The sequence below is a fragment of the Variovorax raffinosi genome, from assembly GCF_051216615.1.
Lineage (GTDB): Bacteria > Pseudomonadota > Gammaproteobacteria > Burkholderiales > Burkholderiaceae_C > Variovorax.
The window spans coordinates 114,491-155,490 of record NZ_JBPJZR010000015.1; the positions used below are offsets into that span (position 1 = coordinate 114,491).

The following is a 41,000-nucleotide window of genomic DNA, read 5'->3' on the forward strand; positions in this document are numbered from 1 at the left end:
GTCGCCGGTTCTGCTGGGCGACCTGCGCGCCAAGAACTACGAAGACCTGATCGTGGTCTCGCCCGACGTCGGCGGCGTGGTTCGTGCCCGTGCGCTGGCCAAGCAACTGAACTGCGACCTCGCCATCATCGACAAGCGCCGTCCGAAGGCAAATGTCAGCGAAGTCATGAACGTGATCGGCGAGATCGACGGCCGCAACTGCGTGATCATGGACGACATGATCGACACGGCCGGCACGCTGGTCAAAGCGGCCGAAGTGCTGAAAGAGCGCGGCGCCAAGAGCGTGTACGCCTACTGCACGCACCCGATCTTCTCGGGCCCGGCCATCGAGCGCATCACGCAGGGCTCGGCCCTGGACGAAGTGGTCGTGACCAACACCATTCCTCTTTCCGATGCGGCCCTTGGCTGCGGAAAGATCCGCCAGCTCTCCGTGGCACCGCTGATCGCCGAAACGATCCAGCGCATTGCCAAGGGCGAGTCGGTGATGAGTTTGTTCTCGGACCAGGACAACCTGTTCTGACCTGAGCAAAAAGCGGGCTCCTCTCCCTTTTCGGGGCAGGAGCCCTTGTTGAACCGGAGTCTCACTGGTCGCGGTGGACTCTCACAGGAGCTAACTATGAAATTCGTCGCTTTTGAGCGCGCAAAGCAGGGCACGGGTGCGAGCCGCCGTCTCCGCATCTCGGGCAAGACCCCCGGCATCGTCTACGGTGGTGACACCCAGCCGCAACTGATCGAGATCGATCACAACGCGCTGTGGCACGCCCTGAAGAAGGAAGCCTTCCATTCGACCGTGCTCGAAATGGAACTCGGCGACACCACCAGCAAGGTCCTGCTGCGTGACGTGCAATACCACCCGTTCCGCCAGCTGGTGCAACACATCGACTTCCAACGCGTCGATGCCAAGACCCGCATGACCCTGAAGGTGCCGCTGCACTTCAAGGGCGAAGAAGAATCCGACGCCGTCAAGATCGACCTGAACCTGGTCAACCACGTGACGACCGAACTCGAACTGAACTGCCTGCCGACCGACCTGCCGGAATTCATCGAAGTCGACCTGTCGGGCCTGAAGAAGAACGGCACCGTCACGCTGAAGGACATCAAGCTGCCCAAGGGCGTGAAGTGGGTCAGCCACGGCAAGGTCAACCCGGTGCTGGCTTCGGCCGTGTCGCCGGCGGCTGAAGAAGTCGACGCACCTGCCGAAGGCGCTGCCGACGCAGCTGCCGCAGCACCGGCTGGCAAGGGCGGCAAGCCCGCAGCCAAGACCCCCGCTGCCAAGACGCCTGCCAAGAAGTAATCTCTTCTTCGCAAGCTCTCGAAACAGCCAAAAGGCCCGCCCCGTGCGGGCCTTTTGCTTTTTGGCGGCGGGATAATCCCGGCCATGATCAAGCTGTTCGTCGGCCTCGGAAACCCGGGCCCAGAGTACGAAGCCACGCGGCACAACGCGGGCTTCTGGTGGATCGACGCCCTCGCGCGCGACTGGAAACTCAACCTCGTGCCCGAGCGCGGCTACCACGGCCTTGCGGCGCGCGCCAACATCGGTGGCCAGAGCATCTGGCTGCTGGAGCCGCAGACCTTCATGAACCTGTCGGGCAAGTCGGTGGCGGCGCTTGCGCGCTTCTTCAAGATCGCGCCCGAAGAAATCCTCGTGGTGCACGACGAACTCGATGTGGTGCCCGGCCAGGCCAAGCTCAAGTTCGGCGGCAGCCATGCCGGCCACAACGGCCTGCGCGACATCCATGCACAGCTCGGCACCGGCGACTACTGGCGGCTGCGCCTGGGCATCGGGCATCCGGGTGTGAAGTCGGAGGTCGTCAACTGGGTGCTCAAGAAGCCGCTGAAGGAACAACGTGAACTGATCGAGGACGCCATCGTCCGCACGCTGCACGCCACGCCGGCGCTCGTGGCTGGCGAGATGGAAAAAGCGACCTTGCTGATTCACACGAGCAAACCGCCACGGCCCAAACCGCCGCGGCGGGAGCCCGGCGAAGAGGGCACGCCTGCCGCCACCTAGCCGGCAACGGGAGCGCAGGGAGGGAGAGAAATAAAAAATGAGAAAGAGAAGAGCAAGAGCGGGGAATGCCTGGATCGCTATATTTTCAATAGCGTCCTGTGCTTATTCCCTGGACGTTTCCGCGCAGACATGGCGATGCGGCAACGCCTATTCCGATCGCCCCTGCGAAGGCGGCAAGACGGTGAAGGTGGATGACAACCGCAGCGACCAGGACCGGCGTGCCGCCGACGCCGGCACGCGCAGCGCCAGAACCCAGGCCGACCAGTTGGAGCGCAGCCGGTTGTCCCAGGAGAAAGCGGCCCACGACAGGGACCGCGAGGCCGCACGGGAAGCAAGAAGCGCCGCCATGGCCGAAAGACGTCTCGCCCTGGCCGAGCAGAAATCGCGGGAGCACGCGAGCAAGGCGGCCCGCGAGCCGCGCAAGTCCAGCATGAGTTTCAGCAGCAACAGTGCGCCGGGCGCCGATGCGCCGGAGCGCAAGAAGAAGAAAAAGAAGCCGAAGTTCGCCGGCTCAGACGCCGGCTGAAGCCGTCGTCACCTTGATCGCCGTGAGGCGCTGGTACTTCTGCATCAGCGTCTCGCGGCTTTCCACGTGCTCGGGGTTCAGGGGAATGCAGGCGACGGGGCAGATCTGCACGCACTGGGGCTCGTCGAAGTGGCCCACGCATTCGGTGCACTTGTGCGGATCGATTTCGTAGTAATCGGCGCCCATGTAGATCGCATCGTTCGGGCACTCGGGCTCGCAGACATCGCAGTTGATGCATTCGTCGGTGATCATGAGGGCCATCCCCCGATTATCGACGGGTCGGGCGCCGGGCCACTTCGGGCCGTCCGGAGCCCCCGACCGCATCAGGGCGGCACGCCGGTTAGTGACAAAGGTCTCACAAGCGGCACGCTTGTTGCAGGAGTCAGTTATGCTGCGCCCCGCCCCATGAGTCTGTTTTTATTCAAGCGCCTCGCCACGTTGATCGGCACGCTGATCGGCGCCTCCGTCATCGTTTTCCTCGTCCTGGAAATCCTGCCCGGCAACGCCGCGCAGATGCTCATGGGCCCGGATGCGTCGCCTGAAGCCGTGGCCGCACTCGCCACCAAGCTGGGCCTCGATCAGCCCGCATGGACACGCTACTGGCACTGGATCGGCGGCCTGCTCACCGGCAACCTCGGTGACAGCTATGCCTACAGCTCGCCGGTGCTCGACCTGATCCTCGAACGCCTCGCGCTCACCGTGCCGCTCGCACTGCTGGCCATGGCCATCACCATCGTGATTGCGCTTCTCGTGGGCGTGACTGCCGCCGCACGTCACAACAAGCTGGGCGACGTCGGCCTGATGAGCATGGCGCAGGTAGGCATCGCCATTCCCAATTTCTGGTTCGCGATTCTTCTGATCCTCGTGTTCTCGGTGCAGCTGCAGTGGTTCTCCGCCGGCGGCTTCGAGGGTTGGGGCGAAGGCTTCTTCGCGGGCATCAAGTCGCTGCTGCTGCCGGCCTTGTCGCTGGCCGTTGTGCAGGCCGCGATCCTTGCGCGCATCACGCGCTCGGCGGTGCTCGAAGTGATGCGCGAAGACTTCGTGCGCACCGCGCGCGCCAAGGGTGTGTCGCAGCGCATGGTGCTTTGGACCCACGTGCTGCGCAACGCAATGATCCCGGTCATCACCGTGATGGGCATGCAGTTCTCCGAACTGCTCGCCGGCACCATCGTGGTGGAAAACGTGTTCTACCTGCCGGGCTTGGGCCGCTTGATCTTCCAGGCCATCAGCAACCGCGACCTGATCGTGGTGCGCAACTGCGTGATGCTGCTTGCGGCGCTCGTGGTCATCGTGAACTTCGTGGTCGACGTGCTCTACGCAGTGATTGATCCCCGTATCAAGGCCAGCGACATATGAGCAGCACCATCACAGCTCCGAGCGCCGCCGCGCTCAAGGTACCGGGCTTCTGGCGACGTGCATCGCAGCACCGCAGCTTCGTCATCGGCGGCGTGCTGACGCTGCTCCTGCTGCTCGCAGCCGCCGTCTCGCTGGTCTGGACACCGTGGTCGCCCTACGAGATGGACATGGCCAACAAGCTGAAGCCACCGACCGGCTCGCACTGGCTGGGCACCGACACCTACGGGCGCGATGTCGCCTCGCTGCTGCTCGTGGGCGCACGCGCCTCGATTCTTGTCGGCGTGATCGCGGTCGGCATCGGCCTCGTCGTCGGCACCGCATTGGGCCTGCTGGCCGCTGCAAAGCGCGGCTGGGTCGAAGAAGCCATCATGCGGCTGACCGACTTCTCGCTGGCCTTCCCCGCGATCCTGTCGGCCATCATGCTCACGGCCGTGTTCGGCGCCGGCATCGTCAACGCGATCATCGCGATCGGCATCTACAACATCCCGACCTTCGCGCGCATCACGCGCGCCTCGGCCAATGCCATCTGGTCGCGCGAGTACGTGGCGGCCTCGCGCGCCTGCGGCAAAGGCTCGTTCGCGATCACGATGCAGCACGTGCTGCCGAACATCTCGGCCGTGCTGATCGTGCAGATCACGATCCGCTTCGCCATCGCCATCCTGGCCGAAGCCGCCCTCTCCTACCTCGGCCTGGGCACGCAACCACCGCAGCCTTCATGGGGCCGCATGCTCAGCGAAGCGCAGACCATGATGTTCCAGGCGCCCTTGCTCGCGGTGTTCCCGGGCATGGCCATCGCGATGGCCGTGCTGGGGCTGAACCTGCTGGGCGACGGCCTGCGCGACCTGCTCGATCCTCGCCTTGCCCGCGCTCGCTAAGCGCCATGCCTCTCCTCCAAGTCAACAACCTCCATATCGGCCTGCAGACGCAGCGCGGCCCGGCGCAGGCCGTGCGCGGTGTTTCGTTCTCGCTGGAGCGCGGCGAAACGCTGGGCATCGTCGGCGAATCGGGCTGCGGCAAGTCGATCACCGTGATGTCGCTGATGGGCCTGCTGCCCTCGACCGCAGACGTCACTGGCAGCATCAGGTTCGACGACACCGAGCTTGTCGGCCGCGACGAAAAATCCATGTGCCAGATCCGCGGCAACCGCATCGGCATGATCTTCCAGGAGCCGATGACGGCACTGAACCCGGTGCACACCATCGCGCGCCAGGTCGGTGAGCCACTGCGCCTGCATCGCGGCCTGTCGAACGCGCAGGCACGCAAGGAAGTGCTCGCGCTACTCGACCGCGTGGGCATTCCCGACGCGGCGTCGCGCCTGGACGCGTACCCGCACCAGTTCTCGGGCGGCCAGCGCCAGCGCATCGGCATCGCGATGGCCCTCGCCTGCGGCCCCGACCTGCTGATTGCCGACGAGCCGACGACCGCGCTCGACGTGACGATCCAGAAGCAGATCCTCGAACTCATTCAGAGCCTCGTGGCCGAGCGCGGCATGGCGCTGATCCTGATCTCGCACGACCTGGGCGTGATCGCGCAGACCGTCTCGAAGATGCTCGTGATGTACGGCGGCAGCGTGGTCGAGAGCGGCCCGACCGAGGTGGTGTTCGCGCGCCGCGCGCACCCCTACACCCAGGGCCTGTTCGCCGCGCGCCCCGCCATCGGCGCGCCGCGCGGCCTGCGCCTGGCCACCATCAGGGGCAGCGTGCCCGAGCTGGTCGACCTGCCACCGGGCTGCCCCTTCGCGGGCCGCTGCAGCTACACCATCGACGCCTGCCAGACCACGCGGCCACCGGCCACGATGCTGCCGCAGGACCATGCGGTGCGTTGCATCCGCCTTGAAGAAATCGCGGCCGAAGGCCTCGCCATCGCACCATGAGCGAGCCCACTTCTTCCGCGCCACTGTTGGCCGTCACCGATCTCGTGCGGCACTACGCGATGCCGCGTGAAAAGCTCTTCGGCCCGCCGCCGACCGTGAAGGCGCTCAACGGCGTGAGCTTCAAGGTCGAGGCTGGCAAAAGCGTCGGCATCGTCGGTGAATCGGGTTCCGGCAAGTCGACCATCGCGCGCCTCGTGATGGCACTGGACACGCCGACCTCGGGCACCGTTGCGCTCGAAGGCCGCAACCTGCACACGCTGTCGAAGGCCGAGTTGCGCACTGCGCGGCGCGACTTCCAGATGGTCTTTCAAGACCCGTACGGTTCACTCGACCCGCGCCAGACCGTGGCACGCATCGTCGCCGAGCCGCTTGAAGCGCTGGCCGAAACCAGCCGCGCCGTGCAGCGCGAACGCGCCGCCGAGACGCTTGCCGCCGTCGGCCTTCGCACCACCGACATGGACAAGTACCCGCACGAGTTCTCGGGCGGCCAGCGCCAGCGCATCGCGATTGCGCGCGCACTGATCACGCGGCCTAAGCTGATCGTGGCCGACGAACCCGTGAGCGCACTCGATGTGTCCGTGCAAGCCCAGGTGCTCAATCTCATGCAGGACCTGCAGCAGCAGTTCGGCATCAGCTACCTGCTCATCAGCCACGACCTCGCGGTGGTCAACCACCTGTGCGACGACGTGTGCGTGGTGTGGCAAGGCAAGATCGTCGAGCAAGGTCCGCCCGGCGAACTGTTCCGCCACGCGCAGCATCCGTACACGCGCACGCTGCTCGACGCGGTGCCGCGCACGCCCACTGGCGGTACGCTGTTGCCGGTCTGAAAGCGAACCGGGTCTTTCCGGGGCACCTGCTCTTGTGGGGATTCTTGGCGCTGCTGTTCAGGGCGACACTCACGCCGACACGGTGCTCTTTTTCGCGAATGTCCCCCGCTTCGCTCCTCCTTTATTTCGCGAAAAAGAGCCCCGTATCGACGTGAGCGCTCAGAGCACTTGTTGATCAGCGAAAACCAGCGACGCGTCCATGTGCGAATGGCACCAGGTGCTCCCCGCAGCGAAATAAAGGAGGAGCGAAGCGGGGGACATTCGCGGAGGGGAGCTCCTGGTGTCATTCGCACTCGCCCCGAATGAACCCCGCGAACAAAAAACAAGGATGAGTACGTCATAAGCATCTGGTTGCGCAAAAGCCCCTCCCTCGCGGATGATGCTTGCCCCCAGTTCAGAGAACACCGCTTCATGCTCAAACGACGCACCCTGCTCGCCACCAGCGCCGCTGCCCTGACACCGCTGGTGCTGCCAACCCTGGCGCTGGCGCAGAGAAAAAAGGACGCGCTGATACTGGGGCTCACGCTGGAGCCCACCGGCCTCGACCCCACCGCCAAGGCCGGCGCCGAAATCTCCGAAGTCGTGCTCTACAACATCTTCGAGACGCTCACCAAGATCAACTCCGACGGCAACGTCACGCCGCTGCTGGCCGAGAGCTGGGAAATCTCGCCCGACCTCAAGACCTACACCTTCAAGCTCAAGCGCGGCGTGAAGTTCCAGAACGGCGAGCCCTTCAGCGCCGGCACCGTCAAGTTCTCGTTCGACCGTGCGGCCGCACCCGACAGCACCAACAAGGACAAGCGCACCTTCACCAACCTCGCGACGCAGGTGCTCGATGAACACACGGTGGTGCTGATCAGCAAGGAGATCGAGCCCGACCTGCTGTTCCTGCTCGGCCAGTCCTCGGCCATCCTGGTCGAGCCCAAGACCGTCGAGACCAACGCCACCAAGCCAGTCGGCACCGGCCCCTACCGGCTCGACAGCTGGGCCAAGGGCTCGGGCATCGTGCTTGCCAAGTGGGACGGCTTTCGCAACGCCGAGGCCGTGCAGATCCGCAAGGCCAGCTTCCGCTTCATCTCGGAGCCTGCCGCGCAGACCACCGCGCTGCTGTCGGGCGACATCGACCTGTTCCCGCATGCCTCGGTGTCGCGGAGTCTTCCGCAGTTCCAGAACGACAAGCGCTTCCAGGTGGTGTTCAACGCCTCGCGCGGCAAGACCATCCTCGCGATCAACAACAGGCGCAAGCCGCTCGACGACGTGCGCGTGCGCCGCGCCATCTCCGCCGCCATCGACCGCAAGGCCGTGATCGAAGCCGCCGTGGACGGCCGTGGCGTGGCCATCGGCAGCCACTATGTGCCAGGCGCACCGGGCTACATCGACACCACCGGCATCAACCCCTACAACGTCGAGAAGGCGAAGCAGCTGCTGGCCGAGGCCGGCGTGAAGACGCCGCTCGAACTCGAGCTCGTGCTGCCGCCTCCGCCCTACGCGCGGCAAGGCGGCGAACTCATCGCCGCGCAACTGGCCAAGGTGGGCATCGTCGCGAAGATCCAGAACGTCGAATGGGCGCAATGGATGAGCGGCACCTATGGCAACAAGAACTACGACCTCTCGCTGATCCTGCACGTCGAGCCCTTCGACCTCGTGAACTACACCAAGCCCGAGTACTACTGGGGCTACCAGTCGGCCAAGTTCAACGACGCGTTCAACAAGGCACGCAACAGCGCGCGCAGCGCCGACCGCCTGCGCTACCTCGGCGATGCGCAGCGCATCCTGGCCGAGGACGCGGCCAACGTCTTCCTGTTCCAGCCGCAGTTCATCACGGTGGCGGCGCGCAACCTGCGCGGCCTCTGGAAAGACACGCCGATCTTCGTGAACGACATCGCCGCGCTGTCCTGGGCCTGACAAGGTCCGGCAGGGCCAGCCCCGGGCCGCGCCTACGGGAACGTCCCGAGGAAAAACCGCCTTCGCGAGCACTCGCCCGCGTGCCTGCTGCGAGAGAATGACCGGCTGCGCACGTGGCATCTTTCGTGCTGCGTGTCCGTTCTTTCGCGGTGTCGCGCCTCCCTTCGGGGCACGGCGCACGCCGAAGCAGTCATTCGACCCTGGCTTGTTTTTCCGGAGATCACACGTATGTTGAACCGCCGCACCCTCCTCACCACCGCTGGCGCCACCGTTGCGCTGGCCACCCCGCTCGCCGGCATGGCGCAGGGCAGGAAGGACGCCATCGTGATCGGCATGGCGCTCGAACCACCGGGGCTCGACCCGACCACCGGCGCGGCCGCCGCGATTGCCGAGGTCGTGCAATACAACATCCTGGAGACGCTCACCAAGATCAACGCCGACGGCAGCGTCACGCCGCTGCTGGCCGAGAGCTGGGAAATCTCCCCCGACCTCAAGACCTACACCTTCAAGCTCAAGCGCGGCGTGAAGTACCAGAACGGCGAGCCCTTCAACGCTGCGGCCGTCAAGTTCTCGTTCGACCGCGCCGGCGGCGACAAGAGCACCAACAAGGACAAGCGCACCTTCGCGAACCTCGCGACGCAGGTGATCGACGACTACACCGTCGTCGTCATCAACAAGGAGATCGACCCCGACCTGCCCTTCGTGCTGGGCCAGGCCACGGCGGTGATCGTGGAACCGAAGAGCGCCGAGACCAACGCCAACAAGCCGGTCGGCACCGGCCCCTACAAGCTGGACAGCTGGGCCAAGGGCTCGTCGCTCACGCTGAGCAAGTGGGATGGCTTCCGCAGCCCTGCCACCGCGAAGATCAACAAGGTCACCTTCCGCTTCATCTCCGACACGGCCGCGCAGGCCGCCGCGCTGATGGCGGGCGACGTGGACGTGTTCACGCGCATCGGCACGCGCGTGGTGCCGCAGTTCAAGATGAACCCGCAGTTCCAGGTCATCCTGGCGGGCTCGCGCGCCAAGACCATCCTGTCGATCAACAACCGCAAGAAGCCGCTGGACGACGTGCGCGTGCGCCGCGCGATCCTTGCGGCCATCGACCGCAAGGCTGTGATCGAAGGCGCGGCCGACGGCTTCGGCGTGCCCATCGGCAGCCACTACGTGCCGGGCGCGGCGGGCTATGTCGACACCACCGGCATCAACCCCTTCGACGTCGAGAAGGCCAAGAAGCTGCTTGCCGAAGCCGGTGTGAAGACGCCGCTCGAACTCACCATGACGCTGCCGCCACCACCTTACGCACGCCAGGGCGGCGAAGTGATCGTGGCCGAACTTGCCAAGATCGGCATCGTCGTGAAGGTGCAGAACGTCGAATGGGCGCAGTGGCTCAGCGGCACCTACGGCAACAAGGACTATGACCTGTCGATCGTGTCGCACGTCGAGCCCTTCGACCTCGGCAACTACGCCAAGTCGGACTATTACTGGGGCTACCAGTCGAAGCCCTTCAATACGCTGTTCGACAAGATCAAGTCCACCGGCAACGCCGCCGAGCGCAACAAGCTGCTAGGTGACGCGCAGAAGATGCTGGCCACCGACGCGGCCAACGGCTTCCTGTACCAGCCGCAGTTCCCGACCATCGCGAAGAAGAACGTCAAGGGCCTCTGGAAAGACAACCCGATCTTCGTGAACGACCTGTCGGCACTGTCCTGGGGATGAGCGCCACAGTGTCCGATGCACATCTGCTGAGCGACCTGTCCGCGCAGGAACTCGCCACCGCCTACCGCGACAGGAAGCTCTCGCCGGTCGAGGTCACGCAGGCCGTGATCGCGCAGATCGAACGCTGGGAGCCGCACCTGCAGGCCACCTGGCTCTTCCGGCCCGAGGCGGCGCTCGCGCAGGCACGCGCGTCGGAGGCGCGCTGGCAGCGCGGCGATGCGCTCGGCCCGCTCGACGGCGTGCCGACCACCATCAAGGAAAACATCGCCACGCGCGGTGACCCGTTGCCTGCAGGCACCGCCGCCGTCGACCTGAAGCCTGCGGCAGCCGACGCACCGCCGGCCGCGCGCCTGAAGGAAGCCGGCGCGGTGATCGTGAGCAAGACCACCATGCCCGACTACGGCATGTTGTCGTCGGGCCTGTCCAGCTTCCACACGCTGGCGCGCAATCCGTGGGACCTGAGCCGGACACCGGGCGGCTCCAGCGCGGGTGCTGGTGCTGCAGCGGCCGCTGGCTACGGCCCGCTGCACCTGGGCACCGATATCGGTGGCTCGCTGCGGCTGCCCGCCAGTTGGTGCGGCATCTTCACGCTCAAGCCGAGCCTGGGGCGCATTCCGATCGACCCGCCCTACATGGGCCGTGCGGCGGGGCCGATGACGCGCAGCGTGGGCGATGCCGCGCTGATGATGCAGGCACTGTCGAAGCCCGATGCGCGGGACAGCATGAGCCTGCCGGCGCAGGACATCGACTGGGCCGGCTTCGATGTATCGCCCGATCACTTGCGCGGGCTGCGTATCGGGCTGCTGGTCGATGCAGGCTGTGGCCTTGCGGTCGAACCCGAGATACAGACGGCTGTCGAGCATGCGGCCCGCCTGTTCGAGAAAGCCGGTGCCATCATCGAGACGATGCAGCCCTTCATGTCGCAAGCCATGCTCGACGGCATGGACCACCTGTGGCGCATGCGCTCGCTGGTGGACATGAAGGCCCTGCGACCTGACCAGCGTGCCAAGGTGCTTCCCTACATCCGCGAATGGGCGGAGAGCGCGGCCGAGTTCAGCGGCGAGCATGTGTTCCGCGGGTTCAGCCAGTTCCACGCAACGCGCGTGGCGGCCGTGCAGGCATGTGCGCGCTTCGACTATGTGATCTCGCCGGTGTCGCCGAACATGCCTGCCGCAGCGGAGGCACCTTCGCCGACGAACGATCCGTTGCGGCCGCTGGAGCACATCGGGTTCACGGTGCCGTTCAACATGTCAGAGCAGCCTGCTGCTTCGGTCAACTGCGGGTATTCGGCGGGCGGCCTTCCCATCGGCCTGCAGATTGCCGGACAGCGTTTCGACGATCTCGGCGTGCTGCGCGTGTCGCGTGCGTTCGAGCAGATACGTGAATTGCAACGGCCCTGGCCGGTGGTGCCTGGACGCTGAGGGTCGGGTCATTCAGGGCGACGCTCGCGCCGACACGGTGCTCTTTTTCGCGAATGTCCCCCGCTTCGCTCCTCCTTTATTTCGCGAAAAAGAGCCCCGTATCGACGTGAGCGCTCAGAGCGGTCGTTGATCGGCCGCAAGCGCAGAGCGTGCCCCTGTGCGAATGGCACCAGGTGCTCCCCGCAGCGAAATAAAGGAGGAGCGAAGCGGGGGACATTCGCGGAGGGGAGCACCTGGTGTCATTCGCACTCGCCCTGAACAAAAGCCCCGCCAATGAAAAGAGGCGTCACACAAGGTGCGTAGCCAGCAGTTCCCTGGCACGCGTCACGAACGCCGTCTCCCCCCTGCGCCCGGGCAAGAACTGAAACGCCACCTTGGGCAACGCCGGCAAGCCGTGCGGTGCCGCCAAGCGAACCACGCCCTCGGACACTGCGGACTCGTTCAGACAAGCGATCCCCAACCCCGCAGCCAGCGCCGACTGCAACCCCGCCACCCCCGACGCCACATGCGCCAGCACATACGGCACACGCCGCCGCCGCAACAGCGCCACGGTGAACTGGTGCAGCGAACAGGTGTCGGGCAAGGCCAGCAGGCGCACCGGCTCGCCGCGCACCAGCCGCATGCCGGTGGCACCCAGCCACACCAGCGATTCGCGCCGAATGACGGCGGCACGCGCCTGCGCCGGGGAAGCACCGGCAATGTTCATCGCCAACCCCACGTCGAAATCCCCTCGCGCATAGGCGCCCCGCAGTTCATCGCTCTTCAGGATGCTCACGTGCAGCCGCACCTGCGGATAGCTTTCTCCCAGGCGCCCTAGCAGCCGCGTGAGATCGCCGGGTCGGAAGTAGTCGGTCACCGCGAGGCGCAATTCGCCCTGCAGCGTCTCGCCATGCAGATCCCGGAATGCTTCGTCGCTGAGCGCCAGGATGCGCCGTGCATACGCCAGCAGCCGCGTGCCCGCCTCGGTGGGCGCCACGCCCGCCTTGCTGCGCGTGAGCAGCGACTGCCCCGCCCGCTCCTCGAGCTTGCGTATCTGCTCGCTGACCGACGACTGCGACAGGAACACGCGCGGCGCAGCGGCCGTGAGACTGCCCGCGTCGATGACCGTGGCCAGGGTGCGGAGCTGTTCGAGATCGAAGCCTTGCATGAATCATCCATCCGTTTATCCGATGAATAACATCATATCTTCCCGCTTTTCCGATGACGATGGAATTCCCACAATCACCCCATCGCTCATTCATTTCCTCATCACCACCACCAAAGGAGCCCACCATGCCCCACATCGTCATCCACCTCTCCGGCGAACCCGATGCAGCCCTCACACGCAAGGCCGTCGATGCGGTCGCGGAACTCACGCAGAGCGTGCTCAGCAAGCAACTTCCGGTGATCGCCACCACGGTGCAGTACATCTCCGCCGACGCCTGGTTCATCGGCGGCCAGTCGCTGGCCTCGCTCGGCAAGTCGGCCTTTCACCTGGACATCAGCATCACCGACGAGACCAACACCAAGGCCGAGAAGGCGCGCTACCTGCGCGAAGTGCATGCGGCCATGGCGAAGCTGCGGCCGAACCTGCACGAGGTGTCGTACATCCACGTGATCGATGCGCGCGGCGCCGCCTACGGCTACGGCGGCAAGACGCAGGAATACCGCCACCAGCAAGCCGGGGTTTGAAGCATCGCCGGGGGCATGGCACCATGCGCCATGCCCTCCGGAAACCCCACGAACATCGCTGCGCCAGCCGCCGACAGCCTCGGCAATCCGCTCACCCTCGACGACATCGCCAGCCTGCCGCTGGTCGACGACTTCGTCATGGGCTTCATCTCGACCGAAGCGCGGGCCGTCAACCTGCTGGCAGTGGCGCAGACCGATGCAAGCCCGATCGTGCAGGCCTACTGCGCCACGCTGCACCTGTTCGCCGAATCGCGCGAAGCCGTCGCCAACGCACGGCCGTTTCTCGACAAGGCCAGGGCCGGCGCTGCGCGCGCGACACCGCGCGAGCAACGCTACATCGCGGCCATCGAGGCCTGGGCCGATGGCGACATCGCACGCGCCATCGCGCTGCATGCCGAACAGGCCCGCGAGCATCCGCGCGACCTGGTGTCGGTCAAGCTCGGGCAGTACCACTGCTTCAACACCGGCGATTGCCCGGGCATGCTGCGACTGGCGTTGGCCGTGCTGCCTTGGGCGGCCGACGTGCCTTACGTGCACGGCATGACGGCCTTCGGCTACGAGCAGTGCCATCTGATGCGCGAGGCCGAAGCGAGCGCACGCCGCGCGATCTCGATGTGCCGCAAGGAACCGTGGGCGCATCACGCATTGGCGCACGTGATGCTCACCGAAGGCCGGCTCGCCGAAGGACTGGCGTTCATGCAAAGCGTGAGCGACACCTGGACCGGGCTCAACTCCTTCATGGTCACGCACAACTGGTGGCACGTGGCGCTGTTCCTCATCGACCTGGGCCGCGATGCCGAAGCGCTCGCGGTGTACGACGAACACGCCTGGGGCGTGGTCAAGGACTATTCGCAGGACCAGATCGGCGCGGTATCGCTGCTGGCGCGCCTGGAGCTGGCGGGCATCGACGTGGGCTCGCGCTGGAACGATGTGGCGGGCTACCTGCTGCAGCGACAGGCCGATCACGTGCTTCCCTTTCTCGATCTGCAATACCTCTACGGGCTCGCGCGCGCCGGTCGGCCCGAGGCTGGCACGCTGCTGCACAACATCGAAGCCTTCGCGCCCGGCGCACCGCCGTCGACGCGGGCAGCGTGGCAACGCGTCTGCGTGCCTGCGGCGCATGGGCTCGTGGCACACGCGCGTGGCGACTTCGCGGGGGCCATCGAAGGCCTGGGCGTGGCCTTGCCACGGCTGATCGAGATCGGCGGCAGCCACGCGCAGCGCGATCTGTTCGAACAGGTGTTCCTCGATGCGCTGGTGCGCAGCGGCACCGAGTCGACGCTCGCTGCCGCGCAAGGCATCCTGCAGCAGCAGCTCAACGGCCAGCCCGAGTCGCTGCGCCTGCGTCGGCAGACGGGCGCTGTCTATGCGCGGCTGGGGCTCGGCCAGCTTCCCCAAGGCTGAGGAAGCGCGGCGCTCAGTCCTTCTTCTTCAGATGCCGCGTCTGGTCGTAGGTCGGCTGGGGCGGCAGGCCGGTCATGTGCCGCGTGTCGGCCCAGTCGACGATCTCGATCGCCTCGGGCTTGGCCGGGTCGGCAATGCGGATGCGGTTGAAGCCCGCGTTGGGAATGTCGCTCTGGCGCGGCCCGCTCAGGCTCAGCCCCTTGGCGGTACGCCACACCATGTCGAGCACGCCGCCGTGCGTGACCACGATCAGGTGCTGCCCCGTGTGCGCGGCGGCGATGCCACCCAGCGCCGCGATGATGCGCGCATGGAACTCGCGCGCCGTCTCGCCCTCGGGCATGGCGTGGTCTTCGCGGAACTCCAGCCATTCTTCCCAGGCGCGCGGATGCAGGCTCTGGATTTCGTCGGAGCGCATGCCTTCGACAACGCCGAAGAACTGCTCGCGCAGGGCCGCCGAGGTCACCACCGGCAGCGACAGCTGCTGCGCGGCGGGCGCGGCGGTCTGTTGCGCGCGCATCAGGTCGCTGCTGATCAGGTGCTGCGCTGCAGTCTCGCTGGCGAGCCGCAAGCCGATGCGGCGTGCCTGCTCATGGCCGATGTCGTTGAGCGGTACATCGGCATGCCCCTGGAAGCGCAGTTCGCGGTTCCAGGCGGTCTCGCCGTGGCGGATGAGGATGATGTCGGTGGTGGTGTCGGGTTTGGGCGTTGGCATTGCCACCCATTTTCCACCCTGCACATGACGCTCAGGCCCTGGCGTTGACGCTTTGTTGCAAGGCCACCACCGCATCGACCGGCAGCAGGCCCACGCCCAGGCGCACCGGCGAAGGCGTGAACAGCGCCAGCACCCACGCAATGACGAAGCCGCCGACGATGGCGCAGACCACCACCACGGCCGTGTACGCAACGGCCTTGTCGACCGGGCACTTCATCAGCACCGGCAGGCCGGTGTAGAGCAGGTAGATGCCGTACAGCGCCACCAGCGCGCCGATGACCGCCAGCGAAGGCAGCAGGCTGAAGACGCCGCCGACGAATGCCGCGGTGCTTGCATAGGCCGAGAGCTTGAGCGCGCCGATCTGGCTCTTGGTGCCCTCGAAGGTCGGCGCCATCGCATCGATGATCAGCGCGAGCACGAACACCATCACCAGCGAGAGCACATAGCCCACCACCATGTTCGCCAGCCCTGCGGCCAGCGGCACGCGAAAGCTCACGCCAAAGGCGCCGATGCCGATCAGCGACAGGCCGATGAAGCTGGCCACCGCCGGGATCAGCGCCAGGATCATCACGTAGTTCTTGTAGAGCGATGCGGCATCGGCCGGCTCGGCATCGATCTCGGGCCAGGTGGCCTTGGGCTTGAGCAGGATGGCCTGCACGCGTTCAACCAGATTCATTTTCTTGTCCTCGACATGGATCGCAAAGGCACGCGCGATACGCCGCGCGGCGCCGGAAAGTATGTCGACGGCAACCCGTGTTGACTGCTGGTCATGAAGCCTATGCCGTTACGCCGATGGCCCCGATCGCGCAGAATCCGTCCCCATGCCAAATCTTGTCCTGCTGCCCGGCCTCGCCTGCGACGAGCGCCTGTGGGAAGCCCAGCTCCCCGCCCTTCCCTCCGCCTTCCAGGCCCGCGTGAGCGATGCGCAGACGCGCAACGACACCATCGAAGCCATGGCCGCCGCCGTGCTGCGCGAACACGACGGCCCGCTGGTGCTGTGCGGCGCGTCGATGGGCGGCATGGTCGCGATGGAAGCGGCACGGCAGGCGCCCGAGCGCGTCGCCGGCCTTGCACTGCTGGGCACCAGCGCGCGGCCCGAGACACCCGACATGTTCACGCTGCGCGAAGGCGCCATCGAATACTTCGAGCGCGGCGAACTGCGCGACGTGATCGAGCCGAACGTGTACTTCGCCTTTCACCCCACGCAGGCGGCCGACCCGGTGCTGGTGCAGCGCTACCTGGACATCGTGCTCGGTGCCGGCGCGGCCCAGCTCATCAGCCAGAACCGCGCGGTGATGCGGCGGCCCGATGCGCGCCTGCACCTGCCGTCGCTGCGCGCGCCGGTGCTGCTGATGTGCGGCGACGACGACCGCCTGGCCCCGCCCGAATGCACGCGCGAGATGGCGGCGCTGCTGCCGCAGGCCGAAGTCGTGTGGGTGCCGCAGTGCGGCCACATGCTGACGATGGAAAAGCCCGAGTTCGTCAACGCGGCGCTGAACGGCTGGCTGGCGAAGCAGTTCCCTTCTTCGGCCGCCTGATACGGTTCATCAGTGCAGTTGGCCGCCGGTCTCGGCGATGTCCTGCTTCACCTTGAGCGCGGTAGTCACCGCGATGCGCAGCGCCTGCACCATGGTGTCGAGCGACATGCTCGGCGAGCCCGGGAATCTGGCCGCCTGTTCGGGCAGGTACGGGATGTGGATGAAGCCGCCGCGCAGCCCCGCCACCGGGTGCGTGGCGATGCGGTGCATGAGGCCGTAGAAGATGTGGTTGCAGACGAAGGTGCCCGCGCTGTTCGACACGGAAGCCGGCACGCCGGCGGCGCGCAGCTCGCGCGCGATGGCCTTGATCGGCAATGTCGAGAAATACGCGGCCGGCGCACCGGGCACCACTGGCACATCGATCGGCTGGCGGCCCGCGTTGTCGGCCACGCGGCCGTCGTCGATGTTGATGGCGATGCGCTCTACGGCAATCTCCGCGCGGCCGCCAGCCTGGCCGATGCACAGCACGAGGCGCGGCTTCAGCTCGTCCATCGCGTGCACCAGCGTGTCGATGGCATCGCCGAACACGCAGGGCACCTGCCGCGCATGCACGACGGCCCGGCCGACCTGCCAGCCGTCGAGCGCGCGCACGGCCTCCCATGAGGGGTTGACCGCTTCCTGCTCGAACGGATCGAAGCCGGTGAGCAGGATGTGCGTCGACGGGGAAGACGGCGATGACTTCGGCTGGGGCATGGGCAACCTTCGGCGTGATGCCCGAAGGTACCGCAACGAGGCCTTGCCGGCAGCCCCTACTTCTTTGGCGCAAGGTCGAGCGGGTTGGCCGGCAGGTCGCTGCGCACGGGCTCGGGCTTCCGCTCGATCTTGCAGCCCAGGTCCTTGAACGGTCCGGCCTGCTTGATCCAGTCGGGGCTGAATGCCTGCTGCGAGCACACTTCCTTGCCGCTTTCCTTGTTCTTGAACAGGTAAAAACCTCCAATGGGCTGAGCCATTGCGGCACCGCACAACGTGACGCCGAGGACGATAGCGAGAGAGCTTGATTTCATGATCATGGTCCTCATGGATTACGGTGCAGGCGGCGTCGCCAGGGTGTTTGCCAACGCAACAATCAAGTTGCGAGTCTGCGCCACGATGGAATCGCGATAGCCCTCAAAGGTCTCATCAGTGATCTTGTCATCGCTGCCGGCACCGAAGTTGGTCATGACGGGCGTGTGGATATGTCCGGCCGGGATCTGAAGCCTGAAAACATCGCGCAACTGGGTATTGCGATAGGCGCTCTCGTTGGACAAATAGCTTTGGCCGCCGCCCCAGTACGCACAGTTTTTCTCCAGAGGGCCCAGAGGGTTCTTGACGCAGTCCCGTACCGAATAGGAGTCATGCTGCACGACCGCCCACCCTCCTGTCTTGTTGGTGTCCCGGTTGATGACACCCACACCGGTGTTGGCGTCTATCAACTTCTTGAAAGGCAAAGTGGATTGCGTGAACTGCGCTGGCAGTTCCTTGACCCATGGTTTGGGCGCATACCCCAGCCATCGTTCCGGCGGAAAGATGTCGCATTCAAGTGCAGCCGGATAGGAACCACCATCGGCGCATGACGGGAATACGTTGTCGTTTCCAGGTATTCCATACATGTGATAGCGGCCGTTGAAATGCTCCAGGTCGAATTCGCCACCCCCCTGGCTCACGCTGACGGACGCATCGACACGCTTGGTACCGGGCTTGAACCAGGGACCCAGCGTGTCTTCCTGCATGCCTTGCATGAACGGGCCGTAGTTGACAGGCAGGATGAAAGTGCGGATCACAGCCGTGGTGCCATCGGGCAAAGCCACGATGTTGCCGTCCAGCGAAAGAATGGTCGCTCCCGAGGGATTGCCGATGCGAATGCTGGGGTCGTCGTTCTCGCCCGGCGTGCCCAGCGTGAACGGATCGAAGCCACTCACCAAGATGCGCTTGTACTTCGGCCCTTCGGGAAAATCGATCGCGTACTGCCCGCGCGAAGCCCGCTCGAACTCGTTCTGCAGCGCCGCGCGCTGGTCGTCCGTCAACGGAAAGTCGGGCTTCCACTGGCGCAGCGCCAGCGTCATCGTGAGGCGGGCCCAATAGAGCATGCGGTCGTCGCTCTTGGGCAGCGTGCCTTGCACGGCGCGGCCCTGCACACGGTCCAGTGCTGCCTGCCAGAGCTTCTGGCCTTCGGTGCGAAGCAGCTTCACGGTGTCGTCGTAGGTGGAAGCACCTGCCAGGCTGTTGCTGCACAGCTTGGCGGCGAAGTCGGGGCCGAACTTGTCGAAGCCGCTGGCCTGCAGCAGTTGCTGCGAGAAGCTCAACGCATCGCTGCTCGACAGCTTGTTGGGCAGGCGTTGCTCTTCGTAGGACGCGGCCACTGTCGTGTCCATCGCGCACTTGGCCTGGATCGCAGGCGGTGCTGGCGGAACGACGGCCGGCGGCGGCGCGGGTGGCGGTGTCGCGCCCCCACCGGCTGCTGCAGCGGCTGCAGCCGCATTCGCCGCCGCGATGGCCGCGAGCGCCGCCGCGTCGTTCCCGTTGCCGCTCCCGCCTCCGCAGCTCGCGAGCACCAGCGCGCAGACGCCGAGCGCGACACCTGTTTTCAGCCGTCGTGCAGTGATCGTACGTTTCATCTTTTCCCTTCCCGGATGGGTGACATGAAGGCCGTGGTGCACACCCCTGGCATGACTTCTGCAGGCACTGATGCAACTCGGTGTCTTCAGCAATCGGCATCGAAAGGGCGGGTTGCACCTCTGTGTCTGTATGACGGCTTTATGAAAACATGGCGCCTCAGTTGCTGTCGAACGAGTTTTTGTTGGCGAGCCGATAACAAAAATTCGCGAGGCGCCTGAACGCAGGGAGATATTCACCAGTGAACACAAGATTCCTCGAGACACTCGTCATGCTCGATCGGCTCAAGAGCTTTCGCGAGACCGCGCAGATGCTGTGCACCACCCAGGCCGCCGTTTCCAAGCGCATCGAAGCGCTGGAAGAAGAGCTGGGCGTGCAGCTTGTCGACCGCACGCAGCGGGCGCTCAAGCTCACGATCATCGGAGAGCAGGTGGTGTGCCAGGCCGAGCAAATGCTCGCGCTGGAGAAGCAACTGAAGCTGTCGGTGCACCCCGATGCGCCGCCTTCGGGCCGGGTGCGCATCGGCGTCATCGAAACGGTGGTGCACACCTGGCTGACGCCGCTGATCCACATGCTGAGCGAGCGGCTGCCGGCCATCGAGCCCGACATCACCGTCGACACGGCGCACAACCTGCGCGAGCAGTTCAAGCACCGCAAGTTCGACATGCTGATCCAGAACGACGACATCGCGGACGTGGCCTGCAACGACGGCGCGACCGTCACGCCGCTGTGCCGCTTTCCGATGCTGTGGATCGCGCGCCCGGCGGTACTGCCCAAGGCGCGGAGCTTGCGGCTCGAAGACCTGGAGCGCGTGCCTGTGCTCACCTTCTCCCGCACCTCGGGGCCGCGCGCGCATGTCAGGGCGCTGTTCGCGGGGCGGGCCACGGAGCCGCGCGTGTGCAGCTTTCCGTCGGTGCAGTCGATCATCCAGCTCACGAAGGGCGGCTTCGGCGTGGCGGCGATTCCGCCGATCTTCGTGCGCGAGGAACTGGCCGAGGGTTACCTCGAAATCCGCGAAGGGCCTGCGCTGCCGCCGATGGTGATCACCGTGGCCCATGCGCGCGACACGGCACCCGCCGTGCATGCGGTCGCCAAGCTCACGCGGGCCATCGTGGCCGACTACTGCGCAGAGGCAGGGGAAGAATGGGTCAGCGCGCTGTCGCCCGCGCCGCTGTCATGAAGGCCGCGAACAACGAACCGACTCAGGCGCGGACCGCAATGCCCTCGGCCTGCAGCCGCTCACGGATGCGGCGCGCAAAGGCCAGCGCATGGGCACCGTCGCCATGCAGGCACACGGTCTGCGCATTGACGGCCACGGTGCTGCCGTCGATGGCGGTCACGCGGTGGTCGCGCACCAGCGAGAGCGTCTGCGCGATCGACTGCTCTTCGCTCTCGATGAGCGCGCCGGGCTGGCTGCGCGGCACCAGGCTGCCGTCGGGCATGTAACCGCGGTCGGCGAACACTTCCTCCACGGGCGTGAGGCCCGCGCGGCGCGCGGCGTCGATCATGTTGCTGCCGGCCAGGCCGAAGAACTTGAGCGAAGGATCGAAGCGGCGCACCGCCTCGCACAGCGCATCGGCGAGTTCGGGCTCCTTCACCGCCTGGTTGTAGAGCTGGCCATGCGCCTTGACGTGCGCGAGCGTGCCGCCCTCGGCCTTGACGATCGCGGCCAGCGCGCCGACCTGGTAGAGCACGTTGGCCACGATCTCGTCGGGCGGCAGATGCATGGTGCTGCGGCCGAAGTTCTCGCGGTCCGGAAAGCTCGGATGCGCGCCGATGGCCACGCCGTGCTGGATGGCCCAGCGCACGCACTGCTGCATGGTCCTGGCGTCGCCCGCGTGCCAGCCGCAGGCGATGTTGGCGGAGCTCACGAGGCCGAGCAGTGCTTCGTCGCTGCCGGCGCCTTCGCCGAGGTCGGCATTGAGGTCGATGTGCATGGGGAGGTTCCTTCTTCTGCGGCGGCCCTCTCGCCGTCTGCTCGCACAGTCTATGCCGCGCCCGGCCAGCCTGCAGCCGCCAGCCCCTGTGCCACCTGCTGCAGGTAGCGTTGCTGGTCGGCCCATGCGGCGAGCGATTGCGCCATGTCGACCTGCACCAGCCGCAGCTTGCCGTTGAGCGGCGCCTGCGCCAGCTTCCAGAGGTCGGCGCGGATCACCACGCCGATGCGCGGATAGCCGCCGGTGGTCTGCGCATCGCCCATCAGGATGATCGGCAGGCCCGAGGGCGGCACCTGGATCGTGCCGGGGATCACGCCCGACGAGAGCATGTCGCCGCCGCGCCTGCGCTTGAGTTCGGCCCCCGCAAGGCGGCTGCCCATGCGGTTGCTTTGCGGCGTGATGCGCCAGCGCTCGCCCCAGAGCAGATCGCGCGCGGCCAGCGTGAACTGCTCGAACTCGGGGCCGGGCAGCACGCGCAGGCTGATGGCCGCGTCAGCTTCTTCGGTGCCCCAGTCGGGTCCGCGCAGGCCGAAGGGACGGCGTGTGCGCTGTGCGGCATCGAGCCGCGACGCACCGAGCGGAAGCCGGTCGCCCTTGCGCAGCGCGCGGCCCTGGTGGCCGCCGAAGCTGGCTTTCAGGTCGGTGCTGCGCGAGCCGAGGATCGGGGGCACGTCGATGCCGCCCGCCACCGCAAGCCAACTGCGCAGGCCGGCCTTCTTGCGGCCCGCTGCATTGGCGCCCGTGAGCCTGAGCGTCTGCCCAGCATTCACCGGCACGCTCCAGCAGGGCCAGAGCGGCACGCCGTCGATCGTGGCGCTGAAGTCGTCGCCGGTCAGCGCGATGCGCGTGTCGACCTCGAAGCGCAGCTCGCAGCCGCCCATGGTCAGTTCAAGGCCGGCCGCGCCATCCACGTTACCCACGAGCCGGTTGGCCAGCGTGAGCGAGAGCACGTCGAGCGCACCACCCGGGCAGATGCCGAGCTGGCGATGGCCATGCCGCCCCAGGTCCTGCACCGACGCGAGCACGCCGGGTTTCTGGATGACGATCATGTCTGCACGCTCTCGACGACGAAGCGCACCCGGTCGCCGGGCCGCAGCAGGGTGGGCGATTCTGCCGTCGGGTCGAACAGCGACAGCGGCGTACGGCCGATCAGTTGCCAGCCGCCCGGCGACACCAGCGGATAGATGCCGGTCTGCTCGCCGCCGATGCCGACAGAGCTTGCGGGCACGGCCGTGCGCGGTTCGGCACGGCGCGGCGTGGCGAGTTCGGGCGCCAGGCCGCCCATGAAGGCAAAGCCGGGCAGAAAGCCCAGCAGGTAGACCACGTACTCGCCTGCGCTGTGGCGCCGCACGACCTCGGCCGGCGTGAGGCCGGTGTGGGCCGCGACGTCGGCCAGGTCGGGTCCGTACTCGCCGCCGTAGGCCACGGGAATCTCGATCCGCCGCCCTTCCACTGCGCCTTCGCCAAGTTTCGGCCAGGCATCGAGCACCTGTGCCGTGAGCGTGTCGAGATCGATCGCGGTCGGGTCGAAGGTCAGCGTGAGGTTGTTCATGCCCGGCAGCACTTCGCCGACACCGGGCCAGCGTTGCGCCTGCGTGGCCAGGGCCCAGATCTTCTGCTGCTGCGCTAGCGTGGCGGGCGCGGGCAGCTCGCACAACAACGCTGCATCGCCCAGAAGATGCAGTCGCGGCGGGGGTGAGCCGCTCATCGCGGCTTATTCACGGCCGAGGCTGCGGACCTTGGCCGCGAGTTGCTGCTCCACGTTCGGCGAGACGAACTTGTTGACCTCGCCGCCGAGCATCGCGATCTCGCGCACGAAGGTGCTGGAGATGAACTGGTACTTGTCGCTGGGCGTGAGAAACACGGTCTCGACATCGGGCATCAGCGAGCGGTTCATGCCCGCGAGCTGGAACTCGTAGTCGAAGTCGGTCACGGCGCGCAGGCCGCGCACCATGGCCTTGCCGCCGCGCGCGACGACGAAGTCGCGCAGCAGGCCGGAGAAGCTCTCGACCGTGACCTGGTCGCTGTACGGCTTGACCGCATCGCGCGCCATGTCCATGCGTTCGGACAGCGTGAAGAGCGCCTTCTTGTGGTGGCCGGCCGCAACAGCGACGATCACCTTGGAGAAAAGCTGGGTTGCGCGCCGCACCACGTCCTCGTGACCGAGGGTGATGGGGTCGAATGTGCCGGGATAAACCGCGATCACGTTGCTGGCCATGGTTGCTTCTTCCTCATGCAGCCGATGCGGCTTGTTCGGCGGATTATGCAGTCAGGTCCGCGGCAAGCCGCAGCAGGTGGGCATGCACGGCGCCGGCTTTCAGGTAACGGAAACCGACGAGGCCGAAGGCGGCGAGTTCTTCGTCCGTCCAGCGGCGCGGCGCTTCGAGGTACACGGCACCGCCGGCACGCAGCGCGCGTGCGGCTGCGCGCAGGGACGGTTCGTAGAGCGCGACGCTTTCGAAGGGCGGATCGAGGAAGACGGCGTGCAAGCTGCCGGCCGTCACGCGCTCGAGCGCCGTGACGCCGTTGCCGCGTTCGATGCGCACGGCGTCGGCGGACAGCTTGGTCTTTGCGGCCTGCAGTTGCGCGACCAGTGCGGCGTCTTGTTCGCACAGCACCACGTTGGCGGCGCCACGCGACGCGGCTTCCAGGCCGAGCGCGCCGGTGCCCGCGAAGGCATCGATGCAATGCCAGCCCGGCAGTTCGCCACCGCCGACGCCGGCCAGGCTCGCGAGCCAGTTGAACAGGGTTTCGCGCACGCGGTCGGGCGTGGGGCGCAGGCCGGGCTTGTCGGCCACGGCAAGGCGGGTGCGCTTCCATTGGCCGCCGATGATGCGCACCTCGTTGGGCGGCTTCGACGAACGCTTGGCGGGAGCGGGGCGGGAGGGGGCTGCGGCTTTCTTCTGGGGCATGCGGCGAGCTTAACGCCGCCGCGAGAGTCAAAGCCCGGTGAAGGCGCGCCGGGCCAACATGGCGGCCAGCACGAGCATGGTGCCGCCGATCAGCGCGTCGAGCATCTGCCAGGCCCGCGGACGCGCGAACACCGGCGCGAGCAGCCTTGCGCCATAGCCCAGCGCGGTGAACCACAGCGCGCTCGCCACCGAGGCGCCCGCCACGAACCAGACCTTGAGCAAGCCCGCGTACTGCGCGCCCGCGCTGCCCACCAGCAGCACCGTGTCGAGGTAGACGTGCGGGTTCAGCAGCGTGAAGCCGGCCGCCTGCGCCACGACGGCAGCGCGCGAAAGCGATGTGCCCTGCGCCGTCGCCTGCAGCGCGCCGGGCTGGCGCGAGCGCCACAGCGCCTTCAGGCCGTAGGCGCACAGGAACGCCGCGCCGAACCCCGCAAGCGCCGTGGCGAGCATCGGCCGCCCCTTCAGCGCCTGCGCCATGCCGGCCACGCCGGCACCGATCAGCACCGCGTCGCTGGCGGCGCAGAACAGCACCACGGCGCTCACATGCTCGCGCCGCAACCCCTGGCGCAGCACGTAGGCGTTCTGGGCGCCGATGGCGACGATAAGCACCAGGCTCATGAAGAGTCCGTTGAGGAAGGCGGTGGTGGCGAGTTCGGCTGACATGGTGTGAGCTTGCCGCCCGCCTTTGATTCAATCAAACTAAACTTTCTAACTTCAATTCAGTTTTACTTCATCCCATGCTCGACTACGCCGCCCTCAACGCCCTGGCCGCCGTGGTCCGCGAAGGCAGCTTCGAGCGCGCGGCCCGCGCGCTCAACGTCACGCCTTCGGCGGTGTCGCAGCGCGTGAAGGCGCTGGAAGAGCGCACCGGCGGCGCGCTGCTGGTGCGCGGCCAGCCCTGCGTGGCCACGGAAGCGGGGCTGCATCTGTGCCGGCACGTGGAGCGCGTGGGCATGCTCGAACACGAGCTGCGCGACACCCTGCCCGCCCTCGGCATGGGCGGCGGCGAAGCGGGCGAACGCGTCACGGTGCGGGTGGCCGTCAATGCCGACAGCCTTGCGACGTGGTTCATTGCGGCTGCAGCAGCCTTCGCGACCCAGGAAGAAGGCGCCCTGCTCGACCTCTCGGTGGACGACCAGGACCACACGGCCGAGCGGCTGCGCAGCGGCGCGGTGCTGGCCGCCGTGACCGCGCTGGCCCAGCCGGTGGCCGGCTGCAACAGCGAGGCACTGGGCACGACGCATTACGTGGCGGCCGCGAGCCCCGGCTTCGTGCGGCGGTATTTCGACAAAGGCGTGGGCGCGCGCACGCTGGCGAATGCGCCCAGCCTCGTGTTCGACCGCAAGGACCGCCTGCAGGCGCGCTGGGTGCGCCGCATCTGCCACCGCAATGTCGAGACGCCCCGGCACTGGGTGCCCTCGCCGAGCGCTTTCGTCGACGCGGCGTGCGCGGGGATGGGCTGGGGCATGCATCCGGCCAGCATGGTGGCCGATGCGATCCGCGAAGGAAGACTGGTGGAACTGGTGCCCGGCTCGACGCTGCCGGTGCCGCTCTACTGGCAGCAGGCGCGCGCGGCGCCGCAGTTGCTCAAGAAACTCGGAGCGGCGGTGCGTGCAGCCGCCACCAGCGGACCGCACGCACTGGCCTGACGGCGCCTACAAGGCGTGAAGAAACCGTAGCGAGCGCCCCGAGCTTGCACCGAGGACCGGAGCCGTACTCCGTACGGTGAGGACCGCAGGTGCGAGATCGGGGCGCGCAGTAGGTTTATTCATGCCTTGTTACTTGCCGCCCACCACCACTGTCACCATCCGCGCCGGCTGCAGCTTGCGCTCGAAGGCCGCCTTGACCTCGGCCGCCGTGACCGCATTCATGCGCGCGGTCCAGGTGTCGAGATAGTCCAGCGGCAGGTCGTGCCAGGCGATGTTGGCGACATTGCCGATCAGCTTGCGGTTGCTGTCCAGCAGCAGCGGAAAACCCCCGATCAGGTTGTCCTTGGCCGCCTTCAGCTCGCTGGCGGTCGGGCCCTCGGCCACGAACTTCGCCAGCACTTCACGCGACACCTTGATGGCTTCTTCGGCCTGGTCGGGCCGGGTCTGGAAGCCGATGCGGAACGCGCCCGCTTCGAGCCCCGGTGCAAAGCCGCTGTAGATGCTGTAGGTGAGCCCGCGCTTTTCGCGCACTTCATTGGTCAAGCGCGAGACAAAGCCGCCACCGCCCAGCACGTAGTTGCCCAGCGTGAGTGCGAAGTGGTCCGGGTCCTTGCGCGGATAGCCCGGCTGGCCGATGAAGACATGCGCCTGCGCCGAGTCGAACGGAATGCGCTCGTCCTTCGGTGCCGTCAACGCGGCCACCGGCGCGATCGCCGGCAGCGGCGTGCAGGTGTCGGTTGCGGGCAGGCGCGACAGCAGCGCGGTGGCCATGGTCTCGGCTTCGGCGCGCGTGACGGCGCCCACGATGCTCAGCTTGGCGCGGCACGGCACCATGAGCTGCTGGTAGCGCTGGCGCATGGCGGCGGTGTCGATGCGCGCCAGCGTGGCCTCGGTGACCTCCTGGCCGTAGGGATGCACGCCGTACACCGCCTGGGCGAACGCGCGGCCCGCGACGGTCGCGGGCTTGGTGTTGGCCTCCTTGATGGCGGCGTTGATGCGTTCGCGTTCCCGCTGCCACACGTCGTCGGGGAAGGCCGGCTCGCCGATCTCGCGCGAGGCCAGCGTCACCGCCTTGTTCAGCAGCGCCGGGTCGGACAGCGTGCGCAGCGAATAGCTGGTGCGGTCGGAGCCCGCGCTCACGTCGAAGCTGGCGCCCAGATCGGCCCAGGCTTCGCCCAGCGCGTTCTGGTCGAGCGCGGGCTCGCCGTTCTTGCCGGCGCGCACGCCCTTCTCGACCATGGCCGCCGTGGTGCTGGCCAGGCCCGCCTGCGGCGCGGGGTCGCGGCGGCTGCCGGCGTCGAAGTCGACCTGCACGTCGACGATGGGCAACGCGTTGGTCGACACCAGGTAGATCTGGGCGCCGTTGGCCAGCGTCCAGTGCTGGATGGGCAGCGCGGCCTGCGCGCTGGTCATGCCAAAAATCGCCGTAACGCCCGTGAACAGGGCGCACTGCGCTATCCTTTTAAGAGTAATCATGAAATCGGTACCTTTCAGCGCAGTTCGCCTGCGGGCGCCGCGAAGCCGCGGCCGCGCTTGGCTTCAGGCGGCAGGGGACGCAGCGTGGCGACCGTGAGCTGGTCGTCGCCGAAATACTTGGCGGCCACGGCCTGCACCTGGGCGGCCGTGACGGCTTGCAGCCGGGCGACGATGCGTTCGCTGGCGTCCAGCGGCAGGCCCTGGATCCAGTTGCTGCCGAGTTCGCGCGCCTGCGCCATCACCGAATCGCGCTTGTAGGTTTCGCTGGCGACCCACTGGGTCTTGACGCGGGCCAGTTCAGCTTCACCCACGCCGTCCTTGGCCACGCGCGCCACCTGGGCACGCAACGCGGCTTCGACCGCCTCGGCGGTCTTGCCCGCCGCCGGCACGCCTTCGAGCACGAAGAGCTGCGGACCACGGCCGACAAAGCCCGAGTACGCGCCGGCCGAATCGGCGACGCGGTCGGGGCCTTGCGTCAGCGCGCGGTCCAGTCGCGCACCGGCGTAGCCGTCGAGCACGGCGGACAGCACCACCAAGGCCCAGGCGTCGCTGTTGGCGTCGTCGATGTTCGCGAGCTGCGGCACGCGGTAGGCCAGCGACACGTACGCCTGCTCGGCCGGCGCCTTGAACTCGATGCGGCGGATGCCGCGCTGCGCCGGCTCGATGCGCGGCTTGCGCGTGGGCACGGCGCGCGCGGGGATGCGGCCGTAGTACTTCTCGGCCATCGCACGCACCTGGGCCACGTCGACGTCGCCGGCCACCACCAGCACGGCGTTGGCGGGCACGTACCAGCGCTTGAAGAACTCGCGCGCGTCGTCGGGCGTCATCGCGTCGAGGTCGCTCATCCAGCCGACCACCGGACGGTGATAGGGCGAGGCGGTGAAGACGGCGGCGTTCTGCTGCTCGCCGAGCAGCGCGCGCGGCTGGTCTTCGGTGCGCAGGCGGCGCTCTTCCTTGACGACCTCGATTTCGCGCTTGAACTCGTCGTCGGGCCACTGGTTGTTGGCGAAGCGGTCGGATTCGAGCTTCATCACCTGCTCGAGGCTGCCGACCGGGATCTGCTGGTAGTAGCCGGTGTAGTCGCGCGTGGTGAAGGCGTTTTCCTGGCCGCCGAGCTGCGCCACGCGGCGAGAGAACTCGCCCGGCTTGATGTCCTTGGTGCCCTTGAACATCATGTGTTCGAGCGCATGTGCCACGCCGGAGGTGCCGTCAACCTCGTCGATGGAACCGACGCGGACCCAGACCATCTGCACCGCGGTCGGCGCGCGCCTGTCGGGCTGGACGATCACCGTCATGCCGTTCGCAAGGGTGAATTGCTGAGGGCCCGGCGCGGCCGCGGTGGCGGCGGAAGATGCGGCGGGAGCCGGTGTGGACTGGGCCTGCGCAGGCATGGCCCAGGACGCCGTGAGCGCCACCGCCAGCACCGCACCAGACGCAGCACTGCGTGGCGAGAGGTGTTTCATAGAATGGGTCGGATTGTAAAAAGCTCCTGATGTTCAGTTTCTTCAAGAAAAAACCGCCTGCCGAAACCCCGGTCGCGCCGGCGCCCCCGCCGCCAGCCGCCCCCGCACCTGCTGCCGAGCCTGCGCCTGCACGCTCGGTGTTCTCGCCTTCGAGCTGGTTCGGCGCGAAGCCGGCGGCTGAAGATGCACCTGCGGCGCCTGCGCCGACACCAGCTCCTGCGCCCGCTCCGGTCGAGGCACCCGCTCCAGTTGCTGCGCCCGCGCCAGCCCCGGTGGCGGTGCCCACGCCCGTACCCGCGCCGGTCGTGCCGGCCCCTTCCCCGGCGCCAGCGCCCGCCCCCGTCTTCGTTCCGCCGCCACCGCCGCCCGCCCCTGCACCGGTCCCTGTGCCCGTGCCCGTCGCGGAACCTGCTGTCGCCACCGAGCGCAAGAGCTGGTTCGACAAGCTCAAGACCGGCCTGCGCAAGACCGGCACCGGCATCCAGGCCGTCTTCGTCAACGCGCAGATCGACGACGCGCTGTATGAAGAGCTGGAATCCGCCCTGCTGATGGCCGACACCGGCGTCAAGGCGACCGAGTACCTGCTCGACGACCTGAAGGTCCGCGTCAAGCGCCAGATGGCCACCGACGCCGCGCAGGTCAAACTGCTGCTGGCCGACGCCATCACCGACCTGCTCAAGCCGCTTGAAAAGCCGCTGGTCATCGGCCAGTTCACACCCACCGTGATCATGGTGGCCGGCGTCAACGGCGCGGGCAAGACCACCTCCATCGGCAAGCTCACCAAGCACCTGGCCACCGAAGGCGCCTCGGTGCTGCTGGCCGCCGCCGACACTTTCCGGGCGGCAGCCCGCGAGCAACTGCTGGTCTGGGCCGACCGCAACACCGTCGAGATCGTGAGCAACGAAGGCGGCGACCCCTCGGCCGTGAGCTTCGACGCGGTGAACGCCGGCAAGGCGCGCGGCAAGGACGTGGTGCTGGTCGACACCGCCGGCCGCCTGCCCACGCAGCTGCACCTGATGGACGAGCTGAAAAAGATCAAGCGCGTCGTCACCAAGGCCGACGCCACCGCGCCGCACGAAGTGCTGCTGGTGATCGACGGCAACACCGGGCAGAACGCGCTCGCGCAGGTCAAGGCCTTCGACGAGACGCTGGGCCTCACGGGCCTGATCGTGACCAAGCTCGACGGCACGGCCAAGGGCGGCGTGCTGTGCGCCATCGCGCGCGAGCGGCCGATTCCGGTGTACTTCATCGGCGTGGGCGAGAAGCTCGAAGACCTCGAGACCTTCAACGCGCGTGAGTTCGCGCAGGCCCTGCTCGGATAAGAAACGGCCGCGCGGCCGCTAGCGAGCGATGGCCACCTCGGCCATGGCCCGCAGCAGCGAATCGGCAACGACCGGCTTGAAGAGCACGGGCACTTTCGATTCGCGCACCCGCTGCAAACGCTCGGGCGCGGTTTCGCCGGTGATCAGCAGCAGCGGCATCGCGGTGCCCTGCCCCTGGCTCAGGCGCAGTCCCGCATCGAGGCCGTCGGCGCCATCGGCCAGCCGGTAGTCGCACACCAGCAGGTCGAAGGGGCGGCCTTCGATGCTCGCCTGCTGCAAGGCGGCGGCCGCACCGGCTTCGTCCGCCACGGCGTGGGCGTCGATGGCGTGGGAGCGCAGCAGCCCCGTCATGGCCTCGCGGATTTCCAGTTCGTCGTCGAGCAGCAGCACGCGGCCCGGCAGCGCGGGCCTGCCCTGCCACTGCCGCTCTTTCTCCAGCGCTTCGACGGCCGCCTGCGAGAGCGGCCCGGCCAGCGTGCTGGCCTGCGCGCCGACGGCCGGCAGTACGACGCGAAAGTGCGTGCCCCGCCCCAGCCGTGAATGCATCTGCACCGGATGCCCGAGCAGGCGCGACAGGCGCTGCACGATCGACAGGCCGATGCCCAGCCCGCGCGAGCGGTCGCGGCCCGGATTGTCGATCTGATAGAACTCCTCGAAGATGCGGCTCGACTGCTCAGGTGCGATGCCGATGCCGCTGTCGCGCACCTCGATCCACACGGCATCGCCGCGGTCACGCGCGGTCACCGTCACGCCGCCGCGCGCGGTGTACTTGAGCGCGTTGTCCATCAGGTTCGACAGCATGCGGTGCAGCAGTTGCGGATCGCTGCGCACCCACAGGCCGCTGGCGCGCACGCGCAACTGCAGTTGCTTTTGCTCGGCACGAGCCGAGAAGGTGTGGTTGAGCGGCAGGAACAGCGCATCGAGCTGCACCGGCTGCGGCACCGGCGTGATCACGCCGGCGTCCAGCCGCGAGATGTCGAGCATGGTGTCGAGCGAGGCGCCCAGCGCATTCACCGCGCGCATCAGGCGCTCGGCATTGCGGCCCTCGGGACGGTCGCGCAATTCGTTCTCCAGCGCGGCGCCGAACAGCGCGATGGCATGCAGCGGCTGGCGCAGGTCATGGCTGGCGGTGCCGAGGAAGCGGGTTTTTTCTTCGCTCGCGCGCTCGGTGGCGGCGATCTGTTCCCCGAGCCGCGCGGCCAGCGCCTCGTTCTCGAAGCGCAGCATGAGCGATTGGGTCAGCAGCTTGTGCTGGCCGATGCCCGCATGCAGGGTCAGCAGCAGGTAGGCCGCGCCGGCAATCGCCAGAAAGAGATGCAGGCCGTCGCCCTGCCACGCGAGCGCGGTGATCATGCCCAGCGACATCGGCATCGTGTAGCCGAACAGCGCGGCCTTCAGCGGCCACAGCGACTGCGCCGCCCGCGCGCAACTGCCCACGATGACGGCCATCAGCAGCGAGGTCATCGGCAGGTTGTCGTGCGGCACGATCAGCCAGGGCACCACCGCCGAGACCATGCTGACCAGCGTGACCAGGCGCGAGATCTTCCGCGCCCAGTACGCGCTTTCGTGCGCGGGCCTGGACGGGGTCCAGCGCGGCGTGAAGAACACGTAGACGTCGGCCATCAGCAGCCCGGCCATCCAGAACAGCAGGCTCGGGTCCTTGAGCTGCGAATAGATGATGCTGCCGAACACCACCACGAAGGCCATGTGGGTCAGCGTCGAGACGCCGTAGGTGCTGTAGACCGAGGCCACGTGCTCGCGCAGCACGCGCTGGCCGAGCGAATGGTCGGCCAGCGGATCGTTCAACGCCACGGCCGCTTCGCTCAATGCAGGGTGCTGATCAACTGGGCGCGCGAACGCATGCCGAACAGCAAGAGGATGGTCGAGACATGGTTCTTCACCGTGCCCTCGCTCAGGTTAGCGAGCTGGGCGATTTCCTTGTTGGCCTTGCCTTCGAGCACCCATTGCAGCACCTGCATCTGGCGCGGCGTGAGTTCCTGCCATGCACTGGCGTGGGCGAACTCCGCATAGCCCGAGAGTGACTTCGGCGGTGCCGGCGGCGGCAGCGGCACCGCATCGGGATCGAGCAGGCCGCAGGCGCGGATGAAGCTCACCACCTCCTTCAGGTCGGCCGACTTGGGCAGGAAGGCGGCGGCCCCGAGCGCGAGCACGCCCTGCGCCAGCGAGCTGCTGCCGGTGCCCGAGAGCACCACGATGCGCGCGGCGGGAAAGCGCAGGCGAAATTCAGCCAAACCGCTCAGCCCGTGCGTGTCGGGCAGCGCGAGGTCGAGCAGCACGAGGCCGATGCGGGCCTGATGGGTTTCGTACAAGGCCAGCGCATCGGCGACGTTGCCGGCCTCGAAGACTTCGATCCGCGAACCGGCGGAAGTGGTCTGCGCCTGGACCAGCGCGCAGACACCCAGGCGAAGCAGGTCGTGGTCGTCCACGACGAGGATCGCGGTCGCTGCGGGGGTGGGTACGCCGGCCTCGGCGGCGGGGGGCACAGGCGCGGGTGAAGAGTCGTAGGGAGCCACGCGCTTGATCTTAGCGGCGCAGCGAGAGCGCGACAGTGCCCTAAGTCATGGCGGCAGGGGGCCGCTGTCACCCTTTGGTATTCCCTGATGGCGCTTGCCACAGGGCTTGCCAATGGGCACCATCGCCACCACTGCCTGCATAAATAAACAACCAACGCCGCATCGAACGGCCCACCGGAGACCTGTCATGACGCACACCGCCGCCGCACCCCTGGCATCGAGCGACCGCAAGATCGACCGCCTGCTCGCCCACTACGAGGAGAGCCATCGCAACCCGAGCAACGAGCTGATTCACTTCGTCGCCATCCCGGCGATCATGCTGAGCATCGTCGGCCTGCTGTTCGCGATCCATCCGTGGGTGGCCTATGTGTTCGTGGCAGCCAGCCTCGTCTACTACGCGCTGCTGCGCGCGCCGGCGTTCCTTGTGACCATGCTGGCGCTGACCGCGCTGGCCCTGGTGCTGGTGCGTGCGATGGGCGGGCTGGTACTGCCGGTGTCGGCCGCCATCTTCGTGGTCGCCTGGATCTTCCAGTTCATCGGCCACAAGCTGGAAGGCAAGAAGCCGTCGTTCTTCGAGGATATCCAGTACCTCTGGGTCGGCCCACTCTTCGTGCTGTCGAAGCTGTTCCTGAAGCTCGGCATCCGCTGGTAGTTTTTCTTCGGCCACCCGGGCCGAAGCGCGCAGATCCCCTCGACCGATGCGGCACCCGTGTGCCGGCGTTCTCGCGCATGCACGGCACGCACCGCAGGCGCGGGTGAACCCTTAGACCTGATGGAGCGCATCACGTTTTCTGATTGGAACTCGTGTGCCGCGTCGTGCACGATGCCAGCCCGACAAGAGACAAGCCGCACGCCGAGTGAACACGACGACCACCCACATTCTTGCGATCCGCCACGGCGAAACCGAATGGAACTGCCTGGGCCGCTACCAGGGCCAGACGGACATTGCGCTGAACGAGGCGGGGCGCCTGCAGGCGCAGCAAACCGCCGCTGCATTGGCGGCGGTGTCGCTGGACGCCATCTACACGAGCGACCTTGCACGCGCGCTGCATACCGCCCAGGCGCTGGCACGCGTGAAGGGCACGCAAGCGGTCAGCGACAAGGAATTGCGCGAGCAGCACTTCGGCGTTTTCCAGGGGTTGGACAGCGGCGAGATCGTGCAGCGCTGGCCCGAAGCCTTCGACCGCTGGCATCGCCGCGAGCCCGGTTTCGGCCCCGAGGGCGGCGAGACGCGCGACGCGTTCCATCGCCGCTGCGTGACAGCCATCGAGCGGCTGGCGCGCGCGCATGTGGGCGGCACCATCGCCATCGTGTGCCACGGCGGCGTGCTGGATTGCCTGTACCGCGCGGCCTCGGGCATTGCGCTGGACGCGCCCCGCGCCTGGTCGCTCGAGAACGCGGCCGTGAGCCGGCTGCGGCACGACGCCGGTGGCTTCGCCATCGTCGACTGGGGCAACACCTCGCATCTCGAACGAAGCGCTCGCGACGAAGTGCCCGACCGGTTTCCCGCTCCGTGAATCCCGCGCACTGAATTCCGCGCCCTGAATCCCGCACCACAAACAATATGGAGACATCAATGCCCTACCGCTTCAACCTTCGCAAGATCGCGCTCTCGCTTTCGCTGGCCGGCAGCCTCGTGGGCGCCGCGCATGCTGGCACGGTCACTGTCGTGACGTCGTTCCCCAAGGAGCTGACGCAGGCCTACAAGGTGGCTTTCGAGAAGGCCAATCCCGGCATCAAGCTGGAGATATTGAACAAGAGCACGGTGCAGGGCATCTCGTATGTGCGCGAACTGCCGGTGGGCCAGCGGCCCGACATCTTCTGGGCTTCGGCGCCCGACGCCTTCGAGGTGCTGGCCGGGCAGAAGCTGCTCGAGAACGTGGCTGCGCAGGCCAACAAGGCGGTGCCCGAGAAGGTGGGCAACTACCCCATCAACAACCCGCAGGGGCTGTACCTCGGGCAGGCACTGGCCGGCTACGGCCTGATGTGGAACACCCGCTACATGGCCGCCAACAAGCTGCCCGCGCCGGCGCAGTGGAGCGACCTGATGAAGCCGGTGTACTTCGGCCATGCAGCCATGAGCGCGCCGTCGCGCTCGGGCACCACCCACCTGACCGTCGAGACGCTGCTGCAGGGCGAAGGCTGGGACAAGGGATGGAACCAGCTGCTGCAGATCTCGGGCAACAGCGCGGCCATCACCGAGCGCAGCTTCGGCGTGCCCGACGGCGTGAACAACGGGCAGTTCGGCATCGGCCTGGTGATCGACTTCTTCGGCCTGGCCGGCAAGTTCTCGGGCTTTCCGGTGGAGTTCGTCTACCCTGATGTCACGGCCGTGGTGCCGGCCAACATCGGCCTGATCAACGGCAGCAAGAACCCCGAGGAGGCGCGCAAGTTCATTGCCTACAGTGTGTCCACCGAAGGCCAGTTGCTGCTGCTCGATCCGAAGATTTCGCGCCTGCCGGTGCTGCCGCCTTCGGCGCTGGGCGGCAAGGTGCCGGCCTCGTACCCGAACCCGTTCGAGATCGCCAAGCGCGCCAAGGTGCACTTCGACTCCGACCTTTCGGAAGCCCGCTACAACGTGGTGTCGTCGATGTTCGACCAGACCATCACCTTCCGCCACAAGGAGCTGAAGGCCGCCACCAAGGCGATCCACGAAGCCTCGGCGGCGCTGGCCAAGAAGCCGAATGCGCAGGGTCAGGCCTTGCTGAAGCAGGCACGCGACCTGGCCTTCACGCCGCTGGTGGGCGCATCGCTGGCGGGCGACAAAGACTTCCTGGCGCTGTTCACCGCCAACAAGAAGGACGCCGCCTCGAACAAGCAGGTCACCGGCCTGGAAGACCGCTGGAACAGCCAGGCACGCGACCACTACGAACGCGCCAGGGCCTTCGCCGAACAGGCGCTGGCAACGGCCCGCTGACCGACACGGGAACCACAGATGTCCACGACGACCGCCGGCGCCGCGCCGGCCGCGCCAGGCAGGCGCTTTTTCTTCGGCAACGTGCGGCCTGGCGCATGGCTGGCCGGGGCCCTGGTGCTCGGCTTTCTCCTGCTGTTCCTGGTGTTGCCGGTGGGGCGGGTTTTCTACACGGCCTTCGTCGATGCCGATGGCGGCCTGACCTTCGGCCACTTCGGCGCCTTCTTCGACCAGGGGCTGATGCGGGAATCGTTCTTCAACAGCCTGTTCGTCGCCACCGCGTCGGCGCTGTTCGCTGCACTGATCGCGGTGCCGCTGGCCTACTTCACGGTGCGCTTCCAGTTTCGCGGCGCGATGCTGATCCAAACGCTGGGCGTGCTGCCGCTGATCATGCCGCCCTTCGTGGGCGCGGCGGCGATGCAGCTGATCTTCGGCCGCTCGGGCTCGCTGAACCTGCTGCTGAACGAGCACTTCGGCGTCACGCTGCCGATCATGGAGGGGCTCAACGGCGTGATCTTCGTCGAGGCTATCCACTACTTTCCGTTCATCCTGATGAACCTGACGGTGGCGCTGCGCAACATCGACGGCGCCATGGAAGAAGCGGCGCTGAACCTCGGCTGCACCGGCTGGCGCCTGTTCTGGCGCGTGATCTTCCCGCTGGCCATGCCGGGCTTCGTGGCCGGCGCCTCGCTGGTGTTCGTGAAGGTGTTCGACGACCTGGGCACGCCGCTGGTGCTGGGTCAGACCAACATGCTGGCGCCGCAGGCCTACCTGCGCATCACGCAGGTCGGGCTGGAAGACCCGCTGGGCTATGTCATCAGCGTGATCATGATCGTGTTCTCGATCACGGCGATGGCGCTCTCCGCGCGCATGCTGGCCGGCAAGGAATATTCGACCATCCAGAAGGGTGGCGCGAGCATCGCCAAGCGGCAGCTCTCGCCGCTAGGTTCGTTCGCGGCCTACGGCTGGATCTTCCTGGTGCTGCTGGTCGTGCTGAGCCCGCACCTGGGCGTGCTGCTGCTGTCGCTGGCGCAGGTGTGGAGCTTCTCGCCGCTGCCCGACGCCTACACGCTGGCGCACTACGAGACCGTGTTCCAGGACGCGGGCGGCATGATGAAGAACACGCTGCTGTACTGCGGCCTGGCCGCGGGCCTGGACGTGCTGCTGGGCGTGACCATCGCCTACCTGATGCTGCGCACCACGCTGCCAGCACGCAAGTGGCTCGACTGGATCGCGACGGCCTCGCTGGCCGTGCCGGGCATCGTGCTGGCCATCGGCTATCTGCGCCTGTTCAAGGGCGTCACGGTGCCGGGCACCGACACGCTGCTGACCAGCACCTGGATCGTGATCATGCTGGCCTACGCGGTGCGGCGCCTGCCCTATGCGCTGCGGTCCTGCGTGGCGGCGCTGCAGCAGGTGCACGTGTCGCTGGAAGAAGCGGCCGAAAGCCTGGGCGCGACCAAGATGCGCACCATCCAGCGCGTGGTGGTGCCGCTGATGGCGGGCGGCATCCTGGCGGGCTTCGTCACCAGCTTCATCACGGCGGCGGTGGAGCTGTCCGCGACGATCCTGCTGTCGTCCTCCGAGTCGCAGGCGCCGATGAGCTACGGCATCTACCTCTACATGCAGAGCGTGGCCGGCCGCGGGCCGGGCGCGGCGCTGGGCGTGCTGGCCATCGCGGTGGTGGCGCTGGGCACTTACCTGTCGCACGTGGTGGTCGAGCGCGCCGGCAGGCAGCTCACGCAGCGACCGGTCGACGAGGTACTGCCCGCACTGCCCCTTGCCGCCACACCTGCCGCCGCCTCCTCGGCGGTCAAGAACTGAAAACCAGGCCCCTCATGAAAAAAGTACCTGTCCAGTGCCGCAACGTGCGGCTCGCCTACGGCACCACCGAAGTGCTGAAGGACGTCAACATCGATGTCGAGCCCGGCGAGTTCTTCGCCCTGCTCGGGCCTTCGGGCTCGGGCAAGTCGACCCTGCTGCGGCTGATTGCCGGCTTCAACCGCCACCAGCACGGCGAAGTGCTGATCGACGGCAAGGACGTGAGCGGCAAGGCGCCGTGGGAGCGCAATGTCGGCATGGTGTTCCAGAGCTATGCGCTGTGGCCGCACATGTCGGTGTGGGACAACGTGGCCTTCGGGCTGGTCGAGCGCAAGGCGCCCAAGGCGGTCATCAAGGAAAAGGTGACGGCCGCGCTCGAACTGGTGGGGCTGCTGCAGTACGCGCAGCGCCGTCCGAGCCAGCTGTCGGGCGGTCAGCAGCAGCGCGTGGCGCTGGCGCGCACGATCGTCATCGAGCCGCAGGTGCTGCTGCTGGACGAGCCGCTGTCCAACCTCGACAAGACGCTGCGCGTGCAGATGCGACAAGAGCTGCTGGCGATGCAGCGCCGCCTGGGGCTGACCACCATCTTCGTCACGCACGACCAGGAAGAGGCGATGACCACCGCCGACCGCATGGCGGTGCTCGACAAGGGCGTGGTGCAGCAGGTTGGCGCGCCGGCCACGCTGTACGACTACCCCGTGAACACCTTCGTCGCGAACTTCGTGGGCACCATGAACCTGCTGGAGGGCAAGGTGCGCTCGCGGCGTGGGGACACGCTGTCGCTGGATGTCGAGGGCGTGGGCGAGCTGCACTTTCCGCTGCCTTCGGATGCGCCGGAGGCCGACACCATCCAGGTCAGCTTCAGGCCGCACTCGCTGCGCGTGGACGTGGCCGACGCGACGCACGACGCGCGCTACGTGTGGGTGCCGGGCACGGTGGAGGCCAGCGAGTTCCTGGGCGAGTTCACGCGCTACCGCGTGCGCGTGGGGCACCAGAACCTGGCGGTGGACCATCCGCATCAGATGGGGTTGTCGAAGTTTCCCGTGGGTGGCGCGGTGAGCCTGGGCATCGAGCCTTCGCAAGTCCGCATGTTCGGCGCCTGACGCGCCGACGCCCATGGAACTGCACCAGATCCGCGCCTTCGTGGCGGTGGCGCGCGTGGGCAACGTAACGCGGGCGGCCGACGCGCTGTGCGTCACGCAGCCCGCGGTCACCGCGCAGATCAAGGGGCTGGAGTCGAGCCTGGGTGTGGCCCTGTTCGACCGCAGCGGCGGACGCATGACGCTCACGCGCGCCGGCGACCGGCTGCTGCCCCAGGCCGAGGCGCTGCTGAGCGCCGCCAGCGAGCTGAAGGGCGCGGCGCGCAACATGCAGGGCGAACTCAGCGGACGCATCGACCTGGGCCTGCCGGGCGAATCGCCGGAGTTCCTGCGCACGGGCAGCCTGTCGGTCGCGGTGCAGCGCAGCCTGCCGCTGGTGGAGCTGCACACCCGCACGCACGCCGTGGGCCACCTGCTGGACCAGGTGCGCGGCGGCGGGCTCGCGGGGGCTTTCACGATCAGCGTGCATCCGCCGCGTGACCTGCAGTGGATCGCGCTGCGCTCGGTCTGCTACCGCATCGCCTTTCCGCCACGGCTGGCGGCCGAGATGCAGCGTGGTGGCTGGCGCGTGCTGGCCGGGCTGCCGTGGGTGGACGGCACGGCCGAGTCGCATGTGCACCAGATGCTGCGCGGCCTGTTCGAGCAGCAGGGCCTGACGCCGAATGTGGTGATGCGCAGCGACGACACCAGTTCGCTGGAAACCTTCGTGCGCGCCGGCAGCGCCTGCGCGCTGCTGCGCGAGGAAGTCGCCGTGCCGGGCGTGGAGCGCGGCGACTGGGTGGTCTGGGGCCACGCCCGGGTGGACGCCCAGCTCTATTTCAGCAGCGCGGCGGAGCGCGCCAGCGACCCGCTGGTGGTGGCGCTGGCTTCGGCCGTGCAGTCGGTCTGGGCCTGAAACGTCGGTCGTTTGCGACAAATATGTGACTCAATGCAAAACCGGACCTTGCTTGCCGCCCGCCAGCAACTGAAATGCTCGCGCAGGGTCGTAGGGAAAGCGGCGACCAAGCGCCTCCTGTCGGTTTTCATTCAATAAGGAACCGCTGTCTTTTTGAAATCAAAGACATACGCCCGCACCGATCATTCAGAGTGGAACTCGTGTTTCACTCAAGATGGAATTCCTGGGGATTTGCATCACTAAGTTTGGAATTTTCGACCGGTGTATCGGCTCTGCTTCGCCTGGAAGCCAACTGCAATCCCTGTGCACAATACAAACGTCTCTAGGAGATTCACCTTCACAGTCGAAAAACCTCTCTCAGGTCTTCGCCGGCCGCCGGCCAATGGCATCGAGGACTTCAATCGCTCTTCTACTGGTCAAGCCGTAACCGAGCATCTGCAGGGTGAGCGATCTCTCTTGGACCTTCTACGCGGGCTTCCCGATACGGAAGGCATTGAGTTCGACCCAACGCCCATAGAGATTTGGCTTCGGCCGTTCAGCTTGGACTAGGGCTTGAGGATAGATAGCGTGCTCACGGAGCCCCGTGAAGAGCCTCATTCGAGGTCTCGCGTGGCAAAGATCTGCTAGAGATATTCTGCACAACACGATCTACGATCACGGCCAAATAAATAAGGTCAAACGTCTATCGCTGTAGTTCGCACAAGACTGACCAACTGCTCCAGTACGGCTGCATGGCTGCGTTCCAAGTACCGAAAAACAGACTTGTTGTCGATCAACTTAGCCACATACCCCTTGGCAAGAACGAGATTGAGCATGTCTTCCCCAAACGATTGCTCGATCATCTTGTACTGGTCGTGTAAGCCCGTCATCTCGTGCTCCATCCGGTTCATCTGCTCCTGACTGACACCCCTCGGCCGAGAAGGCGCCTTGCTGTTCATTAGCATCTCAGATGGGGTTGCCATGAGCAGTGCTCGTACGTAAGCCACGGTCATATTGTTGGACGAAATCATCAGCTCAACCACCTCGACCTGTCGCATCGGCTTCATCCTTCGTAGCGCTGGTGCGACCTCCGGCGAGAACTGTCGATCCTTCATTAGTTCGGCGGCCTCTAGGCAGATGCCATCCAACAAGTTGGCCTTCTTGGTGATCTGCGAGAGATCGACGCAAAGAGCCTTTGCCAAGCGTTCGGGAGAGACACCGCGTTCGATCGCGCGACGCAACATCAAGTGTTCTTGTATTGAGGACAGCCGATTGATTCGATTGTTGTATGTGTAGCCCTCGTCATCTGTCGCGACAAGACAAGCAACCGTAAGCGCACGGTGAAGTCATCTTGATTGCCTGAGAGTCGGCAGGCATCGTGTCCGCGATGAATGATGTGGACGCAATAGATGGTGTGGTTAAGCGGGCGACCCGTCGCAAGCACAG

The 41,000-nt window shown here is 66.8% G+C and carries 41 protein-coding genes (1 of these 41 cut by a window edge); 23 read left to right on the forward strand and 18 right to left on the reverse strand.

Translation table 11 applies throughout. From position 1 onward, the window contains the following. The 4 genes from ACSFB7_RS32295 to ACSFB7_RS32310 form a co-directional block, all read left to right on the forward strand. Positions 1-520: the 3' portion of a ribose-phosphate pyrophosphokinase gene (locus ACSFB7_RS32295; protein ID WP_093132507.1), read on the forward strand. It extends 455 nt beyond the left edge of the window; 520 of the gene's 975 nt are visible here — the last part of the coding sequence; the start codon falls outside the window, past its left edge; its stop codon occupies positions 518-520. A 96-nt stretch (positions 521-616) separates the two neighbouring features. Further along, positions 617-1,294: a 50S ribosomal protein L25/general stress protein Ctc gene (locus ACSFB7_RS32300; RefSeq protein WP_435476416.1), complete on the forward strand. Its 678-nt coding sequence runs from the start codon at positions 617-619 to the stop codon at positions 1,292-1,294. A gap of 84 nt (positions 1,295-1,378) precedes the next feature. Continuing rightward, entirely contained in the window at positions 1,379-2,011 is a 633-nt protein-coding gene (gene pth / locus ACSFB7_RS32305; RefSeq protein ID WP_435476417.1) for an aminoacyl-tRNA hydrolase, read from the forward strand. A gap of 181 nt (positions 2,012-2,192) precedes the next feature. Then, positions 2,193-2,537: a hypothetical protein gene (locus ACSFB7_RS32310; protein ID WP_435476418.1), complete on the forward strand. Its 345-nt coding sequence runs from the start codon at positions 2,193-2,195 to the stop codon at positions 2,535-2,537. On the opposite strand, the gene ACSFB7_RS32315 is transcribed toward ACSFB7_RS32310, so the two are convergent. Beyond that, positions 2,523-2,798 carry a YfhL family 4Fe-4S dicluster ferredoxin gene (locus tag ACSFB7_RS32315; protein WP_435476419.1) on the reverse strand — a complete coding sequence of 92 codons (276 nt, stop codon included), beginning with the start codon at positions 2,796-2,798 and terminating at the stop codon, positions 2,523-2,525. The genes ACSFB7_RS32310 and ACSFB7_RS32315 overlap by 15 nt on opposite strands. A 144-nt stretch (positions 2,799-2,942) precedes the next feature. On the opposite strand from ACSFB7_RS32315, the gene ACSFB7_RS32320 reads away from it, so the two are divergent. The 7 genes from ACSFB7_RS32320 to ACSFB7_RS32350 all read left to right on the forward strand — a co-directional run bounded on the left by ACSFB7_RS32320 (position 2,943) and on the right by ACSFB7_RS32350 (position 11,635). After that, positions 2,943-3,893: an ABC transporter permease gene (locus ACSFB7_RS32320; protein WP_435476420.1), complete on the forward strand. Its 951-nt coding sequence runs from the start codon at positions 2,943-2,945 to the stop codon at positions 3,891-3,893. Then, positions 3,890-4,768: an ABC transporter permease gene (locus tag ACSFB7_RS32325; RefSeq protein ID WP_435476421.1), complete on the forward strand. Its 879-nt coding sequence runs from the start codon at positions 3,890-3,892 to the stop codon at positions 4,766-4,768. Before ACSFB7_RS32320 ends, ACSFB7_RS32325 begins: the two co-directional genes overlap by 4 nt. A 5-nt stretch (positions 4,769-4,773) precedes the next feature. Continuing rightward, complete coding sequence (locus ACSFB7_RS32330) at positions 4,774-5,766, forward strand: ABC transporter ATP-binding protein (protein ID WP_435476422.1); 993 nt, start codon at positions 4,774-4,776, stop codon at positions 5,764-5,766. Continuing rightward, entirely contained in the window at positions 5,763-6,593 is an 831-nt protein-coding gene (locus ACSFB7_RS32335) for an ATP-binding cassette domain-containing protein (RefSeq protein ID WP_435476423.1), read from the forward strand. Before ACSFB7_RS32330 ends, ACSFB7_RS32335 begins: the two co-directional genes overlap by 4 nt. 411 nt (positions 6,594-7,004) lie before the next feature. Beyond that, a complete protein-coding gene (locus ACSFB7_RS32340) occupies positions 7,005-8,498 on the forward strand; it encodes an ABC transporter substrate-binding protein (RefSeq protein WP_435476424.1) in 1,494 nt (497 codons plus the stop codon). 228 nt (positions 8,499-8,726) lie between these two features. After that, positions 8,727-10,214 carry an ABC transporter substrate-binding protein gene (locus ACSFB7_RS32345; RefSeq protein WP_435476425.1) on the forward strand — a complete coding sequence of 496 codons (1,488 nt, stop codon included), beginning with the start codon at positions 8,727-8,729 and terminating at the stop codon, positions 10,212-10,214. Next, positions 10,211-11,635 (forward strand): amidase, encoded by a 1,425-nt coding sequence (locus ACSFB7_RS32350; RefSeq protein WP_435476426.1) that lies wholly within the window; start codon positions 10,211-10,213, stop codon positions 11,633-11,635. The genes ACSFB7_RS32345 and ACSFB7_RS32350 overlap by 4 nt, the downstream gene beginning before the upstream one ends. A gap of 286 nt (positions 11,636-11,921) precedes the next feature. On the opposite strand, the gene ACSFB7_RS32355 is transcribed toward ACSFB7_RS32350, so the two are convergent. Continuing rightward, positions 11,922-12,782: a LysR family transcriptional regulator gene (locus ACSFB7_RS32355; RefSeq protein ID WP_435476427.1), complete on the reverse strand. Its 861-nt coding sequence runs from the start codon at positions 12,780-12,782 to the stop codon at positions 11,922-11,924. A gap of 125 nt (positions 12,783-12,907) precedes the next feature. Between ACSFB7_RS32355 and ACSFB7_RS32360 the strand changes: the two genes are divergently transcribed. Beyond that, on the forward strand, positions 12,908-13,306 hold the full coding sequence (locus ACSFB7_RS32360; protein ID WP_435476428.1) for a tautomerase family protein: 399 nt from the start codon (positions 12,908-12,910) through the stop codon (positions 13,304-13,306). Between the two features lie 30 nt (positions 13,307-13,336). Continuing rightward, entirely contained in the window at positions 13,337-14,710 is a 1,374-nt protein-coding gene (locus ACSFB7_RS32365; protein ID WP_435476429.1) for a tetratricopeptide repeat protein, read from the forward strand. A gap of 13 nt (positions 14,711-14,723) precedes the next feature. Here ACSFB7_RS32365 and ACSFB7_RS32370 read toward each other — a convergent pair whose 3' ends face one another. Continuing rightward, positions 14,724-15,422 carry a histidine phosphatase family protein gene (locus ACSFB7_RS32370; protein WP_435476431.1) on the reverse strand — a complete coding sequence of 233 codons (699 nt, stop codon included), beginning with the start codon at positions 15,420-15,422 and terminating at the stop codon, positions 14,724-14,726. Positions 15,423-15,453: 31 nt separating this feature from the next. Continuing rightward, positions 15,454-16,098: a Yip1 family protein gene (locus ACSFB7_RS32375; RefSeq protein ID WP_435476432.1), complete on the reverse strand. Its 645-nt coding sequence runs from the start codon at positions 16,096-16,098 to the stop codon at positions 15,454-15,456. 145 nt (positions 16,099-16,243) lie between these two features. On the opposite strand from ACSFB7_RS32375, the gene ACSFB7_RS32380 reads away from it, so the two are divergent. Next, positions 16,244-16,960 (forward strand): alpha/beta fold hydrolase, encoded by a 717-nt coding sequence (locus ACSFB7_RS32380; protein ID WP_435476433.1) that lies wholly within the window; start codon positions 16,244-16,246, stop codon positions 16,958-16,960. A 9-nt stretch (positions 16,961-16,969) separates the two neighbouring features. Here the strand turns inward: ACSFB7_RS32380 and pcp are convergent, their stop codons facing one another. The 3 genes from pcp to ACSFB7_RS32395 are packed head-to-tail and all read right to left on the reverse strand — an operon-like array spanning position 16,970 to position 19,791. After that, entirely contained in the window at positions 16,970-17,653 is a 684-nt protein-coding gene (gene pcp / locus ACSFB7_RS32385) for a pyroglutamyl-peptidase I (RefSeq protein ID WP_435476434.1), read from the reverse strand. Positions 17,654-17,709: 56 nt separating this feature from the next. Further along, on the reverse strand, positions 17,710-17,964 hold the full coding sequence (locus ACSFB7_RS32390; protein WP_435476435.1) for a hypothetical protein: 255 nt from the start codon (positions 17,962-17,964) through the stop codon (positions 17,710-17,712). Positions 17,965-17,982: 18 nt separating this feature from the next. Continuing rightward, the gene (locus ACSFB7_RS32395) at positions 17,983-19,791 is read right to left on the reverse strand and encodes a hypothetical protein (protein WP_435476436.1); all 1,809 of its coding nucleotides are present in this window, start codon (positions 19,789-19,791) and stop codon (positions 17,983-17,985) included. Positions 19,792-19,793: 2 nt separating this feature from the next. On the opposite strand from ACSFB7_RS32395, the gene ACSFB7_RS32400 reads away from it, so the two are divergent. Beyond that, positions 19,794-20,732, forward strand: a complete 939-nt coding sequence (locus ACSFB7_RS32400) for a LysR family transcriptional regulator (RefSeq protein ID WP_435476437.1) — start codon at positions 19,794-19,796, stop codon at positions 20,730-20,732. 22 nt (positions 20,733-20,754) lie between these two features. Here ACSFB7_RS32400 and pxpA read toward each other — a convergent pair whose 3' ends face one another. The 6 genes from pxpA to ACSFB7_RS32430 are packed head-to-tail and all read right to left on the reverse strand — an operon-like array spanning position 20,755 to position 25,064. Then, complete coding sequence (pxpA, locus tag ACSFB7_RS32405) at positions 20,755-21,489, reverse strand: 5-oxoprolinase subunit PxpA (RefSeq protein ID WP_435476438.1); 735 nt, start codon at positions 21,487-21,489, stop codon at positions 20,755-20,757. A gap of 50 nt (positions 21,490-21,539) precedes the next feature. Then, entirely contained in the window at positions 21,540-22,538 is a 999-nt protein-coding gene (locus ACSFB7_RS32410; RefSeq protein ID WP_435476439.1) for a 5-oxoprolinase subunit C family protein, read from the reverse strand. Beyond that, positions 22,535-23,197, reverse strand: coding sequence for a 5-oxoprolinase subunit PxpB (pxpB, locus tag ACSFB7_RS32415; RefSeq protein WP_435476440.1), 663 nt, complete (start codon positions 23,195-23,197; stop codon positions 22,535-22,537). Before pxpB ends, ACSFB7_RS32410 begins: the two co-directional genes overlap by 4 nt. 6 nt (positions 23,198-23,203) lie before the next feature. Next, positions 23,204-23,707: a pantetheine-phosphate adenylyltransferase gene (gene coaD / locus ACSFB7_RS32420; protein WP_124462819.1), complete on the reverse strand. Its 504-nt coding sequence runs from the start codon at positions 23,705-23,707 to the stop codon at positions 23,204-23,206. A 43-nt stretch (positions 23,708-23,750) separates the two neighbouring features. Beyond that, positions 23,751-24,401 carry an RsmD family RNA methyltransferase gene (locus ACSFB7_RS32425; protein ID WP_435476441.1) on the reverse strand — a complete coding sequence of 217 codons (651 nt, stop codon included), beginning with the start codon at positions 24,399-24,401 and terminating at the stop codon, positions 23,751-23,753. Positions 24,402-24,428: 27 nt separating this feature from the next. Further along, positions 24,429-25,064: a LysE/ArgO family amino acid transporter gene (locus tag ACSFB7_RS32430; protein ID WP_435476442.1), complete on the reverse strand. Its 636-nt coding sequence runs from the start codon at positions 25,062-25,064 to the stop codon at positions 24,429-24,431. Positions 25,065-25,138: 74 nt separating this feature from the next. On the opposite strand from ACSFB7_RS32430, the gene ACSFB7_RS32435 reads away from it, so the two are divergent. Further along, positions 25,139-26,050 (forward strand): LysR family transcriptional regulator ArgP, encoded by a 912-nt coding sequence (locus ACSFB7_RS32435; RefSeq protein WP_435476443.1) that lies wholly within the window; start codon positions 25,139-25,141, stop codon positions 26,048-26,050. Between the two features lie 129 nt (positions 26,051-26,179). Here ACSFB7_RS32435 and ACSFB7_RS32440 read toward each other — a convergent pair whose 3' ends face one another. Both ACSFB7_RS32440 and ACSFB7_RS32445 read right to left on the reverse strand, forming a co-directional pair. After that, positions 26,180-27,526: a M16 family metallopeptidase gene (locus tag ACSFB7_RS32440; protein WP_435476444.1), complete on the reverse strand. Its 1,347-nt coding sequence runs from the start codon at positions 27,524-27,526 to the stop codon at positions 26,180-26,182. A 14-nt stretch (positions 27,527-27,540) separates the two neighbouring features. Further along, positions 27,541-28,989 (reverse strand): M16 family metallopeptidase, encoded by a 1,449-nt coding sequence (locus tag ACSFB7_RS32445; protein ID WP_435476445.1) that lies wholly within the window; start codon positions 28,987-28,989, stop codon positions 27,541-27,543. Positions 28,990-29,018: 29 nt separating this feature from the next. Here ACSFB7_RS32445 and ftsY point away from each other — a divergent pair, with 29 nt between their 5' ends. Beyond that, positions 29,019-30,311: a signal recognition particle-docking protein FtsY gene (gene ftsY, locus ACSFB7_RS32450; protein WP_435476446.1), complete on the forward strand. Its 1,293-nt coding sequence runs from the start codon at positions 29,019-29,021 to the stop codon at positions 30,309-30,311. A gap of 18 nt (positions 30,312-30,329) precedes the next feature. On the opposite strand, the gene ACSFB7_RS32455 is transcribed toward ftsY, so the two are convergent. Next, entirely contained in the window at positions 30,330-32,138 is a 1,809-nt protein-coding gene (locus ACSFB7_RS32455; protein WP_435476447.1) for a hybrid sensor histidine kinase/response regulator, read from the reverse strand. Continuing rightward, complete coding sequence (locus ACSFB7_RS32460; RefSeq protein ID WP_435476448.1) at positions 32,135-32,845, reverse strand: response regulator transcription factor; 711 nt, start codon at positions 32,843-32,845, stop codon at positions 32,135-32,137. Before ACSFB7_RS32460 ends, ACSFB7_RS32455 begins: the two co-directional genes overlap by 4 nt. 187 nt (positions 32,846-33,032) lie before the next feature. On the opposite strand from ACSFB7_RS32460, the gene ACSFB7_RS32465 reads away from it, so the two are divergent. The 6 genes from ACSFB7_RS32465 (at position 33,033) to ACSFB7_RS32490 (ending at position 39,575) form a co-directional block, all read left to right on the forward strand. Beyond that, a complete protein-coding gene (locus ACSFB7_RS32465; RefSeq protein WP_435476449.1) occupies positions 33,033-33,497 on the forward strand; it encodes an Mpo1 family 2-hydroxy fatty acid dioxygenase in 465 nt (154 codons plus the stop codon). Positions 33,498-33,702: 205 nt separating this feature from the next. Beyond that, positions 33,703-34,362, forward strand: coding sequence for a histidine phosphatase family protein (locus ACSFB7_RS32470; RefSeq protein ID WP_435476450.1), 660 nt, complete (start codon positions 33,703-33,705; stop codon positions 34,360-34,362). 59 nt (positions 34,363-34,421) lie between these two features. Beyond that, entirely contained in the window at positions 34,422-35,762 is a 1,341-nt protein-coding gene (locus tag ACSFB7_RS32475) for an ABC transporter substrate-binding protein (protein WP_435476451.1), read from the forward strand. Between the two features lie 18 nt (positions 35,763-35,780). Beyond that, positions 35,781-37,583: an ABC transporter permease gene (locus ACSFB7_RS32480; RefSeq protein WP_435476452.1), complete on the forward strand. Its 1,803-nt coding sequence runs from the start codon at positions 35,781-35,783 to the stop codon at positions 37,581-37,583. Between the two features lie 14 nt (positions 37,584-37,597). Then, the gene (locus tag ACSFB7_RS32485) at positions 37,598-38,683 is read left to right on the forward strand and encodes an ABC transporter ATP-binding protein (RefSeq protein WP_435476453.1); all 1,086 of its coding nucleotides are present in this window, start codon (positions 37,598-37,600) and stop codon (positions 38,681-38,683) included. 13 nt (positions 38,684-38,696) lie between these two features. Continuing rightward, on the forward strand, positions 38,697-39,575 hold the full coding sequence (locus ACSFB7_RS32490; RefSeq protein ID WP_187112109.1) for a LysR family transcriptional regulator: 879 nt from the start codon (positions 38,697-38,699) through the stop codon (positions 39,573-39,575). A gap of 674 nt (positions 39,576-40,249) precedes the next feature. On the opposite strand, the gene ACSFB7_RS32495 is transcribed toward ACSFB7_RS32490, so the two are convergent. Continuing rightward, the gene (locus tag ACSFB7_RS32495) at positions 40,250-40,831 is read right to left on the reverse strand and encodes a plasmid partitioning protein RepB C-terminal domain-containing protein (RefSeq protein WP_435476457.1); all 582 of its coding nucleotides are present in this window, start codon (positions 40,829-40,831) and stop codon (positions 40,250-40,252) included. Positions 40,832-41,000: the final 169 nt, after the last annotated feature.

Excerpts from the sequence above, each read along its gene's own strand:
- ACSFB7_RS32345 (WP_435476425.1), top strand. The coding sequence starts at position 8,727 with ATGTTGAACCGCCGCACCCTCCTCACCACCGCTGGCGCCACCGTTGCG.
- ACSFB7_RS32355 (WP_435476427.1), bottom strand. The coding sequence starts at position 12,782 with ATGCAAGGCTTCGATCTCGAACAGCTCCGCACCCTGGCCACGGTCATC.
- pxpB (WP_435476440.1), bottom strand. The coding sequence starts at position 23,197 with ATGAGCGGCTCACCCCCGCCGCGACTGCATCTTCTGGGCGATGCAGCG.
- ACSFB7_RS32410 (WP_435476439.1), bottom strand. The coding sequence starts at position 22,538 with ATGATCGTCATCCAGAAACCCGGCGTGCTCGCGTCGGTGCAGGACCTG.
- ACSFB7_RS32370 (WP_435476431.1), bottom strand. The coding sequence starts at position 15,422 with ATGCCAACGCCCAAACCCGACACCACCACCGACATCATCCTCATCCGC.
- ACSFB7_RS32325 (WP_435476421.1), top strand. The coding sequence starts at position 3,890 with ATGAGCAGCACCATCACAGCTCCGAGCGCCGCCGCGCTCAAGGTACCG.
- ACSFB7_RS32375 (WP_435476432.1), bottom strand. The coding sequence starts at position 16,098 with ATGAATCTGGTTGAACGCGTGCAGGCCATCCTGCTCAAGCCCAAGGCC.
- ACSFB7_RS32485 (WP_435476453.1), top strand. The coding sequence starts at position 37,598 with ATGAAAAAAGTACCTGTCCAGTGCCGCAACGTGCGGCTCGCCTACGGC.
- ACSFB7_RS32480 (WP_435476452.1), top strand. The coding sequence starts at position 35,781 with ATGTCCACGACGACCGCCGGCGCCGCGCCGGCCGCGCCAGGCAGGCGC.
- ACSFB7_RS32335 (WP_435476423.1), top strand. The coding sequence starts at position 5,763 with ATGAGCGAGCCCACTTCTTCCGCGCCACTGTTGGCCGTCACCGATCTC.
- ACSFB7_RS32330 (WP_435476422.1), top strand. The coding sequence starts at position 4,774 with ATGCCTCTCCTCCAAGTCAACAACCTCCATATCGGCCTGCAGACGCAG.
- ACSFB7_RS32425 (WP_435476441.1), bottom strand. The coding sequence starts at position 24,401 with ATGCCCCAGAAGAAAGCCGCAGCCCCCTCCCGCCCCGCTCCCGCCAAG.
- ACSFB7_RS32320 (WP_435476420.1), top strand. The coding sequence starts at position 2,943 with ATGAGTCTGTTTTTATTCAAGCGCCTCGCCACGTTGATCGGCACGCTG.
- ACSFB7_RS32340 (WP_435476424.1), top strand. The coding sequence starts at position 7,005 with ATGCTCAAACGACGCACCCTGCTCGCCACCAGCGCCGCTGCCCTGACA.
- pcp (WP_435476434.1), bottom strand. The coding sequence starts at position 17,653 with ATGCCCCAGCCGAAGTCATCGCCGTCTTCCCCGTCGACGCACATCCTG.
- coaD (WP_124462819.1), bottom strand. The coding sequence starts at position 23,707 with ATGGCCAGCAACGTGATCGCGGTTTATCCCGGCACATTCGACCCCATC.
- ACSFB7_RS32435 (WP_435476443.1), top strand. The coding sequence starts at position 25,139 with ATGCTCGACTACGCCGCCCTCAACGCCCTGGCCGCCGTGGTCCGCGAA.
- pth (WP_435476417.1), top strand. The coding sequence starts at position 1,379 with ATGATCAAGCTGTTCGTCGGCCTCGGAAACCCGGGCCCAGAGTACGAA.
- pxpA (WP_435476438.1), bottom strand. The coding sequence starts at position 21,489 with ATGCACATCGACCTCAATGCCGACCTCGGCGAAGGCGCCGGCAGCGAC.
- ACSFB7_RS32430 (WP_435476442.1), bottom strand. The coding sequence starts at position 25,064 with ATGTCAGCCGAACTCGCCACCACCGCCTTCCTCAACGGACTCTTCATG.
- ACSFB7_RS32380 (WP_435476433.1), top strand. The coding sequence starts at position 16,244 with ATGCCAAATCTTGTCCTGCTGCCCGGCCTCGCCTGCGACGAGCGCCTG.
- ACSFB7_RS32300 (WP_435476416.1), top strand. The coding sequence starts at position 617 with ATGAAATTCGTCGCTTTTGAGCGCGCAAAGCAGGGCACGGGTGCGAGC.
- ACSFB7_RS32350 (WP_435476426.1), top strand. The coding sequence starts at position 10,211 with ATGAGCGCCACAGTGTCCGATGCACATCTGCTGAGCGACCTGTCCGCG.
- ACSFB7_RS32465 (WP_435476449.1), top strand. The coding sequence starts at position 33,033 with ATGACGCACACCGCCGCCGCACCCCTGGCATCGAGCGACCGCAAGATC.
- ACSFB7_RS32315 (WP_435476419.1), bottom strand. The coding sequence starts at position 2,798 with ATGGCCCTCATGATCACCGACGAATGCATCAACTGCGATGTCTGCGAG.
- ACSFB7_RS32360 (WP_435476428.1), top strand. The coding sequence starts at position 12,908 with ATGCCCCACATCGTCATCCACCTCTCCGGCGAACCCGATGCAGCCCTC.
- ftsY (WP_435476446.1), top strand. The coding sequence starts at position 29,019 with ATGTTCAGTTTCTTCAAGAAAAAACCGCCTGCCGAAACCCCGGTCGCG.
- ACSFB7_RS32490 (WP_187112109.1), top strand. The coding sequence starts at position 38,697 with ATGGAACTGCACCAGATCCGCGCCTTCGTGGCGGTGGCGCGCGTGGGC.
- ACSFB7_RS32475 (WP_435476451.1), top strand. The coding sequence starts at position 34,422 with ATGCCCTACCGCTTCAACCTTCGCAAGATCGCGCTCTCGCTTTCGCTG.
- ACSFB7_RS32445 (WP_435476445.1), bottom strand. The coding sequence starts at position 28,989 with ATGAAACACCTCTCGCCACGCAGTGCTGCGTCTGGTGCGGTGCTGGCG.
- ACSFB7_RS32440 (WP_435476444.1), bottom strand. The coding sequence starts at position 27,526 with ATGATTACTCTTAAAAGGATAGCGCAGTGCGCCCTGTTCACGGGCGTT.
- ACSFB7_RS32365 (WP_435476429.1), top strand. The coding sequence starts at position 13,337 with ATGCCCTCCGGAAACCCCACGAACATCGCTGCGCCAGCCGCCGACAGC.
- ACSFB7_RS32390 (WP_435476435.1), bottom strand. The coding sequence starts at position 17,964 with ATGAAATCAAGCTCTCTCGCTATCGTCCTCGGCGTCACGTTGTGCGGT.